Source organism: Pseudomonas sp. GNP013 (assembly GCF_054343995.1).
This window is the reverse complement of sequence record NZ_JBTGUT010000001.1, coordinates 4,174,361-4,232,031: the sequence shown is the minus strand read 5'-3', so window position 1 is coordinate 4,232,031 and position 57,671 is coordinate 4,174,361. Positions and strand designations below refer to the sequence as shown.

Below are 57,671 nucleotides of genomic sequence, written 5' to 3'. Positions count from 1 at the left end.
TGCGCAGCGTGCCGCAACAACGCCGCGACATTCGCTTTGTGTGGAGCGGCGACACGGTCGGCCAAGGCTTCGGCATCAACCCGGACATCGGCGGCATGCGCATCTACGAGGCCATGCGCCTGCGCCTGCCGGACTTCTTTATCCACAGCGGCGACACCATCTATGCCGACGGCCCGGTGCCGGCGCAACTGCCCACCGAAGGCGGACGCATCTGGCGCAACCTCACCACCGAGTCCAAGAGCAAGGTCGCCGAAACCCTCGACGACTATCGCGGCAATTATCGCTACAACCTGCTGGACGAAAACGTGCGGCGCTTTAACGCCGAGGTGCCGCAGATCTGGCAGTGGGACGACCACGAAGTGGTGAACAACTGGTCGCCCGGCAAGCAGCTCGACGAGCGTTACAAGGTCAAGGACATCAACACCCTGGTCGGCCGTGCACGCCAGGCCTGGCTGGAATATTCGCCGATGCGCAGGCAGGGCGCCGATGCCGGCGGGCGGATTTATCGCAAGCTCGCCTACGGCCCGTTGCTGGACGTGTTCGTGCTCGACATGCGCAGCTATCGCGGCCCCAACGATGACAACCTGGGCGGTGAAAAGCCCTTTCTCGGGCGTGAACAGCTGGACTGGCTCAAGCGCGAACTCAAGGCCTCGACGGCCCAATGGAAAGTCATTGCCGCCGACATGCCCATCGGCCTTGGCGTGCCCGACGGCGAAGTCAGCCCCGGCGTGCCGCGCTGGGAGGCCATCGCCAACAACGACCCGGGCCCGGCGCAGGGACGTGAACTGGAAATCGCCGAGCTGCTCGGGTTTCTGCGGGCGCAGCAGGTGCGCAACCATGTGTGGCTGACGGCGGATGTGCACTATTGCGCCGCGCATCATTACCACCCGGACCGCGCGGCGTTTCAGGATTTTGAACCGTTCTGGGAGTTTGTCGCCGGGCCCTTGAATGCGGGGAGTTTTGGGCCGAATCCAATGGACAAGACCTTTGGCCCCGAGGTGGTGTTCGAGAAGGCGCCGCCAGCGCAGAACACCTCACCGTTTGCCGGGTTTCAGTTTTTTGGTGAGGTGCAGATTGATGGGCAGACGGGGGAGTTGACGGTGGTTTTGCGGGATCTGGATGGGGTTTCTGTGTTTGAGCAGAGGTTGCAGCCTGTTTGATGCGGGGGCATTTTGGGTGCGTATATCCGGTTTCTGGGTGATGGCGGATAGGGGGTCCGCCCTTACGCGGGTCACCTTGGAAAAAAAGCCTCAAAGTGTGATTTCCATCAGACCAATGCACATCCAAATGTGGGAGGGAGCAAGCCCCCCTCCCACATTTTGCACAGCGTTCGGCACATCAATACACATCCCGCCGATAACGCCCTTGCTCAATCAACCGCGCCACGGCCTCACTGCCCAGTATGTCCGCCAGCGCCTGATCCACCCCCGTCGCCATCCCTTGCAAACTCCCGCACACATAGATCGCTGCACCCTCGGCCAGCCATTTGCGCAGCACGTCGGCCGATTCGCGCAGGCGGTCCTGCACGTAGATTTTTTCCGCCTGGTCGCGGGAAAACGCCAGGTCCAGTAGCGCCAGGTCACCACTGGCCAGCCAGCCTTGAAGCTCGTCCTGGCAGAGGAAGTCATGCTGGCGCGTGCGTTCGCCAAACAACAGCCAGTTGCGCTGCTGGCCCTCGGCGATGCGCGCTTTGAGCAAGCTGCGCAGGCCGGCGAGGCCGGTGCCGTTGCCCAGCAGGATCAGCGGCACCGGTACGTCGGGCAGGTGGAAGCCGCTGTTGCGGCGCAGACGCAGGCGGATTGCCGAGCCGATGGCGGCGTGTTCGGTGAGCCAGCCGGAACCCAGGCCCAGGCTGCCGTCGGCGTGGCGTTCCTGGCGCACGATCAGTTCGAGTACACCGTCGCTGGCAATCGAGGCGATGGAATACTCGCGCATGCCCAGCGGCACCAGTGCATCCACCAGCGCCTGGGCGTGCAGGCCGACCATGTGCGCAAGGTTGGCCGGCAACTGGCGTGTGGCCAGCGCTTGGGCAAGTGGTTGCGGCAGGCCGTCGATCAGCACGCCTTCGCTGCCGTTCAGGCCCAGGCCCTGGAGAAACTGTTCGATGGCGTGCTGGCCATTGCACGGCAGGATTTCCACCAGATCACCGGCCAGCCAGGCGTGGGGCGACGCTGAGGTCAAACCCAGCAGGTACACCGGCGCGCTCGCACTGTCGTGGTTCAGCAACGTGCGCTGGCTCAGCGTCCACTGTTCATACTGCGCCACCGGCCAGGCCGCTGGTGGCGCGTGGCCGGTGAGTTGGCCCAGTTGTTGTTGCCAGTCGAGCAGGGCGGCAGTGTCGCCGCTGTCGACTTCCACCGCGGCGAACAGCGGGTTGCCGCCCTGTTGGGTCAGCCAGAACTGCAGGCGCCGCGCAAAGCCGCAGAAGTGTGGGTACTGGCGATCACCCAGGGCCAGTACGGCGTAGTTCAAGCCTGTGAGGGACACGTCCTGGCCCAGGATGCTGCGCTCGAAACCACGGGCGTTGTCGGGGGCTTCGCCATCGCCGAAGGTGCTGATCACGAACAGTGCGTTTTGCGCCTGGCTCAACTCATCCTGGCTGAGACTGCCCAAGGGTTGCACATTCACCGGCAGGCCGGCGGACTGCAGTTGCCCGGCGGTCTGCCAGGCCAGTTGTTCGGCAAAGCCGCTCTGACTGGCGAAGCCGATCAGCCAGGCCGGTGCCTGGCTGTGGTGGGTCGCAAGGCCGCTGCGGGCCTCGCGCACTTGGCGTTTTTTGCGACGGCGGTCGAGGTACAGCAGCCAGCCGGTGATGAAGAATAACGGCATGCACAGCGCGCTGACAGTGAGGATGACCCGCCCCACGACGCCGAAGTAGCTGCCGGTGTGCAGCGCATAAATGCTGGTGAGCAGCTGCGACTTGAGGCTTTTGCCGGCGTAGCGGTCATGGGATTTGACCTCGCCGGTGGCCGGGTCGAGATTGATCTGATTCAGTGCGCGGTCATGGGACGCGTTGCGCAGCAGGTAATACACGATGGCCGGCTGCCCGGCGACGGTCGGCATGCGGATGTTGTAGGCGCTCAAGCCGGGGCCGGCGTTGCTGTAGATGCTGCTCCAGATCGCGGCGTAATTGGCCACAGGCAGGGCGTCTGTAGGCGCCGGGTTACGCGTGCGTACCCGTTCGTTCTGCGGCGCGTCGGACAGCAGTTGGGTCAGGCCCTTGTTGTACCAGTCGTAGGACCAGTACAAGCCGGTGAGCGCCGAGAACAGATAGAACAGCAGGCACCAGGTGCCGAACACCGAGTGCAGGTCCCAGTTGAAGCTGCGGCCCTTTTTGCGCCAGTCCAGGGTCAGCCAGGCGCGCCAGTTCGTCACTTGGCGCGGCCAGCGCAGATACAGGCCGGACAGGCAAAAGAACAGCAGGATCAGCGTGCAGGCGCCGGTGATCTGCCGCCCGGTCTCACCCATGGCGAGGAAGCGGTGCACTTGCAGGATAAAGCCGAACAGCTCCTGGCCCACCGCGTCGCCCATGTAGTCGCCGGTGTAAGGGTCGAAGTAGCGCATCTGGCCACGTCGCTCACCCGGTGGCGCGCTGAAGAACACACGTGCCGCGTTGCCGCTGTCGCTTTCCACCCAGAGCATCGCCACGGTCTTGCCTTCGGTGGCCTGCAGCTTGCGCACCAGTTCGGCGGGTGGCAGCACGCCGGCTTCGCGTTTTTCGACCGTCAATACGCTGGGGTTGAGCGCCCTGAGTATTTCATCCTGAAACGACACCGCTGCCCCGGTAATCCCCATCAGGGCCAGCACCAGCCCGGCCGTGATGCCGAAGAACCAGTGCAACTGGAACAGGGTTTTCTTCAACACGTCGTACGGCCTCGCAAAGCAGGATAGGGATTGACGGCGCTTAGTATGCCGTGGGTTGTCGAGAAACATTCCTTTTTACATGCAAAAAGCCCACGACAAGGCGTGGGCTTTTTGATCGGGCAGAGGTTACACGTAGAACGATTTCAACGGCGGAAAGCCATTGAACTCAACCGCGCTGTAGCTGGTGGTGTAGGCACCGGTCGACAGCCAGTACAGGCGATCACCGATGGCCAGGTTCAGCGGCAGACCGTACTTGTAGTTTTCATACATGATGTCGGCGCTGTCGCAGGTGGGGCCGGCGATGACCACTTCTTCCATCTCGCCTTTCTTCTCGGTCCAGATCGGGAACTTGATGGCTTCGTCCATGGTTTCGATCAGACCGGAGAATTTGCCCACGTCGGTGTACACCCAACGCTCGACGGCGGTGCGCGATTTACGTGCCACCAGTACCACCTCGCTGACCAGGATGCCGGCGTTGGCGATCAGCGAACGGCCGGGTTCGAGGATGATCTCCGGCAGTTCGTCGCCGAAGTCTTCCTTGAGGAAGCGGATGATTTCTTCGGCGTAGGTTTCCAGGCTGTTGGTGCGGGTGATGTAGTTGGCCGGGAAGCCGCCGCCCATGTTGATCAGCTTGAGGTGGATGCCGTCTTCTTCCTTGAGGCGCTCGAAGATCACTTTGACCTTGGCGATGGCTGCGTCCCACACGCTGATGTCGCGCTGCTGCGAACCGACGTGGAAGGAGATGCCGTAAGGCACCAGGCCCAGGTCACGGGCGAGGATCAGCAGGTCCATGGCCATGTCGGTCTGGCAGCCGAATTTGCGCGACAAAGGCCAGTCGGCCGTGGTCGAGCCTTCGGTGAGGATGCGCACGTACACTTTCGAACCCGGTGCGGCCTTGGCGATGTTGCGCAGGTCGGCTTCGGAGTCGGTGGAGAATAGGCGCACGCCTTTCTCGTAGAAGTAGCGAATGTCTTTGGATTTCTTGATGGTGTTGCCGTAGCTGATACGGTCGGCGCTGACGCCGCGGTCCATGACCTTGTCCAGCTCGTAGATCGAGGCGATATCGAAGCTCGAGCCTTTGTCTTTTAACAGGTCGATGATCTCGACGGCAGGGTTGGCCTTGACGGCGTAATAGACTTTGGCGAATTCGAAACCGGCGCGCAGGTCATCGTAGGCCTGGCTGATCATCGCGGTGTCGATCACCACGAACGGGGTTTCCTGTTTGTCGGCGAACGCCTTCATTTTGTCAAAGGTGGCGCGCGCGAAATAATCTTCGACGTTGATCGACATGCTGGGAACTCCTAAGGGCAAACTGATTTGAGCAATGGGTGCAAATGAACGTCCTCCGTATCCCCACTTTGGTTCGCCTACTTCCCAAGGCATGTCGCCGAAAGCAAAAAGGCCATGGGATTTACGCGTCCCTTGGCCTTGCTGTCTCGTCGTCAGTACTTGAGCCGGATGGATCGTTTCCAGCATGGACGTTCGGCGCGAACTTTAGGGCTTGATGGGCGTGGGATCAACTAAAAATGTCGCGTTTTTGCACGCGTTCGTCGCGCGACCGCGTGCAGCTACTTATGTAACCGACCGGTGTGACGGAATGATGTTCCCCGCTGAGTGGTAATCGAGGCGATTTCCCTGACTCACCGAGAGGGAAATGTGAGAGGGGCTTGCTCCCGATAGCGGTGGATCAGTGACAGATGAAGTGACTGACACACCGCCATCGGGAGCAAGCCCCCTCTCACATTTTTAACCGCAGGGTGTCAGATCAGGCCAGGGCAGTCTCGGCAGGCGAAACGATGCTGGTCTTGCCCCCACGGGACTTGCCGGAACTCAGGTACTCGGCAATCGACTCCTGAGTCACTTCACCCAGGAACACCCGCTCCGCGTCCATCACCGGCAGCCATGAGCGGTTGAACTCGTACATGCGCGACAACAGGATGCGCAAGTGCTCGTCATACGCCGCCGTGGCGTTGAATTCGCGCAGGTATTGGCCGCAAGTACCGGCCTGGCGGTGCAGGTCGCGGCGGCGTACATAACCCAGCGCCTTGTTCTCGGCGCAGGTGACCACCACATAACGGCGGTCATGCTCGTCCATCAGTTCCAGCGCATCGGCCACCGGGGTTTCCGGGCTTACCGATGGGGCGTTGTCTGCCGCGTCTTCGGCCTTCACCAGCAGCAGGCGCTTGAGGGTGCTGTCCTGGCCGACGAAGTTGCTCACGAACTCGTCAGCCGGGTGCGCCAGCAGCGTGTCCGGATGATCGATCTGCAGCAGCTTGCCGGCGCGGAAGATCGCGATCTTGTCGCCCAGCTTGATGGCTTCGTCGATGTCATGGCTGACCATGATCACGGTCTTGTTCAGCGCGCGTTGCATCTCGAAGAACTCGTTCTGGATCATCTCGCGGTTGATCGGGTCGACCGCGCCGAACGGTTCGTCCATCAGCAGCAGCGGCGCATCGGCCGCCAGTGCGCGGATCACGCCGATGCGCTGCTGCTGGCCGCCCGACAATTCACGCGGGTAACGGTGCAGGTACTGCTTGGGTTCGAGCTTGATCATGCTCATCAATTCGCGGGCGCGGTCGTGGCATTTCTGCTTGTCCCAGCCCAGCAGTTTGGGCACCACCACGATGTTTTCCTCGATGGTCATGTTCGGGAACAGACCGATCTGCTGGATCACATACCCGATGTTGCGACGCAGGGTCACTTCGTCGAGGTCGGTGGTGTCTTCGCCATTGATCAAAATCTTGCCCGAGGTGGGCTTGATCAGGCGGTTGATCATTTTCAGCGTGGTGCTTTTGCCGCAGCCCGACGGGCCGAGGAATACGCAAATCTCGCCTTCATTGACGGTCAGGCTTACGTCGTTCACGGCGGAGACAGTCTTGCCGTTGCTTTGAAAAGTCTTGGTCAGGTTTTGAAGTTCGATCATTTGAGCAGTCCTTTTGGAGTCAGCGAGCGTTGCAGCCATTGCAGAAGCAGGTCGGCGAAGATGGCCAGGAGACTGACCAGCACGGCGCCGACGATCAGCATCGACATGTCGCTGCGGCTGATGGAAGCCAGAATAAGTACACCCAGACCACCGGCGCCGATGGTGGCGGCAATGGTCATCACACCGATATTCATCACCACGGCGGTGCGCACGCCGGCGAGGATCACCGGCACTGCAATCGGCAACTCGACCATGCGCAGGCGCTGGCCGAAGGTCATGCCGATGCCTTTGGCGGCCTCGCGGATGCCCGGTTCCACGCCGGTGAGGGCGAGGTAGGTGTTACGCATGATCGGCAGCAGCGAGTAGAGGAACACGGCGGTGATCGCCGGCATCGGTCCCAGGCCCTGGCCGAATTTGGAGTAGAACGGCAGCAACAGGCCGAACAGCGCAATCGACGGCACGGTCAGCAGCACCGTGGCGCTGGCCTGCAAGGGGCCGGCGAGCGTCGGGAAGCGCGTCATCAGCACGCCCAGGGGCACGCCAATGAAGATCGCCAGCAGTACGGCAATGCCGACCAGAGTGATGTGCTGCCAGGTCAGTTGCAGCACCTGGGCCCAATCAAGATGGGAAAAGGCGTTTAAAAATTCCATGTCTTCTCCTCGTTAGTTGATGGGATGTTGGCGCAGGAAATCTGCGGCAACGGCGGACGGGCTCTCATGGTCCACGTCGACCCGCGCATTGAGCTGGCGCATGGTTGTATCGTCGAACAGATCGGCCAGTGGCTTGAGCTCGGCGGCCAGTTGCGGATGCTGGTCGAGGTATTCCTGACGGATCACCGGCGCGGCCGTGTAGTCCGGGAAGTAGTGCAGGTCGTCTTCCAGCAGCTTCAATTTGAACGCGTTGAGGCGACCGTCGGTGGTGTAGACCAGCCCTGCAAACACCTGGCCGTTACGCAGTGCGGTGTATACCAGGCCTGCGTCCATCTGCCGGGTGTTCTCGCGGGTCAGGTTCATGTCGTAGAGCTTGACCATGCCGGCGAGGCCGTCGGAGCGGTTGGCGAACTCGGTGTCCAGCGCCACCAGGCGGTGTTCCCGGGTATCTGCCGCCATGGCCTTGGTGAGGTCGCTGATAGTGTTGATTTCGGGATGTTCCCTGGCCACCTTGTCCGGCAGCGCCAAGGCGTAGGTGTTGCTGAAGCGCGACGGCGACAGCCAGGTCAGGCCTTTTTTCGCGTCGAGTTCTTTCACCCGGGCGTAGGACTGTGCGCTGTCGAGTTTCTCGTCGATGTGGTTGTAGGCCACCAGCGACACGCCGGTGTATTCCCAGAGCAGGTCCAGTTGCCCGCTTTCCTGGGCACTGCGCGCCAGGTTGCTGCCCAGGCCGCCAGTGACGCGGGTGTCATAGCCTTTGGTGCGCAGGTATTGGGAGGTGATTTCGGCGAGCAGGGTCTGTTCGGTGAACACCCGGGCGCCGATACGGATGACCGGTTTTTCGGCGGCTTGCGCGATGCCTGCACACAGCAGGACGCAGCTCAATATCAACGTTAGTTTTTTCATGTGAATTCCTTTACCCAGCCTTAAGACGGACGCAGCCCGCGTTCCAGCCAGAGGCGGCTGGCCATGGTCACCAGACCGTCAAGCAGCAACGCCAGCAGCGCGGTGCACGCGGCGCCGAGCAGCAGTTGCGGCTGGTTGTTCAGGGCAATGCCGGGGAAGATCAGGCTGCCCAGGCTGTTGGCGCCGATCAGGAACGCCAGCGGTGCGGTGCCAACGTTGATCGCCAGGGCCACGCGCACGCCGCCGATGATGATCGGCACGGCATTGGGCAATTCCACGCGAAACAGCACCTGGCGCGGGGTCATGCCGATGCCGGTGGCGGCTTCCTTCAGCGAGCCCTGCACATTCTTCAGGCCTTCGTAGGTGTTTCGCACGATGGGCAGCAGGGAGGCGAGAAACAGCGCGAAAATGGCCGGGCCGCTGCCGATGCCGAGGACGCCGAGGGCGATGGCCAGTACGGCCAGGGGAGGGACGGTGTTACCGATATTGAAGATCTGCATGAAGCGCTCGGCGCGCCCGACCATGTTCGGTCGGCTCAGCAGGATGCCGGCAGGGATGCCCACAATCAGGGCGGCCAGCATGGAGACTAAAACCAGAATCAGATGAGCTTGCAGGTAAAACAACAAATCGTCGCGGTACAGTTCGATCGTGTTGATGCCGATCCAGTGGACCAGCAGGGCCAGGAGCGCGACGACAACCGCACCTCCTATCAGCCCTTTGCCATAGCGAATAGCCACAGGCGGACTCCTTTTTTCTTTTGTCGGCGAACACATTCTCCGGCGGCAATGCCATTGCTGGCTGTCGGCGAAAGCGTTCGCGAAAAGCAGCTCGTCGATACCGGCGACGCGGTATGTATCGAGCCATGAGCGCAGCCCCGTCAGGCTAACTTGCTGATTTTTCAGCCCTGTTACGAGTGCGATAACAGGGGAGTGGACGTCTCCACCTTTTAAAAGGTTCCACACTTGGCAGCATTTAGCCACCCCTGATCGGGTGAACGGTGGTCCGACCCGTGGGGTTTGCGCTATACTCGCGCCCCTTTTTTGACTCACCTGCCAGGCGATTTCCCATGACCCACCAGGCCGCCGAAGTCGCGAAACGCCGCACTTTCGCTATTATTTCCCACCCCGATGCCGGTAAGACCACCATCACCGAGAAGCTGTTGCTGATGGGCAAGGCAATCGCAGTGGCCGGCACGGTGAAATCGCGTAAATCCGACCGCCATGCCACCTCCGACTGGATGGAAATGGAAAAACAACGGGGTATCTCCATTACCACGTCGGTCATGCAGTTCCCGTATCGCGACCACATGGTCAACCTGCTTGACACCCCGGGCCACGAAGACTTCTCCGAAGACACCTACCGCACCCTCACGGCGGTGGACTCGGCGTTGATGGTGCTCGACGGCGGTAAGGGCGTCGAGCCACGCACCATCGCGCTGATGGACGTGTGCCGCCTGCGCGACACGCCGATCGTCAGCTTCATCAACAAACTCGACCGCGACATCCGCGACCCGATCGAATTGTTGGATGAAATCGAAGCCGTCCTGAAGATCAAGGCCGCGCCGATCACCTGGCCGATTGGTTGCTACCGCGACTTCAAGGGTGTGTACCACCTGGCCGACGACTACATCATTGTCTACACCGCCGGCCACGGTCATGAACGCACCGATGTGAAAATCATCGAGAAGCTCGATTCCGATGAAGCCCGAGCCCACCTGGGTGACGAGTACGACCGCTTTGTCGACCAGTTGGAACTGGTGCAGGGCGCCTGCCACGCGTTCAACCAGCAGGAATTCCTCGACGGCCAACTGACCCCGGTGTTTTTCGGGACGGCCTTGGGCAACTTCGGTGTCGACCATGTGCTTGATGCCGTGGTGGATTGGGCGCCGAAACCGCTGGCCCGTGTCGCCAACGAGCGCACCGTGGAGCCGGTCGAAGAGAAATTCAGCGGTTTCGTGTTCAAGATCCAGGCGAACATGGACCCCAAGCACCGCGACCGTATTGCCTTCATGCGCATCTGCTCGGGTCGCTACGAAAAAGGCATGAAGATGCGCCACGTGCGCACCGGCAAGGACGTGCGCATCGGCGACGCCCTGACGTTCTTCTCCTCCGAGCGTGAACAACTCGAAGAGGCCTACGCCGGCGACATCATCGGCCTGCACAACCACGGCACCATCCAGATCGGCGACACCTTCACCGAAGGCGAAGCGCTGGGCTTCACCGGCATCCCGCACTTCGCCCCGGAACTGTTCCGTCGCGTACGCCTGCGTGACCCGCTCAAGTCCAAGCAATTGCGCCAGGGTTTGCAGCAGTTGGCGGAAGAGGGGGCTACCCAGGTGTTCTTCCCCGAGCGCAGTAACGACATCATCCTTGGTGCTGTGGGTGTGCTGCAGTTCGACGTGGTCGCCAGCCGTTTGAAAGAGGAATACAAGGTTGAGTGCTCCTATGAGCCGATCACCGTGTATTCGGCGCGCTGGATCGATTGCGCCGATAAGAAGAAGTTGGAAGAGTTCTCCAACAAGGCCGTGGAAAACCTGGCGATTGACGGCGGTGGGCACTTGACCTACCTGGCGCCGACGCGGGTGAACCTGGCGCTGATGGAAGAGCGCTGGCCGGATGTGAAATTCCGCGCGACGCGTGAGCATCACTAAGGTCTGAGCGGTAGATCCAAGGGCGAAGCTGTGATGGCTTCGCCCTTTTTTTAGGGTGGGGTTTACCTATACGTTGCTGCGGTAACGGCTGCAATTGTCTGCCGAAAGCTGTACAAAATGTGGGAGGGGGCTTGCTCCCGATGGCAGTGGGTCAGTCAACTTATGTGTAGCTGACCCACTGCCATCGGGAGCAAGCCCCCTCCCACATTTGGATCTCCATCTGTCTGATAGGTATCACACCGTTTTTGATCTGCTTGGCTCTGGCTCTGGCTCTGGCTTTTGATCTTGATCTTGATCTTAGGCGCCCCGTTAACCACGCTGGCCGAACGCAGGCTTGTGTTCGGGCACACCGAGCCTGAGCGAGGTGCCGAGTGGTGGGGCAAGCGCCCTTTGGTTACTTTGGGGCTTTCCAAAGTGACCCGCCGTAAGGGCGGAACCCATATCCGCTATCACCCGAAAACGGATATGCCCCCGATCCAACCCCCCCCCTCCCGGCCAGCCGGCGATTGGCGCTAACCCCACATCAGGTCTAGCGTCTACCTATCGACTGAAAAGGAGCCCCCCGTGCGAAACCTTCAATACGCAATCCATCTGGCATTGGCCGCGGCCCTGGGACTGACGGCTCTCCCCGCGTCGGCGGACAGAGGAACCCCACAATGGAAAGACACCGGCCCAGTCACCAAGAGAAAGCAGAACGAAGTCAATTCCGGCAGTTGGCAACCCCAAGCCCAACCCCAGCCTCAGGTAGATCCGGAGCAGCCGCTTAACGAAGGGGAAGACAGCGAAACCTACGACGACGGCGACACCTGAGTCGCCAAAAGAAAGCCCCTCCCGCCAGGCTGATGCGCAACCTGACGGGAAGGGCTGTAGAACGCTGTGTAGGGGAGCTGACCTATCCGGGAGTGTCAGTCGCGGCGCTGTCGACTGACCCACCGCCTTCGCGGGCACGCCCTCTCCCACAGGTTACCTAAGCGACGAATTGCTCCGCGTAATGGCAAGCCACCTGCCGATTATCCAGCGGCCGCAGCAGCGGCTCCTCGCTGCTGCACCGTGCGGTCGCGTAAGGGCAGCGCTTGTGGAACGCGCAGCCGGACGGCGGGTTCAGCGGGTTGGGCAGTTCGCCGACGATCTTGATCTTCGGCTTGTTCGGGTCCGGATGGATCGTCGGGGTGGCCGACAGCAGCGCCTGGGTGTAGGGGTGCAGCGGACGCGCGTAGATGTCTTCCTTGGGGCCCACCTCAACCGGGCGGCCGAGGTACATCACCATCACGTCGTCGGCAACGTGCTGTACCACCGCCAGGTTGTGGGAGATGAACACGTAGGCGGTGTTGAATTCCTGCTGCAGATCCATGAACAGGTTGAGCACCTGGGCCTGGATCGACACGTCGAGCGCCGAGGTCGGTTCATCGGCCACCAGCACTTTCGGTTGCAGCATCATCGCGCGGGCCAGGGCGATACGCTGGCGCTGGCCGCCGGAGAACATGTGCGGGTAGCGCTGATAATGCTCGGGGCGCAGGCCCACTTGCTTCATCATCGCCTGCACTTTCTCGCGGCGTTCGGCGGCGGACAGGTTGGTGTTGATCAACAGCGGTTCGCCGAGCTGGTCACCGACTTTCTGGCGCGGGTTCAACGAGGCGTACGGGCTCTGGAACACCATCTGCACGTCTTTGCGCAGTTGCTTGCGCTGGGCCTTGTCGGCGCCGGCGACTTCCTGGCCGGCGATTTTCAGCGAGCCCGAAGACGGCTCTTCGATCAGCGTCAGGGCACGGGCCAGGGTGGACTTGCCGCAACCCGACTCGCCTACTACGGCGAGGGTTTTGCCGGCTTCCAGTTCGAACGACACACCATTGAGCGCGCGTACCAGTGCATGGCCCTTGAACAGGCCACGGGACACTTCGTAGTGACGGGTCAGGTCGCGGGCGGTAAGAACGACGGCCATTACGCCACCTCCTGGTTCAAGGGGTAGAAGCAGCGCGCCAGGCTGTTGGTTTTAGGGTCGAGCGTCGGGCGCTGGGTGCGGCAGTTTTCCTGCACGTACGGGCAGCGTGGCGACAGCAGGCAGCCCTGCGGACGGTCGTAGTGGCCCGGCACGATGCCCGGCAGCGTGGCCAGGCGCGTGGCGCCCAGGCTGTGCTCGGGGATCGCCTTGAGCAGCGCTTCGCTGTAGGGGTGCGCCGGGATGTCGAACAGTTGCGGCACCTGGCCGACTTCCACGGCCTGGCCGGCATACATCACGCAGACGCGCTGGGCGGTTTCGGCCACCACCGCGAGGTCGTGGGTGATCAGCACCAGGCCCATGTTCTGTTCTTTCTGCAGGGCCAGCAGCAGTTCCATGATCTGCGCCTGGATGGTCACGTCCAGCGCGGTGGTCGGTTCGTCGGCGATCAGCAGTTTCGGCTCGCCGGCAATTGCCATGGCGATTGCCACACGCTGGCTCATCCCGCCGGACAGTTGGTGCGGGTAGGCGTCCATACGGCTGGCGGCGCCCGGGATCTCGACTTTTTCCAGCAGCTCGATGGCACGTTTGCGCGCTTGCTTGCCGGACATTTTCAGGTGCAGGCGCAGCACTTCTTCAATCTGGAAACCCACGGTGTAGCTGGGGTTCAGCGCAGTCATCGGGTCCTGGAACACCATCGCCAGGTCTTTGCCGACGATCTGGCGGCGCTGGCGGTTGCTCAGCTTGAGCATGTCCTTGCCGTCGAAGGTCAGCGCATCGGCGGTGACAATGCCTGGATGCTCGATCAGGCCCATCAGCGCCATCATGGTCACGGATTTACCCGAGCCCGACTCGCCAACGATGGCCAGTACTTCGCCTTTGTCGACCGAAATGTCGAGGCCGTCGACCACCGGCACGGCGGTCGAGTCGCCGAAGCGCACATTGAGATTCTTGATTTCTAACAGTGACATGGGAATCTCCTCAGGCGGCGTTCTTGAGTTTCGGGTCCAGCGCATCGCGCAGGCCGTCGCCCATCAAGTTGATTGCCAGCACGCTGAGCAAAATGGTCAGACCCGGCAGGCTCACGACCCACCAGGCGCGTTCGATGTAGTCACGGGCCGAGGCCAGCATGGTGCCCCACTCAGGCGTTGGCGGTTGTACGCCAAGGCCGAGGAAGCCCAGGGCGGCTGCGTCGAGGATCGCCGAGGAGAAGCTCAGCGTGGCCTGCACGATCAGCGGTGCCATGCAGTTGGGCAGCACGGTGATGAACATCAGGCGTGGCAGGCCGGCACCGGCCAGGCGCGCGGCGGTCACGTAGTCGCGGTTCAGTTCGCCCATCACCGCAGCACGGGTCAGACGCACGTAGGACGGCAGCGAGACGATGGCGATGGCGATCACGGTGTTGATCAGGCCAGGGCCGAGGATCGCGACGATGGCAACGGCCAGCAGCAGTGAAGGCAAGGCCAGCATGATGTCCATCAAACGCATGATGGTGGGGCCAAGCAAACGCGGGAAGAACCCGGCGAACAGGCCCAGCAGGATGCCCGGAATCAGCGACATCACCACCGACGACAAGCCGATCAGCAGCGACAGGCGCGAGCCCTGGATCAGGCGCGAGAGCAGATCGCGGCCCAGTTCGTCGGTGCCGAGCAGGAACTGGATCTGCCCGCCTTCGAGCCACGACGGCGGGGTCAGCAGGAAGTCACGGTATTGCTCGCTGGGGTTATGCGGTGCAACCCAGGGGGCGAAGATCGCGCAGAACACGATCAGCAACATGAACGCCAGGCCGGCAACTGCGCCTTTGTTCTTGGAGAAGGCTTGCCAGAATTCTTTGTACGGGGACGGGTACAGCAGGCTTTGATCGACTGCTGACACTGGAGTAGGTGTGGTCATGGTCATGATCTCAGCGCTGGTGACGGATGCGTGGGTTGGCGAAGCCGTAGAGGATATCCACCACGAAGTTCACCAGGATCACCAGGCAGGCGATCAGCAGGATGCCGTTTTGCACCACCGGGTAGTCCCGCGCGCCAATGGCTTCGATCAGCCATTTGCCGATGCCGGGCCAGGAGAAGATGGTTTCGGTCAGGACCGCACCGGCCAGCAGGGTGCCGACTTGCAGGCCGACCACGGTAAGCACCGGGATCAGCGCGTTGCGCAGGCCGTGGACGAATACCACGCGCGCCGGCGACAGGCCCTTGGCCTTGGCGGTACGGATGTAGTCCTCACGCAGCACTTCGAGCATGGACGAACGGGTCATCCGCGCGATCACCGCCAGTGGGATGGTGCCGAGCACGATGGCCGGCAGGATCAGGTGGTGCAGCGCGTCCCAGAACGCGTCCGGCTCGTCAGCCAGCAGCGTGTCGATCAGCATGAAGCCGGTGCGCGGCTCGATGTCGTAGAGCAGGTCGATACGCCCGGACACCGGGGTCCAGCCCAGGCTCACCGAGAAGAACATGATCAGGATCAGGCCCCACCAGAAGATTGGCATCGAATATCCCGCCAGGGAGATGCCCATCACCCCGTGGTCGAACAGGGATCCTCGCTTGAGTGCCGCGATCACCCCGGCCAGAAGGCCCAGGATGCCGGCGAACAACAGGGCGGCCATGGACAGTTCCAGGGTCGCGGGAAAGAGGGCGGTGAACTCGGTCCACACGCTGGTGCGCGTGCGCAGCGATTCGCCAAGGTCGCCCTGGGCGAGCTTGCCGACGTAGTCCAGGTATTGCGCATACAGGGGCTTGTTAAGGCCAAGGCGTTCCATTGCCTGTGCGTGCATCTCGGGGTCGACGCGGCGTTCGCCCATCATGACTTCTACGGGGTCGCCGGGGATCATGCGAATCAACGCAAACGTCAGCAACGTGATGCCGAAGAACGTGGGGATCAATAACCCCAGTCGGCGGGCAATAAAACTAAACATCTTGTCGTTTACCTCAATCAGCCGGTTAGGCAGGTTCGGCACCGTCAATGTCGACGGTGCCGAGCGTTTCTCTTATTTACTTCACCTGGGTGGTGGCGAAGTTATTTGTGGTCAGAGGGCTTTGGATATAACCCTCGACGTTTTTACGCATGGCGGTGAACATTTTCGGGTAGGCCATGGGAATCCACGGTTGATCCTTGTCGAAAACGTCCATGGCTTGTTCATAGAGTGCGGCGCGCTGAGCGGGTTCAGCGATGGCGCGCGCCTTGTCGATCAAGTCTTGAAACTCTTTGTTACACCAACGGGCGTAGTTTTCGCCGTTTTTCGCTGCATCGCAACTCAAGTTAGGCGTGAGGAAGTTATCCGGGTCACCGTTGTCACCGGCCCAGCCGGCGGAAACCATGTCGTGCTCGCCGTTTTTAGCACGCTTGAGCATTTCGCCCCATTCCATAACTTTGATATTCACCTTCAGGCCAATCTGCGCCAGATCCGCCTGCATGCGCTGTGCGCCGAGCATCGGGTTCGGGTTGGTCGGGCCGCCGCCGTTACGGGTGAACAGGGTGAACTCAGTGCCTTCCGGTACGCCGGCTTCCTTGAGCAGGGCGCGGGCCTTGTCGAGGTCACGCGGCGGGTTTTTCAGCTTGTCGCTGAAGCCCAGCAGGGTCGGCGGGTACGGGCCGGTGGCGTCAACGGCGTTGCCTTTGCCATACAGCGATTCGTTGTAGCCCTTTTTGTCGAACGCGATATTGATCGCGTGACGCACCCGCGCGTCGCTCATGTATTTGTGGGTGGTGTTCAGGGCGGTGTAGGCGGTGGTCATCGCCGCGAGTTCAGCGACCTTCAGGTTCGGATCGTTCTTGATGCTGGGCAGGTCATCGGGCTTGGGATACAGCGCGATCTGGCATTCGTTGGCCTTGAGCTTTTGCAGGCGCACGTTGTTGTCGACCGCAATGGCCAGGATCAACGGGTCGGCTGGAGGCTTGCCACGGAAATACTCCGGGTTGGCCTTGAAGCGCACCTGGGCGTCTTTCTGGTAGCGGGTGAAGATGAACGGCCCGGTGCCGATCGGTTTGCTGTTGAGCTCTTCGGTCTTGCCGGCAGCGAGCAGCTTGTCGGCGTATTCGGCGGAGTGGATGGCGGTGAACGGCATCGCAACATCGGCCAGGAACGGTGCTTCAGGGCGCGTTAGCGTGAAGACCACGGTGTGGTCGTCGGTCTTCTCCACGCTCTTGAGCAGATCCTTGAAGCCCATGCTTTCAAAGTACGGGTAGCCCACGTTGGACTTGTTGTGCCATGGGTGTTTCGGGTCCAGCTGGCGCTGGAAGCTCCAAAGCACATCATCGGCATTCATGTTGCGCGTGGGTTTGAAGTAGTCGGTGGTGTGGAACTTGACGTCGTCGCGCAGATGGAACGTGTAGGTCAGGCCGTCCTCACTGATTTCCCAGGAGCTGGCGAGCGCGGGCACGATCTCGGTAGTGCCGGGCTTGAAGTCCACCAGACGGTTGAACATGGTTTCGGCCGCCGCGTCGGCGGTGACGGCGGTGGTGTACAGCACCGGGTCAAAACCTTCCGGGCTGGCTTCGGTGCAGACCACCAGCGGTTTGGCCGAAACGCCGATCGCAACGCTCAACAGCGCAGCAGCAATGGCGGCTTGTAGCGGGAGCATTTTCATTCAGAGCCCTCTGCAATCGATGGGACCAGACAAACGTATACGGCGGGCTCCTGGGAGCCCGCCGTCTACCTGGTGCTAATTAAAGGATGTTGAACGGGATGGTGGTGACCAGGCGGAATTCACGCAGGTTACCGTCAGACTGATTTTCGCTGGCGCGGTGCGTCACGTAGGTGGCGCGAACGGTGGTGGCTTTCAGAGGGCCGCTCTGGATGGCGTACGAGCTGCCAACGCCGTATTCCTGATGCTTCTCGCCGTCCTGGGACTGGATGCCGTTGTAGGCGAAGCCTTTCACGCCACCGTCGCCGGTGTAGTGAGTGCCGTCGATGCCCCAGCCGCGCGCCGAGTAGATGTTGAACTTCAGGCCTGGCACGCCGTATTCGGCCATGTTGATGCCGTAGGCGATCTGGAACGATTTCTCGTTCGGACCGTTGAAGTCGGACGTCAGGGAGTTGGCCAGGTAGATGCCGTTGGTTTCGTGCAGGTAGTCGAAGTACTCGTTACCGTTCACTTGCTGGTACGAGAAGGTCAGGCTGTGAGCCTGGTGGGTCAGGCCGAGCGACAGCGAGTACGTGTCGTTGTCGATCTTGCCCATCAACTTTTTGCCTTCGTCGACGGTCTTGTAGTAGTTCAGGCCGGTGGTCAGGCTCAGTTGCTGGCTGTCACCCAGTTCATGGGTAGCGCCGAAGTAGTACTGGTTCCAGAAATCCTTGACCTGAGCGCCGAATATGCTGGTTTTCAGGCTCTTGAACGGCTGGTAGTTCACGCCTGCGGTGTAGACGTGGTCAGCTTCCTGGCCATTGCCGTATTCGGAACGGAATTTCGACAGGCTCTGCTCGGTACGTGGCGACACGCGGTCGAAGTAAGCGCCCTGGAACGACAGGTTGCTGAACTCTTCGCTGTTGAGGGCGAAGCCTTCAAAGCTCGACGGCAGTGCACGGTTACCGATGGTGTCAACGATGCCGCTGCTGAAGTTCTGACGGCCGGCGGTCAAGGTGGTGTTCGAGACACGGAATTTGACGTTGGCCAGACCCAGTTTGCTCCACTGGTCGACTGCGTCGCCATCGGAGTCGGCCAGGGTACGGTTGGAGCCACCCTTGATGTCACGCTTGCTGCGGTCCAGCACGATTGCGTTGTAGGCCGCCACTTCAGTGGCCACGCCCACGGTGCCCTGAGTAAAGCCCGAGCTCAGGTTGAGAATGGTGCCTTGTACCCAGTTGGTACGGTAGGCGTCGGTGCGTGCCTGGCCGTGCTTCTGGTAGGTGAACTTGCCGCCACGAAACCGTTGTTCGTTGGAGAACCAGTTACGGGTGGTACCGCCCAGGCTTGCGCCGTCGACAAAACCTTTGGCCTCGCTTTGGGCGCTGGTGCCGGCCAGTGTGGTAGGCACGAAGTCCTGGCTCTGCGTGTCAGCGAAAGCAGTTGCCGTGATGCTGCTGATGGCCAGGGCCAGAAGCGCTTTGTTGCTCAGTTTCATGGGTGGAGCTCCTTTGGTTCTCTTTTTAATGCCGGTCTTTTTTGGTGATCCGGCTATTGGGTGTGTAACTCGTTCAAGCTGTTGCAAACGTTTGCTGTAGGAAATTTCCCTACAAAAGGCCGTACGTTTGCGCGAGAGCCCGATTCGCTCTCTGCAATCCGGTTATTTTCTTATGGGGTAATGCTGACGCCCGAGAACACGTTGCGGCCGAAGGGGCTCACTTTGAAGCCTTCGACTTTGGCGCTTAACGGCTGGTTGACCGTCGAGTGGGCGACTGGCGTGATCGGCACCTGCTGCTTGAGCAGTTGCTGCGCCTGTTTGTACAGAACAGTCCGTTGTTCGCGGTCGGTGACGACCTTGGCTTGCTTGATCAGCTTGTCGTACGCCGGGTCGCACCACATGGAGTAGTTGTTCCCGCCGATGGCGTCGCAGCTGTAGAGCGTGCCCAGCCAGTTGTCCGGGTCACCATTGTCACCGGTCCAGCCGATCAGGCTCACATCGTGCTCACCGTTCTTGGTGCGCTTGATGTATTCCCCCCACTCGTAGCTGACGATCTTCACTTTCAGGCCGATCTTGGCCCAATCGTTCTGCAGCATTTCGGCCATCAGCTTGGCGTTGGGGTTGTACGGACGTTGCACCGGCATCGCCCACAGGGTGATCTCGGTGCCTTCCTTCACGCCGGCGGCCTTGAGCAGTTCCCTGGCTTTTTCCGGGTTGTAGGCGGCGTCCTTGATGCTGTCGTCGTAGGACCACTGCGTCGGCGGCATGGCGTTCACCGCCAGTTGCCCCGCGCCCTGGTACACGGCGTTGAGGATGCTCTGCTTGTTCACCGCCATGTCCAGCGCCTGACGCACTTCGAGCTGGTCGAACGGCTTGTGGCGCACGTTGTAGGCGATGTAGCCCAGGTTGAAGCCGGGCTTGGTCAGCAACTGCAGGTTCGGATCGGCCTTGAGCGCGTCGACGTCGGCCGGGCGCGGGTGCAGGGTGACCTGGCATTCGCCGGCCTTGAGCTTCTGCACACGCACCGACGCATCGGTGTTGATGGCGAAGATCAACTGGTCGAGCTTGACCCGGCTCGGGTCCCAATACTGCTTGTTGGCCACATAACGGATCTGCGAATCCTTCTGGTAGCGCTGGAACACAAACGGCCCGGTGCCGATCGGCTTCTGGTTGATGTCGCTGGGCTTGCCGTCCTTCTGCAACTGCTCGGCGTATTCGGCCGAGAGGATGGCGGCAAAGCTCATGGCAATGTTCTGCACGAACGCGGCGTCCACCGTGTTCAGGGTCATCACCACGGTGTACGGGCCGGTTTTCTCGACCTTGGCGATGTTCTTGTTCAGGCTCATCCCGTTGAAGTATGGAAACTCGGTGGGGTAGGCCTTGCGAAACGGGTGGTCGGGGTCAAGCATGCGGTTGAAGGTGAACAGCACGTCGTCGGCATTGAAGTCCCGCGTCGGCTTGAATTCCTTGTTGCTGTGGAATTTCACCCCTTCACGCAGGTGAAAGGTGTAGGTCAGGCCGTCTTCGGAAATATCCCACTTGGTCGCCAGGCCCGGCACAACATTGGTCTCACCTTTTTCAAACTCGACCAGACGGTTGTACAGCGGCTCGGCCGCATCGTTGTCGGTGGCGGTGGTGTATTGCGCAGTGTCGAAGCCTGCCGGGCTGCCCTCGGAGCAGAACACCAGGCTCTTCTTGTCGGCGGCCTGGCCCAGCGTGGCCACAGCCAGCAGGCTGGTGCCGAAAATCGCGGATAGAACGGTGGTATGGCGCATGACGATCCCAATCCTTGTTTGTAGTTATCGATCAGCAAGCAATCAACCGGGCGTCCTGCCAGGAAGACATTACTGATCCCACACACAGCAAGTGCCTTTCCGAACGTGGCATCTCTGCTGTCGTACGACGTTAGGGGTCGCGGACTTTGCAGTAAATGCGCAAAGACGGATGGACCGTGTAGGCAGCGGAAGCACATATCGCAGTCCATTGCTGTAGGACGCAATGGATGCATATGTAGTCTTTTGCCTACGATCCAGGCAGAAACAATAACGGCGACGTTATGAAACGTCGCCGCTATTGATGTTTACTTGCCGCTTACGCTGACGCCGTAGAAGGAGTTCAAGCCAAACGGGCTGATCTTGAAGTCCTGCACGGTGTTGCGCATGGGTTGATACACCGTCGAGTGCGCGATGGGTGTCATCGGTACTGCATCTTTGAGGATATGTTGCGCCTGCTTGTACAGCTCGGTGCGTTTGGCGACATCCGATGTAGCCTTGGCTTCTTTTACGATGCCGTCGAATTTCTTGTCACACCATTTGGAGAAGTTGTTGCCGGCCAGGGAGTCGCAGCCGAACAGCACGTTCAGCCAGTTGTCCGGGTCGCCATTGTCGCCGCTCCAGCCAATGATCATGGCCTGGTTCTCGCCGCCTTTGGAGCGCTTGATGTACTCGCCCCACTCGTAGCTGACGATGTTGACCTTCAGGCCGATCTGTTTCCAGTCGTTCTGCAGCATCTCGGCCATCAGCTTGGCGTTGGGGTTATACGGACGCTGTACCGGCATGGCCCACAGGGTGATCTCGGTGCCTTCCTTGACGCCGGCTTCCTTGAGCAGCTCCTTGGCCTTGGCAGGATCGTACTTGGCATCCTTGATGGTGGTGTCGTAGGACCACTGGGTCGGCGGCATGGCGTTGACGGCCAGTTGGCCGGCGCCCTGGTACACGGAGTCGATGATCTGCTGCTTGTTCACCGACATGTCCAGTGCTTCACGTACGCGCAGGTCGGACAGCGGGTTGGCTGCGGTCTGGCCCTTGAGTACCGGCATGACGTTGTAGGCGATGTAGCCCAGGTTGAAACCGGCCTGGTGCGGCAGTTTCAGGTCCTTGTCTTCGCCCAGCGCCTTGAGGTCGGCCGGACGCGGGAACAGGGTGATCTGGCATTCGTTTTTCTTGAGCTTCTGGATACGCACCGACGGGTCGGTGGTGATGGCGAAGATCAGGTTGTCGATCTTCACGTCTTCAGGTTTCCAGTAGTCCTTGTTGCCGGTGTAGCGAATGTTCGAGTCTTTCTGGTAGCTCTTGAACACGAACGGGCCGGTGCCGATCGGCTTCTGGTTGATGTCGGCAGGTTTGCCTTCCTTCAACAGTTGGGCGGCGTATTCGGCGGACTGGATCGAGGCGAAGCTCATGGCCAGGTTCTGGATGAACGCCGCGTCCACGGTGCCAAGGGTGAACTTGACGGTGTGGTCATCGACTTTCTCGATGTTCTTGATGTTGGTGTCCATCCCCATGTCCGTGAAGTACGGGAACTCGGTGGGGTAGGCCTTACGGAATGGATCGTCTTTGTTGATCATCCGGTTGAAGGTGAACAGTACGTCGTCGGCCGAGAATTCACGAGTCGGCTTGAAGTACGGGGTGGTGTGGAACTTGACGCCTTCGCGCAGGTGGAAGGTGTACGTCAGGCCATCCGGGGACACGTCCCAGCTGGTGGCCAGGCCAGGAACCACGGCGGTGCCGCCACGTTCGAACTGGCTCAGACGGTTGAACATGGTTTCGGCCGAAGCATCGAAGTCTGTTCCGGTGGTGTACTGGCCTGGATCGAAACCGGCCGGGCTCCCTTCGGAGCAGAACACCAGGTTAGTTGCCGCAAGGGCTGCAGGGGCGGCGGCCATTAGGCCCGCGCTCACTAATAACGGAAGGACTGCGTGTTTGAGCATGTTGGCCTCATGATTTGTTGTCATTTTTGGTGGTGAGGGCGACCTCGTGAGTCGGCCTGCGGATACTTATGCAGGCGCCATACCCATTGCAAGATGCTGAACCGCTGCAGGGCTCAAAGTGTGGTACGAACGTACAGGAATGTCGCATTTATGAAAGTTTTGACATAAATGCATATATTTAGAGCGTTTTTTCGGTGCATCGGGCGCACCAGAAACGCCCAGCCGAGGCGCCTGGCGCACCCGGTTGGGGCGGTTGTGTTACTTCTCCAGACTCACGCCGTAGAACGGTGTCAGCCCAAACGGACTGATCTTGAAGTCCTGCACTTCCTTACGCAGCGGCTGGAAAACCGTCGAGTTTGCAATAGGCGTTATAGGCACCTGTTCCTTAAGGATTTTTTGTGCCTGTTGATACCACTTGATGCGCTGCTCGCGGTCATTGCTGACCTTGGCCTGCTGCACCAGCTTGTCGTAGGCCGGGTTACACCACTTGGCGTAGTTGCTGCCCTTGACCGCGGCACAACTGTAGAGCACGCCCAGCCAGTTATCCGGGTCACCGTTGTCGCCGGTCCAGCCGTAGATCATGGCGTCGTGTTCGCCGTTTTTAGCGCGTTTGATGTATTCGCCCCACTCATAGCTGACGATATTGGCCTTGATGCCGACCTTGGCCCAGTCCTGCTGGATCATCTGCGCCGACATGCGCGCGTTGGGGTTGGACGCACGCTGAACGGTCATCGCCCACAGGTTGATCGTAGTGCCGGGGGCAATACCTGCTTCTTTCAGTAGCGCCTTGGCCCTGGTCGGGTCATACGGGGCGTCCTTGATCGTCGGGTCATAAGACCACTGCGCCGGCGGCAGGGCGTTCTGCGCCAATTGTCCGGCGCCCTGATACACGGCTTTGATGATTGCCGGCTTGTCGATGGCCATGTCCAGCGCCTGGCGCACCTTGAGCTGATCCAGCGGCGGGTGGGTCACGTTGTAGGCGAGAAAACCCAGGTTGAACCCGGCCTGCTGCTGCACGCGCAGGTTGGGGTCCTGCTTGATCACTTCAATGTCCTGCGGGCGAGGGTAGCCGCTCACCTGGCATTCACCGGCCTTGAGCTTTTGCAGGCGTGAGGCCGCATCCGGGGTGATCGCGAACACCAGGTTGTCGAGTTTCACATCCTCGGGCTTCCAATACTGTTTATTGGCCACGTAGCGAATCTGCGAGTCCTTCTGGTAACGCTTGAACACAAACGGCCCGGTGCCGACGGGTTTCTGGTTGATGTCTTCGGCCTTGCCTTGCTTGAGCAACTGCGCGGCGTATTCGGCGGACTGGATCGAGGCGAAGCTCATGGCCAGGTTCTGCACGAACGAGGCATCGACGTTGTTCAGGTTGAAACGCACGGTATGCGCGTCGATTTTCTCGACGTTCCTGATCGTGGTGTTCAGGCCCATGTCGGTGAAGTACGGCGATTCGGACGGGTAGGCCTTGCGAAACGGGCTGTCGGCGTCGAGCAGACGATTGAAGGTGAACAGCACGTCATCGGCATTGAAGTCGCGAGTCGGCGTGAAGAAGTCAGTGGTGTGGAACTTCACGCCATCGCGCAGATGGAAGGTGTACGCCAGACCGTCTTTGGAGATATCCCAGCGGGTTGAAAGGCCGGGTTCGACTTCGGTGCCGCCGCGCTTGAACTGGGTCAGGCGGTTGAACACGGTTTCGGCCGAGGCGTCGAAGTCGGTGCCGCTGGTGTATTGGCTGGGGTCGAAACCGGCGGGGCTGGCTTCGGAGCAGTAGACCAGGGTGGTAGCCGCCTGGGCCATGGGCATGCAGGCCATGAGGCTGGCGGCAAGGAGCAGTGGTTTAAAAGCGATTCTTTCCATGGAGTCCCCTGAAGTGGCAGGCTTAAAAGCGGCCCAAACGAAAACGACGGTCACCGAGGTTACCGCCGTTCAGGGTTGTCAGGTAGAGACTGAGGCGCACTTGGGCACAGAATCCTGGTTTTTCGCAGCGTTCTATAGGCTGGAGGCCGCAAAATTCATGCAGCCTTCGCTTCAGGGCCAGGCTGACACAGGTCGTTGTAGTGCTCAGTGGACGTCCGTGAGCGGGCTCTCGATATTACGGTGCGGGGAAGGTCACGGGTTTATACGCAAAGGCCCACCATTTAACAGGATGCCAGTAGGGGTTTTTCTTTGACGGTTTGAGTTTTACGGTTTTAGCCAATTCTCGCGAGACATATTGTTCAGCTTCTGATCTGACCAGCGCCTTATCGGCTGCAGTCAGTGGGGTACTATGGTTGTTTTTCAGGGCTTCCAGATAGACAGCTTCCACTTTAACAATGGCCGCGTTTATATTTTCCGGCGCGAGGTTCGTTGTCAGGGTACCACTGTAGCCTTTGACAGGACGCCCGATGAGTTTCTGAAATTGAGCCGCAAAGGAGGCGTCTCCACCGCTTGCAGAGTCACATGACAACAGCCGCACATTGTCGAACGTTTCCGGATGAATGTCTGCGTCGTGAAGTGTCTGAAGTAACTCTGCCGGCGTATGGAGTTTTTCGTCATATGAAACTTTTGCAATGCCCGTCTCAGGGTCGACACTGCCGTGTACCAATATGTTGAGTCTTTCTTGAGTGCCTTTTTTGTTGAAGTCGGTAAAGGTATAAAGTTTTTTATCTAGGGTGTTTAGTTCGTTGAGTTCTCCACTCAGGATTACGTTTTTTTCAGGCGTGGAGAAAAGCGCTTCGCCAGTCGGCAAACCTTCTATAGAGGTTAGAATTGAAGGTTTATTATCGGGTATTTCGCCGGTCGGATGAGTGCGCTCCACTTCACCGGCCGATGGCGTACCTTGTTCGTTTTGCAGGGTATTGGCGGTGTGCGGCATGTCGCTCTGGTTCGAGGCTTCTACTTTTCGCACGAACTGATGACTTCGGGTGCGCTCATCGTATGTCCAGCCGTATTGTTCGCGGTTTATGGTATTAGGTTTGATTTGTGCTTCACCCAGCCCAGCCTCCGCTGCCGATGGCGCAATTTCGTGTACCAGTTGCAGGCTGGCTATGATGGCTGCGGCCGTACCGCCCATGCGATCATTGGCGGTCATGCCATATATGGAATCATGGACACCGAAAACAATATTGCCTGCGTTGCCCACGATGGGTACGTACCCGAAGGTACGCCCCCACAACTCTTTGGCCTGCTTCCACATTTGCTGTGAGGAACCAAATACTTCAGTTTGGTCAGCCCACGTTGCATTGTTGACGTTTACCTCCTGGTAACTGGCGGCAATACCAGACTTTAAGTCTCCGAATCTCAAGTGGTAAGGATGCTTGCGAGATTGGGTGTAATTAAAGGCCTCTCTGACCGGTACTTGCTTGTCACTGAGCAGATTTCGACGTCCGGGGTAGGTGGCTTGGTTACCTGAAATCAAATTATCGAGCACACTTGTCGCTGAGGGCCAGTGAGCATCGTTTCCACCTTGCCGGTCTCGAGCGTTGAAGCTACGTTGCAACGCTTCACGGTTGTTTTTAGCCCATTGGGCAAAGTCGTCATCGCCTTTTATTTCAGCGACCGTGCCGTTCTTCAGATCAAACATCACGCCTTGATTGGGCCGGGTGTCATAATTGCCGTGATAATTGACGTAAGGGATAAACGCATACCCCGACAGCGGATAGCCGTATATATTCGGGATGACCACATTTCCATTCTTGTCCAGCGTGCGATCGATTGCCTCGCGCGCCTCAGGTGTTAACGTCTTATAAGTGTCTTTGTCGTTACGCAGACCTTGCAAGATACCCTTCACGACATAGGCATCGGCTTTTCCCGAGCGTTTTGCCAATGCGCCTGACGCGTCGCTCATGGGCTTGGCTATTTCATCTTTCCAATGATCTTGCAGCTTCGCACCCAGCGCTTCCAGATCGTTTATCTTGCTCCGGTCCTGTGGCTTGATTTCCAGAGTTTGAAAGTTGAGCAGGCCGCCGCCCGCTGGTCTATCGTGCTTCAGGGCTCCGGCTGCAATTTCCCAGGCAAAATACGTGCGCTTCTCAGTGTCGGTCTTGACTTCCGGTTTCCATTTCCCAACGTATGAATTGAACGTTACGGTGATTTTTTCATGGGGATCGAATCCCGCGGCTAACAATCCACCGCTGAAGTAGCCGGCAGGCTCCAGAAACTGGCGAGTCTTCTGGAACCGGATATTACTTTCGCCTTCCTCGCCACTTTCTATGTTCTTGATTTGCGTTACTACACGACCGGCGTAGGCGTCGATCCGTTGTAGACGCTCCTGTTGCGTATAGCTTGCCGTGGGCGGGGAAACGCTGACTGACCCATAAATGATCCCCTTGGCGACATCAAATTCATGATTGGGGGTTGGGGCGGGGTTCGGTTTTTGTCCCAGACCCAACGCTTCAGCTTCTGAGCGGGTCGGCGTGCCCGGAAGTGTATTTTCCAAGGGCAGCGCAGTGTTAATTGCATGCGTTGGGCGACTGTGTTGAGCAGGCGTTGTAACAGGGAGCTGTAGCAGAGACGAGCGTATATTCATTGTCGGACCTATCTACTTATCAGTGATTAACAATATTTTCCGGGCGCGTGATAGCACCGCTGGCAGTGCGTGCGCCGCGTCATGTCATGATATTAAGAGAAGCGGGTCAGTGTTCTTTCGCCACTGATTAACTCATGTTTTCGGCTTCGTAATTTATATAAGCCACGGGGGATTACTCATCTTTCTGGTGCATCTGTTGATGCTGGCCTGCCTGCTACAGTTTGGAACCTTGCGCATGGAGTTATTTATCATTGGGTGGCTAAATGCGTGCGCAAGGTTCCACGTTATGCCTGTGCCCTGTATGGAAAAAAACGTGCATAAGAAGAGGCCTACAGCGTGTGGGTAAAACTTACCGCTATGGGCATTAGAGACCCGATGATCAAAAAAACGGCGCCAGCCTTCAAGGCTGCGCCGTTTTTTTGAATTGAGAGGCTTACTGCAGAACTTCAATCACTCCATCAGCACTCATGCTTACCTGGCTGGTGCCGGCTTCGACTTCCGGCGTCGGCGCTGAATCAGCCATGGCCGCCTTCATCATCATCGCGCCATTGCGTGCGTAGGGCATCGGGTAGCCATTGGTGTTGAAGTTGAGGTTGACGATCTTGTAGCCCTTGCCACCCAAGGCATCGGTCGCCAATTGCGCACGGGCCTTGAACGCAGCCACTGCGTCCTTGAGCAACGCATCTTCGCTGGTCTTGCGCGTGGTGTCGGCGATGGCGAAGTCCATGTTCTGCATTTTCAGGGTATTCAGCAGCTCGCCGGTGAGCTTGGACAGCGCCGGGAAGTCCGCGCTTTCCAGGCGCAGTTCAGCGCGTTCACGCCAGCCGGTGATCTTCTGGTTCTTGTTGTCGTAGATCGGGTAGCTGTTGCGGCTGTCCTGGCGCAGGGTCACGGCCTTGACTTCACGGGCCTGGCCGAGCGCGGTGTTCATGGTGTTGGTGATGTCGGCGGCGAGCTTGGCCGGGTCGCTGTTCTGCGATTCGGTGTAGAGGGTGACGATCATCTTGTCGCGGGCGACTTCCTGGCTGACTTCGGCGCGCAGGGAAATCTGGTTGTAATGCAGTTCGTCGGCGGCCAGCGCCGGCAGGCTGGCCAGGGTGCTGGCGCCGAGGGTGAGCAGGGCTGCGCTGCGAGTGAAACGAGACATGGAAGCTCCTTGGGACAGTGGTGTTGGTATGACTGTAGACGTTGGTGTCGGGTTCTTCGGGTTTACACATTACCTACAATGCGGCGCATGCCGACGAACGGCGGTCTGTGCGGCCTGCGTCAAAGAGCCACACGCGCCCTGTCTGCGCTGCTGCTTCGTTTATACTCCTGGCGATCCGCCTGCAGCGCTCATCGGGAGAGCCCATGCTCGCCGCCGTAAAACTGACTTCCGCCACCCGCCAGAACCTCTGGCGCCTGACGTTTATCCGCACCCTGGTGCTGGCCGCACAGGCCGGCTCCGTGGGGCTCGCCTATTGGTTCGATCTGCTGCCGCTGCCCTGGCTGCCGCTGGGTGTGACGCTGGGGTTCTCTACGGTGTTGTGCGTGTTTACCGTGATCCGGTTGCGTACCACCTGGCCGGTCACCGAGCTGGAGTATGCGCTGCAGTTGGCCTGCGACCTGTTTATCCACAGTGTGTTGCTTTATTTCTCCGGCGGTTCCACCAACCCGTTCGTTTCCTATTACCTGGTGCCGCTGACCATCGCCGCCGTGACCTTGCCATGGCGCTATTCGGTGGTGCTGTCGGGGATTGCGCTGACCCTCTACACCCTGCTGCTGGCCCAGTTCTATCCGTTGCAAACCTTCCCCATCGCGCGGGAAAACCTGCAGATCTACGGGATGTGGTTGAGCTTTGCGCTGTCGGCGGCGGTCATCACCTTTTTTGCCGCACGCATGGCTGAAGAACTGCGCCGCCAGGAAGAACTGCGTGCCATTCGCCGCGAAGAGGGCCTGCGCGACCAGCAACTGCTGGCCGTCGCCACCCAGGCCGCCGGCGCTGCCCATGAGCTGGGTACGCCGTTGGCGACCATGAGCGTATTGCTCAAGGAAATGACCCAGGATCATCATGACCCGGCCTTGCAGGACGACCTCGGCGTGCTGCAGGAGCAGGTCAAGCAGTGCAAGCTGACCTTGCAGCAACTGGTGCGCGCCGCCGAAGCCAATCGCCGCCTGGCGGTGCAGATGCAGGACGTCACTCAATGGCTCGACGAAGCCCTGAACCGCTGGCACCTGATGCGCCCCGAAGCCAGTTACCGCTTCACCCTGCTGGGCCAGGGCAGCGTGCCGCGCATGGCGCCGCCGCCTGACCTCACCCAGGCGTTGCTCAACCTGTTGAACAACGCCGCCGACGCCTGCCCCGAAGGCCTGGGCGTGCAGTTGGACTGGGACGCGGAACACGTCACCATCAGCATCCGTGACCACGGCGCCGGCGTGCCGCTGGCCATTGCCGAGCAGATCGGCAAACCCTTCTTTACCACCAAGGGCAAAGGCTTCGGCCTGGGCCTGTTTTTGAGCAAGGCCAGCGTGACCCGCGCGGGCGGCTCAGTGAAACTCTACAGTCATGAGGAAGGTGGCACGCTCACCGAGCTGCGCCTGCCCCGTGTCGCACGAGGAGATAGCGATGAGTGACGAGATTCAAGTCGAAGGCGAAGAACTGCCGCACCTGTTGCTGGTAGACGACGACGCCACCTTTACCCGCGTGATGGCGCGCGCCATGAGCCGTCGCGGCTTTCGCGTGAGCACCGCAGGTTCCGCCGAAGAAGGCTTGAGCATCGCCCAGGCCGATCTGCCGGACTACGCCGCACTCGACCTGAAAATGGACGGCGACTCGGGTCTGGTGCTGTTGCCCAAGCTGCTGGAACTCGACCCGGAAATGCGCGTAGTGATCCTCACCGGGTACTCCAGCATCGCCACCGCCGTCGAGGCCATCAAGCGCGGCGCCTGCAACTACCTGTGCAAGCCGGCCGACGCCGACGACGTGCTGGCCGCGCTGCTCTCCGAGCACGCCGACCTCGACACCCTGGTGCCGGAAAACCCGATGTCGGTGGACCGCCTGCAGTGGGAGCATATCCAGCGTGTACTGACCGAGCACGAAGGCAATATCTCGGCCACCGCCCGCGCCCTCGGCATGCATCGCCGTACCTTGCAACGCAAGTTGCAAAAGCGTCCGGTGCGCCGCTGAACCTAAGCTGAACGACCCGTCTCAGGCCGCACGGAGCCTTGAACCGATCCCTTATGATCGGTTCAAACGCCTGCCATTTTTCCTACAGAGCCTGAACGATGAACCAGAACGCAGAGTATTCCGCGGTCAATGACGCCGTGCATGGGCAATTCTTCCGTCGAACCTGGGCGATGATCACGCCGTATTGGCGCAGTGAGGAGAAGGGCAGGGCGTGGTTGTTGCTGGCGGCAGTGATCGCGCTGTCACTGTTCAGCGTGGCGATCTCCGTGTGGATCAACCACTGGTACAAGGATTTCTACAACGCACTGGAGAAGAAGGACACCGCCGCGTTCTGGCAACTGATCGGCTATTTTTGCGGGATCGCGACGGTGGCCATTCTCGGTGCGGTCTACCGCTTGTACCTGACGCAGATGCTGACCATCCGCTGGCGCGCCTGGCTGACCGAAAAACACTTCGCGCGCTGGCTGGCGCACAAGAATTATTACCAACTGGAGCAGGGCGGTTACACCGACAACCCCGACCAGCGGATTTCCGAAGACCTCAACAGCTTCACGTCCAACACCTTGAGCCTGGGTCTGGGACTGCTGCGCAACGTCGTCAGCCTGGTGTCGTTTTCCGTAATCCTGTGGGGCGTGTCGGGCAGCATTGAAGTGTTCGGTTTCACCATCCCCGGGTACATGTTCTGGTGTGCGCTGGTCTACGCCGGGGTCGGCAGCTGGTTGACCCACCTGATCGGGCGTCGCTTGATCGGCTTGAGCAACCAGCAGCAACGCTTCGAAGCCGACTTGCGTTTCTCCATGGTGCGGGTGCGCGAGAATGCCGAGAGCATCGCCCTGTACAACGGCGAGCCCAACGAGAACCAGCGCCTGAAGACGCGCTTCGGCAGGGTATGGCACAACTACTGGGACATCATGAAAGTGTCCAAGCGCCTGACCTTTTTTACCGCCGGTTATGAGCAGATCGCTATCGTGTTCGCGTTTATCGTGGCGGCCCCGCGTTACTTCGCCGGCAAGATCGAGCTGGGCGAGCTGATGCAGATCAACTCGGCGTTCGGCAACGTGCAGGGCAACTTCAGCTGGTTTATCAGTGCCTACACCGACCTCGCCGCCTGGCGCGCCACCAGCGACCGTTTGTTGAGCTTCCAGCAAGCCATGACCGAAAACGAGCAGCGTCCGGCCGCTATTGAGGTGAATGCCGAAGGCGAACGCTTGATGGTGCAGGGCCTGGGCATGAACCTGGCCGATGGCCGTCACTTGCTCACCGATGCGAACATGATTGTCGAGCCGGGCCAGCGCCTGATGCTCAGCGGTCGCTCCGGCAGCGGCAAGAGCACCCTGCTGCGTGCCATGGGCCGCTTGTGGCCGGCGGGTCACGGCAGTATTCGCCTGCCAGCGGCACGTTATCTGTTCCTGCCGCAAAAGCCTTACCTGCCGATCGGCACGTTGAAGGCGGTGTTGAGTTATCCACAGGACGACAGCGCCTACACGGCCGAACGTTATGCACAGGTGCTGGAAACCTGCCGCCTGCCGCAGCTGGTTGCGCGCCTGGACGAGGCCAACCATTGGCAGCGCATGCTTTCGCCCGGCGAGCAGCAGCGTCTGGCTTTTGCCCGCGCCTTGTTGTTCGCGCCGCAGTGGCTGTACATGGACGAGGCGACATCGGCCATGGATGAGGAGGATGAGGCCAGCCTGTATCAAGCCTTGATCGATGAGCTGCCGGGGCTGAGCATCGTCAGCGTCGGCCATCGCAGCAGCCTCAAGCGCTTCCATGGGCGGCATGTGCGGATCGAGGGTGGCTGGTTGCAGGAGCAACCCGTTTCCTGAACCTTGGCTGCGGTCAGGGTGGGAGGGGGCTTGCTCCCGATAGCGGGGTGTCAGTTACAGCTGAGCTGACTGATGCATTGCTATCGGGAGCGAGCCCCCTCCCACATTTGATTTTTGTTGTGTTGGAGAAGCGAGTCTCAAACAAAAAGCCCGGCTGATCATCGATCAGCCGGGCTTTTTGTCGTGCCTGAAAAGACTTACTTCTTCAAGCCGTAATGCTCATCCAGCATGCCGGGGGCGTTCGGCGTTTTTGGCGCGTAGTCCCGTGGTGGCTCCTGGTTTTCCCGGGGTGGGGTCAGGCGTTCCCGTGGCGCTTGCGGTGCATCGGAATGCAGCGCGGCCAGCAGACGCTGGCGGGTGATGTCATCCAGGGCCAGGCGGTTGGCGCCATCGGCCAGATGATCCTGTACATCCTGGTAGCTCTGGGTGAGTTTCTTGACCAGGGTCGCGGTGCTGTTGAAGTGGGTAACAACTTCGTTCTGATAACTGTCAAAACGTTCCTGAATGTCATCCAGCTGACGCTGCGTGCGGTTAGGCGCGGCATTCGGCAGCAGGCGAGCAACCAGGAATCCAATGGCGACACCGGCAACCAGGGCAAGAGTCGGCAACAACCAAACTAAGAGCGAGTGTTCCACGAGTCCTTCCTCTATAAACGGCTTTGCTTTACGTTAACGGCTCGGACCTGCGCTGTATACCGCGATTAAGCTCGCAATGATGCCATGCACAGACTTTTAGCTAGACGAGTCGACCCTTTGAGAGGTCACGGAGTTCATCTCTTGCTCATGCGTGAAACCCCCGTTTTGATCGATGGCCCGGTGGGCCAATTGGAAGCCCTGTACCTGGATCACCCCGAGCCACGCGGCCTGGCGCTGATCTGCCATCCCAACCCGGTGCAGGGCGGGACCATGCTCAATAAAGTCGTTTCGACCCTGCAACGCACTGCACGCGATGCCGGTTTGATTACGCTGCGTTTTAATTACCGTGGCGTCGGCGCCAGTGCTGGCACCCATGACATGGCCTCCGGTGAAGTCGACGATGCCGAAGCGGCCGCCACCTGGCTGCGGGAAAAACACCCTGACCTGCCGATCACCCTGCTCGGCTTTTCGTTCGGCGGTTATGTGGCCGCCAGCCTCGGCGGGCGCCTGGAAGCCAGGGGCGAACAACTCGCGCATTTGTTCATGGTCGCCGCTGCGGTGATGCGCCTACGCGATAACGATGTGCTGCCGTTGGGTTGCCCGCTGACCGTGATCCAGCCGGAAACCGACGAAGTGGTCGACCCGCAACTCGTCTACGACTGGTCCGCTGCCTTGAATCGCCCCCATGAGCTGCTGAAAGTGGCAGAATGCGGGCACTTTTTTCATGGCAAGCTCACCGATCTGAAGGATCTGGTGCTGCCGCGCCTCTCGAATTGACAGCAGTCTGATAAGCGATTACCCATGACGACTCGTACCCGTATCCTCACCGGCATTACCACCACCGGCACGCCGCACCTGGGCAACTACGCCGGTGCGATTCGCCCGGCGATCCTCGCCAGCCAGGACGCCAATGCCGACTCCTTCTATTTCCTGGCCGACTACCACGCCCTGATCAAGTGCGATGACCCGCAGCGCATCCAGCGCTCGCGCATGGAAATCGCCGCGACCTGGCTGGCCGGTGGCCTGGATGTGAACCGGGTGACGTTCTATCGCCAGTCCGACATCCCGGAAATCCCCGAGCTGACCTGGCTGCTGACCTGCGTGGCGGCCAAAGGCCTGCTCAACCGCGCCCACGCGTACAAGGCTTCGGTGGACAAGAACGTGGAGGCCGGCGAGGACCCGGATGCGGGCATCAGCATGGGTCTGTACAGCTACCCGGTGCTGATGGCAGCGGACATCCTGATGTTCAACGCGCACAAGGTGCCGGTCGGTCGCGACCAGATCCAGCACGTGGAGATGGCCCGGGATATCGGCCAGCGTTTCAACCACCTGTTCGGCAAGGGCAAGGAGTTTTTTACCATGCCCGAGGCGCTGATCGAAGAAAGCGTTGCCACCTTGCCGGGCCTGGATGGCCGCAAGATGTCCAAGAGCTACGACAACACCATCCCGTTGTTCACCAGCGCCAAGGACATGAAGGACGCGATCTCGCGCATCGTCACCGATTCCCGCGCACCGGGCGAAGCCAAGGATCCGGACAATTCACACCTGTTCACCCTGTACCAGGCGTTTGCCAGCAAGGCCGAGGAAGAACAGTTCCGCGCTGAGTTATTACAGGGCCTGGGCTGGGGCGAGGCGAAGAACCGCCTGTTCCAACTGCTCGACGGCCAGCTTGGCGAAGCCCGCGAGCGTTATCACACGTTGATGTCGCGCCCGTCGGACATGGAAGACCTGCTGCTGGTGGGCGCGAAGAAGGCCCGTGCCGTGGCCGCACCGTTTCTGGCTGAACTGCGCGAGGCCGTTGGCCTGCGTTCGTTCGTCGAGCAGGCTGCAGCACCGGTCGCCACGAAAAAGAAAGCCGCGAAAACCGCGCGTTTTGTAAGCTTCCGCGAAGACGACAGTTTCCGCTTTCGTCTCCTGGCCGCCGATGGCGAGCAGTTGCTGTTGTCGCGCAACTTCGCCGATGGCAAAGCGGCGGGCGCGGTAACCAAGCAATTGCACAGCGGCGACGCGCTGGACGTGCGCAATGAAGGCTTGGCCTTCAGCGTATGGCTGGACGGCAACCCGGTGGCCGACAGTGCCGAGTTCGCCGACGAAGCGTCACGCGATGCCGCCATCGCCGCCTTGCGCATTGCGTTGACCCCCCTCGAGGATTAACCCGACCAAGGGTTGATTGCCATTATTCAGGGCCGTCGTTACAGTGACGGCCCGTTTTTGTTGCCTTGCTAACGAAATTATGACGCCCCTAGAACGATATCAAGCTGATCTGAAACGCCCTGAATTCTTCCATGATGCGGCGCAGGAAAATGCCGTGCGTCATTTGCAGCGCCTGTACGACGACCTCGTCGCGGCTTCGCAGAACAAGCCCGGGATGCTCAGCAAGCTGTTTGGCAAGAAAGACCAGACGCCGGTCAAGGGCCTGTACTTCTGGGGCGGCGTCGGCCGGGGCAAGACTTACCTGGTGGACACCTTCTTCGAAGCGCTGCCGTTCAAGGAAAAGGTGCGCACGCACTTTCACCGCTTCATGAAGCGCGTGCACGAAGAGATGAAAACCCTGCCGGGCGAGAAAAACCCGCTGACCATCATTGCCAAGCGCTTTTCCGACGAAGCCAAGGTGATCTGCTTCGATGAATTCTTCGTCTCCGACATCACCGACGCGATGATCCTCGGCACCTTGATGGAAGAGTTGTTCAAGAACGGCGTGACCCTGGTCGCCACCTCGAACATCGTGCCCGACGGTTTGTACAAGGACGGCCTGCAGCGTGCACGCTTCCTGCCGGCCATTGCGCTGATCAAGCAGAACACCGAAATCGTCAACGTCGACAGCGGCGTCGACTACCGCCTGCGTCATCTCGAGCAAGCGGAGTTGTTCCACTTCCCGTTGAACGAAGCGGCCCACGAAAGCCTGAAGAAAAGCTTCCGCGCGCTGACGCCGGAATGCACCCAGGCGGTGGAAAACGACAAGCTGATGATCGAGAACCGCGAAATCATCGCCTTGCGTACCTGCGACGACGTGGCCTGGTTCGAATTCCGCCAACTGTGCGACGGCCCCCGCAGCCAGAACGACTACATCGAACTGGGCAAGATCTTCCACGCGGTGATCCTCAGCGGCGTGGAACAGATGAGTGTGACCACCGACGATATTGCGCGGCGGTTCATCAACATGGTCGATGAGTTCTACGACCGTAACGTCAAGCTGATCATCTCGGCGGAAGTCGAGCTCAAGGATCTCTACACCGGCGGTCGCCTTAATTTCGAGTTCCAGCGCACCCTGAGCCGTTTGCTCGAGATGCAGTCCCACGAGTTCCTGTCGCGCGGGCACAAGCCGTAAGCAGTTTCCAGAGCTGTGGAGTTTTAATGTGGGGGGGGCTTGCCCCCGATAGCGGTGAATCAGTCAGTGCATCATTGGCTGACAGACTGCTATCGGGAGCAAGCCCCCTCCCACATTGGTTTTGTGTCTATCCCCAATTAAGCCGCTTGCTGGAATTGCTGGCGGTATTGGTTCGGTGAAAGTTCGGTGTGCTGCCTGAACAACCGCGCGAAGAAGCTCGCATCGTCATACCCCACCTCATAGCTGATGGTCTTGATGCTCTTGCGGCTGCCCGAGAGCAGGCCCTTGGCCGTCTCGATTCGCAGGCGTTGCAGGTAGTGCAGCGGCTTGTCGCCGGTGGCGGTCTGGAAGCGGCGCATGAAGTTGCGAATGCTCATACCGTGTTCGCGGGCCACGTCTTCGAAGCGAAACTTGTCGGCGAAATGCTCTTCGAGCCAGTGCTGGATCTGCAGGATGATCACGTCCTGGTGCAGCTTCTGCCCGCCAAAGCCAATGCGTCCCGGCGAATAATTGCGCTGCACCTCATAGAGGATGTCGCGGGCCACGGCCTGGGCGATATTGGCGCCGCAGAAGCGTTCTATCAGGTAGATGTAGAGGTCGCAGGCCGAGGTGGTGCCGCCGGCGCAATACAGGTTGTCGGCGTCGGTCAGGTGCTTGTCCTGATTGAGGTGCACCTGGGGAAAGCGCTCGCTGAAGGCCGTGAAGAAGCGCCAGTAGGTGGTCGCCTCCTTGCCATCGAGCAGACCGGCTTCGGCCAGCCAGAACACCCCGGTGGCCTCGCCGCAGAGTACGGCGCCGCGTGCGTGTTGTTCGCGCAGCCACGGCAGCACTTGCGGGTAGCGGGTGCACAGGGTCTCGAAGTCGTCCCAGAAGGCCGGCAACACGATGATGTCGGCGTCTTCCAGGCCGCCGTCCACCGGCATGATCACATCGCTGAAGCTGCGCACCGGTTGGCCGTCGGGGCTGACCAGGCGGGTTTCGAAGCCCGGGGTCAGGCCCAGACCCTGCTGTTTGCCGTAGCGCAGGCTGGCGAGGTGAAAGAAATCCTTGGCTTGCATGAGCGTGGACGCGAACACCCGGTCAATGGCCAGGATGCTGACGCGCCGCAACGGCGTGGAGGCTTGGTTGGACATGATTTCATTTATTCTTATAGGGGAAAGTGGTCACCAGACGGCTGGATCGTCTTATTTTTCGTCGTGTGTGTCCAGTGCCCCGTGACGCCATCGAAAGCAGCTCCCCTGCGTGTTCACACATCAAGTGTGGAAGGGGCTTGCTCCCGATGGCGGTCTACTGATCAATCAGGGTGCAGGGTTAGGGTGCTCCTTCTGAATCGCCTCAATCCCTTCCAGCACTTCCTTCGACAGCGTCAGCCCGGCACTGGCAATGTTACTGTCCAGTTGTGCAAGGCTTGTGGCGCCAATGATATTGCTGGTCACGAACGGCTGTTGCGTGACGAACGCCAGGGCCATCTGCGCCGGGTCCAGGCCGTGTTCCCGTGCCAGCGCCACATAGCGGCTGCATGCCGCTTCCGACTGCGGGTTGAAATAGCGGCTGAAGCGGCTGTATTCCGTCAGCCGCGCCTTGGCCGGGCGCGCGCCGTTTTCATATTTGCCGCTGAGCATGCCGAACGCCAGCGGCGAGTAGGCCAGCAAGCCGCACTGTTCGCGAATCGCCACTTCCGCCAAGCCTACTTCAAAGCTGCGGTTGAGCAGGTTGTAGGGGTTCTGGATCGACACCGCGCGCGGCCAGCCGCGGGCTTCGGCCAGGGCCAGGAATTTCATGGTGCCCCATGGGGTTTCGTTGGACAGGCCGATGTGGCGGATCTTGCCGGCCTTGACCTGCTCGTCCAGCGCTTCGAGGGTTTCCTCCAGTGGGGTGATGTCCGGCTGATCCTCGTGCTGGTAGCTCAGCTTGCCGAAGAAGTTGGTGTTGCGCTCCGGCCAGTGCAGTTGATACAGATCGATCCAGTCGGTTTGCAGGCGCTTGAGGCTGGCGTCCAGCGCCTGGACGATGTGGGTGCGGTTGTGTTTGAGGTTACGGTCGCGGATATAGTCGATACCGTTGCCGGGGCCGGCGATCTTGCTGGCGAGGATCCAGTCGGCCCGGTCGCCGCGGCTTTTGAAGTAGTTGCCGATATACCGCTCGGTGGTGGCATAGGTGTCGGCCTTGGGCGGCACCGGGTACATTTCGGCGGTATCGAGGAAGTTGATCCCGGCCGCCTTGGCCCGCTCGATCTGTGCGAAAGCCTCTGCCTCGCTGTTCTGCTCACCCCAGGTCATGGTGCCCAGGGCTATCGCGCTCACGTTCAGATCCGTACGGCCCAGCTGTCGATAATCCATCGGGTACTCCTTGCAGGGAAAACAATCATAAAAGCAGGTTGAATTTTTTTTCGCAATCTGCATAATTGCCCACCTCTTTCTGCAGTGGAAGTGATGCGCCGTCTGCCGAAGAATCTTGCCGTTGAACGGACGCGCCGACCCGAGCCCCCGATAGCGTCTGTATCCGGCTGCCTTTGACTTGTCAAAGTACGCACTATTCAGTAAGATCCGCCGTCTAATTTACAGGGCGGCCCCTGAGGCTATTAAAGAATGACAACTTTTACTGCAAAACCGGAAACAGTTCAGCGCGACTGGTTTGTCGTCGACGCCGCTGGTCAGACCCTGGGTCGTCTGGCCACTGAAGTCGCCAGCCGTCTGCGTGGCAAGCACAAGCCTGAGTACACCCCTCACGTTGATACCGGTGACTACATCGTGATCATCAACGCTGAGCAGGTACGTGTTACCGGCAACAAAGCGCAAGACAAAATGTACTACCGTCACTCCGGTTTCCCAGGCGGTATCAAGTCTTCCAACTTTGAAGGCCTGATCTCCAAGAAGCCTGAAGCCCCGATCGAAATCGCGGTCAAAGGCATGCTGCCGAAGGGCCCACTGGGTCGCGATATGTTTCGCAAGCTGAAAGTCTATGCGGGCGCTGTACACCCTCATGCTGCTCAGCAGCCCCAAGAACTGAAGTTTTAACGGAATAGTTCATTATGTCGGCGACTCAAAATTACGGCACTGGCCGTCGCAAAACCGCAACCGCACGCGTTTTCCTGCGTCCGGGCACTGGTAACATCTCGATCAACAACCGCACTCTGGAAAATTTCTTCGGTCGCGAAACTGCCCGCATGGTAGTTCGTCAGCCGCTGGAACTGACCGAGACCGTTGAAAAGTTCGACATCTACGTCACCGTTATCGGTGGCGGTGTAAGTGGTCAGGCTGGCGCAATCCGCCACGGTATCACTCGCGCTCTGATGCAGTACGACGAAACCCTGCGTGGCGCTCTGCGCAAAGCTGGCTTCGTGACTCGCGATGCCCGTGAAGTTGAACGTAAGAAAGTCGGTCTGCGTAAAGCGCGTAAGCGTCCGCAGTACTCGAAGCGTTAATTCGCTTTACGTTCCACAAAAACGCCCAGTCTCCTCACGGAGCTGGGCGTTTTTTATTGCCCGGATTTTTCGTATTTTTTGCCGTGACAACATGCCGCGTCCTTATACTTCAAGGGCTGCCGGCTGGGCTCAGGGACATTCCCTATTCATCAGTCTGGCTTTTAACTACCATCCGACAACATTTTTACAGACAGACATTCAACACTGAGCAGGTGCCTGATTTAGCAGGCTATAGAGCCGATGGGGAGAGGACTGAATGAGCAATGACGGCGTGAATGCAGGCCGGCGCCGCTTCCTGGTAGCAGCCACCTCCGTGGTGGGCGCTGCAGGAGCGGTCGGTGCTGCGGTTCCGTTCGTGGGGTCATGGTTCCCCAGTGCCAAGGCGAAAGCTGCGGGCGCGCCGGTGAAGGTGAATGTCAGCAAGATCGAGCCAGGGCAGCAGATGATTGCCGAGTGGCGCGGCCAGCCGGTGTTCATTGTGCGCCGTACCGAGGAAATCCTGAGGAACCTGAAAACCCTGGACGGCCGGCTGTCTGACCCCACCTCCGAGCATTCCGACCAGCCCGCCTACGCCAGGAATGAAGTGCGTTCGATCAAGCCCGAGATTCTGCTGCTGGTTGGTCTGTGTACTCACCTGGGTTGCTCACCTTCCTTTCGCCCTGAAGTAGCACCGATCGACCTGGGCAAGGACTGGGTCGGCGGCTACTTCTGTCCGTGTCACGGTTCCCACTACGACCTCGCCGGGCGCGTCTACAAGTCCCAGCCTGCGCCGCTGAACCTGCCCGTGCCGCCGCATTCCTACGAAACGGACGACCTGATTGTCATTGGCCTCGACAAGGAGAATGGGTGATGAGCAAGTTCATGGACTGGATCGACGCGCGCTTCCCCGCCACCAAAATGTGGGAAGACCACCTCAGCAAGTATTACGCGCCGAAAAACTTCAACTTCTTTTACTTCTTCGGCTCCCTGGCGCTGCTGGTGCTGTTCAATCAGATCATCACCGGCGTCTGGCTGACGATGAGCTACACACCCACGGCTGAAGAGGCGTTCGCCTCCGTTGAAGGCATCATGCGTGACGTCAACCACGGAGCCATCATTCGCCTGCTGCATGCCGTGGGCGCTTCGATGTTCTTTATCGTCATCTACCTGCACATGTTCCGTGGCTTGCTCTACGGTTCCTACCAGAAGCCCCGCGAGCTGGTGTGGGTGTTTGGCATGCTGATCTACCTTGCGCTCATGGCCGAAGCCTTTATGGGTTACCTGCTGCCATGGGGGCAGATGTCGTACTGGGGCGCCCAGGTGATCATCTCGCTGTTCGGCGCGATCCCGGTGATTGGCAGCGACCTGGCCCAGTGGATCCGGGGCGACTACCTGGTCTCCGGCATCACCCTGAACCGTTTCTTCGCCCTGCACGTAGTGGCCCTGCCGATCGTGATCCTGGGTCTGGTGGTGCTGCACATTCTGGCGCTGCATGAAGTGGGGTCCAACAACCCGGATGGTGTGGACATCCAGCAGCACAAGGACGAGAACGGCATCCCGCTGGACGGTATTCCGTTTCACCCGTACTACACCGTGAAAGACCTTGTGGGCGTGGTGGTATTCCTGTTCGTGTTCTGCTTGATCGTGTTCTTTTTCCCGGAAATGGGTGGTTATTTCCTCGAGAAGCCCAACTTCGAGCCTGCCAACGCGTTCAAGACGCCTGAGCACATTGCTCCGGTGTGGTACTTCACGCCGTTCTACGCGATCCTGCGCGCCATCCCCGACAAACTCATGGGCGTGATTGCCATGGGCGCGGCCATCGCCGCGTTGTTCGTGCTGCCCTGGCTTGACCGCAGTGCAGTCAAGTCCATGCGCTACAAGGGCTGGCTGAGCAGGATCTGGCTGTGGCTGTTCTGCATTTCCTTCGTGACCCTGGGCGTGCTGGGGCTACTGGCGCCGACGCCTGGGCGCACGGTGCTGGCACAGGTCTGCACCTTTCTGTACTTCGCCTACTTCATGCTGATGCCGTTCTACACCCGGTTCGAGAAAACCAAACCGGTACCGGAAAGGGTGACGGGCCGATGAAAAAACTATTCGTGGCATTGATGGTGGCGGCGCTGCCGCTGCTGGCCTGCGCCACCGAGCAGGGCGCGCCGTTGGAGCACGTCGACATCGACGTGTCCGACAAGGCCGCCATGCAGGACGGCGCGCGCACCTTCGTCAACTATTGCATGGGCTGCCACAGCGCCAAGTACCAGCGCTATGAGCGCGTGGCCGACGACTTGGGCATCCCTCACGCGCTGATGCTGGAGAAGCTGGTGTTCACCGGCGCCAGGATCGGCGACCACATGGACATCGGCATGCAGCCTGCGGACGCCAAGGCCTGGTTTGGCGCGGCACCGCCCGACCTGACCCTGGTGGCCCGGGTTCGTGGCACCGATTGGCTGTACGGCTACCTCACGTCGTTCTACGAAGACACGGCCCGGCCATGGGGCGTGAACAACAAGGTCTCCCCGAATGTGGGCATGCCGAACGTTCTGGTCGGCCTGCAGGGTCGCCAGGTGTTAGGATGCACGCAGGTTCAGGTCGTTGAAGACGGCAAGAAGCACTATGATCCGTTGACCGGCACGCCGCTGACCCACCAAGCGTGTGATCAACTGACCATCGTGCCCAACACCGGTAAGCTGAGTGAAGCGCAGTTTGACGAGAAGGTCAGAAACCTGGTGACCTTCCTGGCCTACTCGGCCAACCCGGTCAAATTGCAGCACCAGCGCATCGGTACGTACGTCTTGCTTTACCTGGCTTTCTTCTTTGTATTCGCCTATCTGCTCAAACGTGAATACTGGAAGGATGTGCATTGATCCAACCGTGAGCAATTGCTGTTAATCTTGCGCGCCCAGCGGCTTCTCTGACTACACGGCGACCCGGTTGAACCGGGTGCTGCAGAGAATCCCCCTGGGCGCGCTCGTTTTTGAGCTTTCGATAATTTCAACAAGCGAGGAGGACCGCCATGGGCGTGACCAACCGGTTGGCCTGTTACTCCGACCCCGCCGACCACTATTCCCACCGAGTACGCATCGTGCTCGCAGAGAAGGGTGTCAGCGCCGAGATCATCAGTGTGGAAGCGGGTCGTCATCCGCCGAAGCTGATCGAAGTGAACCCTTACGGCAGCTTGCCCACCCTGGTCGATCGTGACCTGGCGTTGTGGGAGTCGACCGTGGTGATGGAATACCTGGATGAGCGTTACCCGCATCCGCCTTTGCTGCCGGTGTATCCGGTGGCGCGTGCCAACAGCCGCCTGCTGATTCATCGGATCCAGCGCGATTGGTGCGGGCTGGTGGATGTGATCCTCGATTCGCGCAGCAAAGAGGCCGCCCGTGTCGTGGCGCGCAAGGAATTGCGCGAGAGCCTGACAGGCGTTTCGCCGTTGTTCGCGGATAAACCTTTTTTCCTCAGCGAGGAACAAAGTTTGGTGGATTGCTGCCTATTACCCATACTCTGGCGCTTGCCGATTCTGGGCATTGAACTGCCACGGCCGGCCAAGCCGTTGCTTGATTACATGGAGCGCCAATTTGCGCGTGAGGCTTTCCAGGCGAGTCTGTCTGGTGTCGAACGCGACATGCGCTAAGGCCTAAGGAGCCGTTGATGAACTCCAGTCGACCCTATTTGGTCCGCGCGCTCTACGAGTGGATTGTGGACAATGATTGCACCCCGCACATGCTGGTCAATTCCGAATTCCCCAAGGTGGATGTGCCGCAGGGTTTTGCCAGTGACGGACAAATTGTGCTGAACGTATCACCCAGTGCCGTGCGCCACCTGCACATGGACAACGAAGCCGTGAGCTTCGAAGGGCGTTTCGGCGGTGTGCCGCATACGCTGTTCGTGCCGATTGGCGCCATCCTCGGCATCTACGCCCGGGAAAATGGCCAGGGCATGGTCTTCGATCTGGAATCGCCTTTCGAGGACGAGCCGTCCATCGAAGGCGAGGGCGGTAGTGATCTACCGCCGCCGGATTCGGAACCCCCGCGCCCCAGCGGCCGGCCGAGCTTGAAAGTGGTGAAGTAAAAGGTTTGTCCTTGCGGACGCACTGAATCAATGCCCCGGCGTGTGTCGGGGCATTTTTTTGCGCGCAGGATAGGGGTGAAAGTCGCGCCTGGACGGTGATCGTACAACCACCATGGGCTATGATGCGTGCTCAAGCTCACCGAGAAAGATGATTCATCATGGAAAACGCCAGCACCGCCCCTCGTCTTCCCCGCAAGCGCCGCAGCCTTGCCCAGGAATTGGTCACGGTGTTGTCCGAGCAGATCCGTGACGGCCAGCTCAAGCGCGGTGACAAGTTGCCCACCGAGTCGGCGATCATGGACGCCCATGGCGTCAGCCGCACGGTGGTGCGCGAAGCCATCTCGCGCCTGCAGGCGGCGGGGCAGGTGGAGACCCGCCACGGCATCGGCACGTTTGTGCTGGATACGCCAAGCCCCAGCGGCTTTCGCATTGACCCGGCCACCGTGGTGACCTTGCGTGACGTACTGGCGATCCTCGAGTTGCGTATCAGCCTGGAAGTGGAGTCGGCGGGCCTGGCAGCCTTGCGCCGTAGCGATGAGCAACTGGCGGCCATGCGCGCTGCCCTCGACGCGCTCAACGAGAGCGCCGCCCACGCCGGCGATGCGGTTGCCTCGGACTTTGCGTTTCACCTGGAAATCGCCCTGTCCACCGGCAACCGTTACTTCACCGACATCATGACCCACCTGGGTACCAGCATCATTCCGCGCACCCGCCTGAATTCGGCGCGTCTGGCCCATGACGACCAGCAGCATTACATGGTCCGCCTGAGCCGCGAACACGAAGAAATCTACGACGCCATCGCCCGCCAGGATTCGGACGCAGCACGCGCCGCGATGCGCCTGCACCTGACCAACAGCCGCGAACGCCTGCGCCATGCCCATGAAGAGGCAGAGGCGCAGCGCAACTGAAGCAGAGGTTGCATGCGGTCAAAATGTGGGAGCGGGCTTGCCTGCGATGGCGATTTTTCGGTGTGCATATCCGGTGCTGCGGTAAAGGCGACTTAGGGTTCCGCCCTTACGGCGGCTCACTTTTGAAAAGCGCAAAAGTAAGCAAAACGCTCTTGCCCCAACACTCGGCACCTCGCCCAGGCTCGGTGTGCCCGAACGCAGGCTTTGGAGCGTGGGCCGCCGCGATGGGCCATCCTTGGCCCAGCGCAGCTAACCCGGCGTCCTGCCGGGTTACCCACGCTCCAAAGCCTGCGTTCGGCCAGCGTGTTTGACGGGGCGCTTCCAGATCAAAAGCAAAAGCGCGGCGGCCTGAGAGCCGACCGGAATGGTTTGCGAACGCTGTACAAAATGTGGGAGGGGGCTTGCTCCCGATGGCGTCGGCCCAGCAAACATTGATGTTGAAGACCCACCGCTTTCGCGGGCAAGTCGAATCGTCGCACCGCCGCTCGCACAGGGGATCTGCGCTTAACTGACTGGCATCAGAGCAAGCCCCCTCCCTCATTGACTTCCATTGTCTGGAAAATCCCGCTGCACCCCCGTTGCGATGAATTGCAGTTGACGAATCCTTTTATAGTTGTACGATGACGTACGACATCATCACAACCAACAATAACCTTTCGACAGAAAGTCTTCGCCCAGGGTGTTCGAATAATGAATCCACAAGAACTGAAGTCCATCCTCTCCCACGGTCTGCTGTCTTTCCCGGTGACCGATTTCAACGCCCAGGGTGATTTCCACCAGGCGGGTTACATCAAGCGTCTCGAGTGGCTGGCCCCCTACGGCGCCACGGCCCTGTTCGCCGCCGGCGGCACCGGTGAGTTTTTTTCCCTGGCCGCCAGCGAATACTCCCAGGTGGTGAAAACCGCAGTCGATACCTGCGCCTCCAGCGTGCCGATTCTCGCCGGTGTGGGCGGTGCGACGCGCCAGGCCATCGAATACGCCCAGGAGGCCGAGCGCCTCGGTGCCAAAGGCCTGCTGCTGCTGCCGCATTACCTCACCGAAGCCAGCCAGGACGGGGTTGCCGCCCACGTTGAGGCCGTGTGCAAATCGGTCAAGATCGGCGTCGTGGTGTACAACCGCAACGTCTGCCGCCTGACTGCGCCGCTGCTGGAGCGCCTGGCCGAGCGCTGCCCGAACCTGATCGGCTACAAGGACGGCCTGGGTGACATCGAGTTGATGGTGTCGATCCGCCGTCGTCTGGGCGACCGTTTCAGCTACCTCGGCGGCCTGCCGACTGCAGAGGTTTACGCCGCTGCCTACAAGGCCCTGGGCGTGCCGGTGTACTCCTCGGCGGTGTTCAACTTCATCCCGAAAACCGCGATGGACTTCTACCACGCGATTGCCAAAGACGACCACGCCACCGTTGGCAAAATCATCGACGACTTCTTCCTGCCGTACCTTGATATTCGTAATCGCAAGGCCGGCTACGCCGTGAGCATCGTCAAGGCGGGTGCGAAGATCGCCGGCTACGACGCAGGCCCGGTGCGCACGCCGCTGACCGACCTGCTGCCGGAAGAATACGAGGCCCTGGCCGCGCTGATCGACAAGCAAGGCCCGCAATAACTTATCAACAAGGCCGCTGAGCAATCAGCGGCCTTTTGCGTCAGGAGAAGATTCGTGTCCCAAGCAAAGCGTTTTGAAAACTACATTAATGGCCAATGGGTAGCCGGTGCCGACTATTGCACCAACCTCAACCCGTCGGAGTTGTCCGATGTCATTGGTGAATACGCCAAGGCCGATCTCGCTCAGGTCAATGCGGCCATCGACGCCGCCCGCGCTGCGTTCCCGGCGTGGTCCACCTCCGGCATCCAGGCGCGCCATGATGCGCTGGATAAAGTCGGCAGCGAAATCCTCGCACGCCGTGAAGAACTCGGTACCCTGCTGGCCCGGGAAGAGGGCAAGACCCTGCCCGAGGCCATCGGTGAAGTGACCCGCGCCGGCAATATCTTCAAGTTCTTTGCCGGTGAATGCCTGCGCCTGTCCGGCGACTACGTGCCGTCGGTACGCCCGGGCGTCAACGTTGAAGTGACCCGCGAAGCCCTGGGCGTGGTTGGCCTGATCACCCCGTGGAATTTCCCGATTGCCATCCCCGCCTGGAAAATCGCCCCGGCCCTGGCCTACGGCAACTGCGTGGTGATCAAACCGGCTGAACTGGTACCCGGCTGCGCCTGGGCCCTGGCCGAGATCATCTCGCGCGCGGGCTTCCCTGCCGGTGTGTTCAACCTGGTGATGGGCAGCGGTCGCGTGGTCGGTGACGTGCTGGTCAACAGCCCGAAAGTCGATGGCATCAGCTTCACCGGCTCCGTGGGTGTCGGGCGCCAGATCGCCGTCAGTTGCGTGTCGCGCCAGGCCAAGGTGCAATTGGAAATGGGCGGCAAGAACCCGCAGATCATTCTCGATGACGCCGACCTCAAGCAGGCCGTCGAGCTGTCCGTGCAGAGCGCGTTTTACTCCACCGGCCAGCGCTGCACCGCATCGAGCCGCCTGATCGTCACCGCCGGTATTCACGACCAGTTCGTCGCGGCGATGGCCGAGCGCATGAAGTCGATCAAGGTCGGCCACGCTCTCAAAAGCGGCACCGACATCGGCCCGGTTGTGTCTCAGGCCCAACTGGACCAGGACCTGAAGTACATCGACATCGGCCAGAGCGAAGGTGCGCGGCTGGTGAGCGGTGGCGGTCTGGTGACCTGCGACACTGAAGGCTACTACCTGGCGCCGACGCTGTTTGCCGACAGCGAAGCCGCCATGCGCATCAGCCGTGAAGAAATCTTCGGCCCAGTCGCCAACGTGGTACGTGTGACGGACTACGAAGCGGCACTGGCGATGGCCAACGACACCGAGTTCGGTCTGTCGGCGGGCATTGCGACCACGTCCCTGAAGTACGCCAACCACTTCAAGCGCCACTCCCAGGCCGGGATGGTGATGGTCAACCTGCCAACTGCCGGCGTGGACTATCACGTGCCGTTCGGTGGCCGTAAAGGCTCATCCTATGGTTCACGCGAGCAGGGCCGCTATGCACAAGAGTTCTACACCGTGGTGAAGACCAGCTACATCGGTTCGTAATACGCAACACCTGTGGCGCCTGCCTGGTGTGGGAGCTGGCTTGCCTGCGATAGCATTACCGGAGTGTGCCTGACACACCGCGGTGCCTGTATCGCAGGCAAGCCAGCTCCCACATGAAGCGGTGCACGCAGCACAACTTGATTACCCGCAAAAAAAATAATTAGTGGGAGTACTTCTACATGCAAGCGACCAAGCCGACCCATGTCCGCTATTTGATCCTGCTCATGCTGTTCCTGGTGACCACGATCAACTACGCCGACCGGGCCACCATCGCCATCGCCGGCTCCAGCCTGCAAAAAGACCTCGGCATCGACGCGGTCACCCTCGGTTATATCTTCTCTGCATTCGGTTGGGCCTACGTGGCCGGGCAAATTCCCGGTGGCTGGTTGCTCGACCGGTTTGGCTCGAAGAAAGTCTATGCCTTGAGCATCTTCACCTGGTCGCTGTTCACGGTGCTGCAAGGCTATGTCGGTGAATTCGGTATCTCCACCGCCGTGGTCGCGCTGTTCATGCTGCGTTTCATGGTGGGCCTGGCCGAAGCGCCTTCGTTCCCCGGCAATGCCCGTATCGTGGCGGCGTGGTTTCCCACGGCCGAGCGCGGCACGGCCTCGGCGATCTTCAACTCGGCGCAGTACTTTGCCACGGTGTTATTCGCGCCGCTGATGGGCTGGATCGTCTACAGCTTCGGCTGGCAGCACGTGTTTATCGTGATGGGCGTGATCGGCATCGTCTTCTCGCTGGTCTGGCTGAAAGTGATCCACAGCCCGCGCCAGCACCCGATGATCAACGCCGCCGAGCTCGATTACATTGCGGCCAATGGCGCGATGGTCGACATGGATCAGGACAAGGGCAAAGGCAAGAAAACCGACGGTCCGAAGTGGGACTACATCCGCCAGTTGCTGACCAACCGCATGATGCTCGGCGTGTACCTGGGCCAGTACTGCATCAACGGCATCACCTACTTCTTCCTGACATGGTTTCCGGTGTACCTGGTGCAGGACCGTGGCATGACCATCCTCAAGGCCGGTTTCATCGCCTCGTTGCCGGCCATCTGCGGCTTTATCGGCGGTGTGCTGGGCGGGGTGATTTCCGACTACCTGCTGCGCAAGGGCCACTCGCTGACCTTTGCGCGCAAGGCGCCGATCATTGGCGGCCTGCTGATTTCCAGCAGCATCGTGGCCTGCAACTACGTGGATATCGAATGGATGGTGGTGGGCTTCATGGCCCTGGCCTTCTTCGGCAAAGGCGTTGGCGCACTGGGTTGGGCGGTGGTGTCCGACACCTCGCCCAAACAGATCGCCGGCCTCAGTGGCGGCTTGTTCAACACCTTCGGTAACCTGGCGTCGATCACCACGCCCATCGTGATCGGCTACATCATCAGCACCACCGGCTCGTTCAAATGGGCGCTGGTGTTCGTCGGTGCCAACGCACTGGTGGCGGTGTTCAGCTACCTGGTCATCGTCGGTCCGATCAAGCGTGTAGTCCTCAAAGAGCCCCCAAGCAAGGGGCCAGCGTTGACCAACCTAACCGAAGCGCATTCCTGAGAGGCCCCGTGATGCAATTGATTGAACATGCCGACTCGCCGCGCTCGATCCGTTTGCACGAGCGCGACAACGTGGTGATCGTGGTCAATGACCAGGGCGTCCCGGCCGGGACCGAGTTCCCGGACGGCCTGGTCACCGTGGATTTCATCCCCCAGAGCCACAAGGTGACCCTGGAAGATATTCCCGAAGGCGGTCAGATCATTCGCTATGGCCAGACCATCGGTTACGCCCTGGCGCCGATCCCGCGCGGCAGTTGGGTGCAGGAAGACCAGCTGCGCATGCCCACCGCGCCGCCATTGTACAGCCTGCCACTGTCCACCGAGGTGCCCGAAGCCCAGGCGCCTTTGCAAGGGTTCACGTTCGAGGGCTATCGCAACGCCGACGGTACCGTGGGCACGCGTAATATCCTCGGCATCACCACCACGGTGCAGTGCGTCACCGGTGTACTCGACCACGCGGTCAAGCGCATCAAGGACGAACTGCTGCCCAAGTATCCTCATGTCGATGATGTGGTGGCGCTGACCCATAGCTACGGCTGCGGTGTGGCGATCACGGCGACGGATGCCTACATCCCGATCCGCACCGTGCGCAACCTGGCGCGCAACCCGAACCTGGGCGGCGAAGCGCTGGTGATCAGCCTGGGCTGCGAGAAACTGCAGGCCGGGCAGGTGATGCATGAGAACGACAGCTCGGTCGACCTGAGCGAGCCGTGGCTGTATCGGCTACAGGATTCCAGTCACGGGTTCACCGAAATGATCGAGCAGATCATGGCGCTGGCCGAAACCCGCCTGAAAAAACTCGACCAGCGCCGCCGCGAAACCGTGCCGGCGTCCGAGCTGATCCTGGGTATGCAGTGCGGCGGCAGCGATGCGTTCTCCGGCATCACCGCCAACCCGGCGCTGGGCTATGCCTCGGACCTGCTGTTGCGGGCCGGCGCCACGGTGATGTTTTCCGAAGTGACCGAAGTCCGTGATGCCATCTACCTGCTCACGTCGCGCGCGCAAACGAAGGAAATTGCCCAGGAGCTTGTGCGGGAAATGGACTGGTACGACCGTTACCTGGCCAAGGGCGAGGCCGACCGCAGTGCCAACACCACGCCGGGCAACAAGAAGGGCGGGTTGTCGAACATTGTCGAGAAGTCCCTGGGCTCCATCGTCAAGTCCGGCAGCAGCGCGATCAACGGCGTGCTGGGCCCCGGCGAGCGCTTCAAGAGCAAGGGCCTGATCTTTTGCGCGACGCCGGCCAGCGACTTTGTGTGTGGCACCTTGCAACTGGCGGCGGGCATGAACCTGCACGTGTTCACCACCGGACGCGGCACGCCCTACGGGCTGGCGATGGCGCCGGTGGTCAAGGTGTCGACGCGCACGGAGCTGGCGCAGCGCTGGCCGGACCTGATCGACATCGACGCCGGGCGCATCGCCACCGGGCGTGCGAGCATCGAGGAACTGGGCTGGGAGTTGTTCCACTTCTACCTGGACGTCGCCAGCGGCAAGAAACAGACCTGGGCCGAGCATCACAAGCTGCATAACGACATTACCCTCTTCAACCCGGCGCCGATTACCTGAGACCGCGTCGCCTGCATCGGGAGCAAGCCCCCTCCCACATGTTGAACTGTGAATGCAGTCAAATGTGGGAGGGGGCTTGCTCCCGATAGCGGCCTACCAGACGCCACCGCGCCGCATGGCTTATCATTGACCTTCTGACGACGCTCAAAGGTTCTCCCCGGCATGCTGGCTATCTTCCTCACCACCCTTACCATCACCGCGCCGGTGTTTGCCATGCTGTTTCTCGGTGTGCTGCTCAAGCGCATCAACTGGATCAACGACAACTTTATCCATACCGCTTCCTCCCTGGTGTTCAACGTCACCATGCCGGCGCTGCTGTTTCTCGGCATCCTGCACGCCGACCTGCATGCGGCGCTCCAACCGGGCTTGCTGATCTATTTTGCGGTCGCCACCGTGCTGAGTTTTGCCGTGGCCTGGGGCTGGGCGATTTTTCGCTGCAAGCCGGCAGACCGGGGTATCTATGCCCAAGGCGCGTTTCGCGGCAACAACGGGGTGATCGGCCTGGCGCTGGCCGCCAGCATGTACGGCGACTACGGCATCTCCCTGGGCGCCGTCCTCGCGGCGCTGGTGATCCTGCTCTACAACACGCTGTCGACCATCGTGCTGGCGGTGTACAGCCCGGTGATCAAGTCCGACCCGTGGAGCATCTGCAAGAGTGTGCTGGCCAATCCGCTGATCATCAGCGTGTTCGTCGCCGCGCCGTTCGCCTACTTCCAGCTCGGCGTGCCCGGTTGGCTGGAAAAGTCCATGCAGTACCTGGCCGACACCACGCTGCCGTTGGCGCTGATCTGCATCGGTGGCACCTTGTCCCTGGCGGCGCTGCGCAAGAGTGGCAACATGGCGCTCAGTGCGAGCCTGATGAAGATGGTCTGGCTGCCGATCGTCGCCACCCTTGGGGCCTGGCTGCTGGGCTTTCGCGGGCCCGAACTGGGGATTCTGTTTCTGTACTTCGGTGCGCCCACCGCCGCAGCCAGTTATGTGATGGCCCGCGCGGCCGAGGGTAATCACGAGCTGGCGGCGGCGATTATCGTGATCACCACGCTGATGGCGGCGGTGACCACCAATATCGGGATTTTCGTGTTGCAGGCGGGTGGGTGGATCTGAGGTTGCGGTGGGCTTGCCTGCGATAGCTATCTGAAGATCACCGCTGCTCAGCCTGATACACCTCAATCACCTCCTGCGCCGCCCGGAATGCATCAATCGCCGCCGGCACCCCCGCATACACCGCGCAATGCAGCAGCGCCTCGCGAATCTCTTCCACCGTACAGCCATTGTTCAACGCCCCGCGCACGTGGCCCTTGAGTTCCTGCGGGCACTTGAGCGCGGTGAGGGCGGCGAGGGTAATCAGGCTGCGGGTCTTGAGCGGTAACCCCTCGCGGTTCCATACACTGCCCCAGGCATGGTCGTTGACGAAGTCCTGCAACGGCTGGGTGAATTCAGTGGCATTGCCCAGGGCGCGGTCGACGAACACATCGCCCATCACCTGGCGACGCATGGCTACGCCGGGTTTCTTCTGATCGGTCATTGCGGTTCCCTCTTGTGTTGGCGGCGCCAGGCGCGCAGCGTGCTGAACAACAGAAAAGCCACCAGCGCCGGCAGGACGTAATACAGCATCAGGTGTTCAAGCTTGCCGGCCAGGGGCATGCCCGTAGTAAATGCCATCACATGCAGCCCATACGCCAGGTACAGGCCCAGCATCACCAGGCCTTCGGCGCGGGTCACGCGGTAGCCGCTGTAGAACACTGGCAGGCACAGCACCACCACGCCGAGCATCACCGGCAGGTCGAAGTCCACGGCATTGGGCGACACCGACAGTGGCGTCGGCGCGAGCAGGGCGGTGAGCCCCAGCACGCCGAGCAGGTTGAACAGGTTGCTGCCGATCACGTTGCCCACGGCAATCTCGCGCTCGCCGCGCAGGGCGGCGATCAGCGACGTCGCCAGGCACGGCAGGGAAGTGCCGACGCCAATCAGCGTCAGCCCGACGATACGCTCCGACAGGCCCAGGTCGCTCGCCACGTCCACTGCCGCGCCAAGCAGCAGGTGCCCGGCCAGTACCAGCACCAGCAGCCCGCCAACGATGCGTATCACACTGCTCAGCCATGGCGCCCGGGCCACCGTGTCGAGAGTGCGCGGGCGCCGTGAATGGCGCGTCTGGTAATGCAGCACGCCGAGGTAGGCCAGCAGCGCGATCAGCAATAGCAGGCCGTCGAGGGGTGTCAGTTCCTCATTGGCCGCCAGGGTAAACACCAGCAGCGCGGCGATGATCATCACCGGGATGTCCAGGCGTACCAACTGGCGCGACACCCGCAGCGGAATGATCAGGGCCGCGAGGCCCAGGGTGACGAGGACGTTGAAGATGCTGCTGCCGATCACGCTGCCCACGGCGATATCGGTATTGCCGGCGAGGGTGGCCTGCAGGCTGACGGTCATCTGCGGCGCGCTGCTGCCGAAGGCGACGATGGTCAGGCCGATGATCAGCGGTCGCACCTTGAGGCTGGCGGCCAGGCGCACGGCGGCGCGCACCAGGACTTCGGCGCCGACGATCAGCAGTAGCAGGCCGCTGAACAGTTCGAGCAGGCTCCAGGGCGAGAGGGCTTTTAGTGCGAAAATGGCCTGTGCTCCTTCTTCAGTTGCTCATGGCCTGCACGCGAACCCGCGCAGTGCCGCGGCTCAGCATGCCCAATTGTGCGGCCGCCTGGCGTGAAAGGTCGATCAGGCGCCCACGTGAATGCGGACCGCGATCATTGATGCGCACGATCACCGAGCGGTTATTGTCGAGATTGGTCACCTTGACCTGCGTGCCGAAGGGCAGGCGCCGATGGGCGGCAGTCAGGGCGTTCTGGTTGAAGGGTTCACCGCTGGCGGTGCGGTTGCCATGGTGTTTGGCGCCGTAATAGGAGGCGGTGCCGGTTTCGTCGTAGCCATTGGGGTCGATGAGACCGCTGGCGCAACCGCCCAGCAGGGAAGACAGGGCCAGGAGACCGAGTAGACGCTTCATGTTCGACGTTACCCCCGTATCAACTGTGGAAAAAGAGGGCTGATGTGGGAGGGGCTTGCTCCCGATAGCGGTGTGTCAGACACAGGTGTGCAAGCTGATACACCGCTACCGGGAGCAAGCCCCCTCCCACATGGGGCCGATTCCACAAAGGGTCCGAGTGGGGTGTGAAATCCGCCCGGCCCCGTCACCGCTATCAGCCTTCGAGCTTGCTTTTGAGCAGCTCGTTCACCTGTTGCGGGTTGGCCTTGCCTTTGGACGCTTTCATCGCCTGGCCGACAAAGAAGCCGAACATCTTGCCGCGCTTGGCTTCATCGGCCGCGCGGTATTGTTCGACCTGTTCGGCATTGGCCGCGAGCATTTCATCGAGCACGGCGGAGATGGCGCCGCTGTCGGTGACTTGCTTGAGGCCGCGCTTCTCGATGATCTCGTCAGCGTTGCCTTCGCCTGCCGCCATCGCTTCGAACACCGTCTTGGCAATCTTGCCGGAGATGGTGTTGTCCTTGATGCGCAGCAGCATGCCGCCCAGTTGCGCGGCCGAGACCGGCGCTTCGTCGATTTCCAGGCCTTGTTTGTTCAGCAGGCTGCCCAGCTCGACCATGACCCAGTTGGCCGCAAGCTTGGCGTCACCGGCAATGCTCACGACCTTTTCAAAGTAGTCGGCCTGCTCGCGGCTCGACGCCAGCACGCTGGCATCGTAGACCGACAGGCCGAACTGCGCCTGGAAGCGCTCGCGTTTTTGCGGTGGCAATTCCGGCAGGGTGGCGCGGATGTCGTTGAGGAACGAATCCTCAAGCACTACCGGCAACAGGTCCGGGTCGGGGAAGTAACGGTAGTCGTTGGCTTCCTCCTTGCTGCGCATGGCGCGGGTCTCGTCTTTGTTCGGGTCGTACAGGCGGGTCTGCTGGATGACCTTGCCGCCGTCCTCGATCAGTTCGATCTGGCGACGCACTTCGGTGTTGATCGCCTTTTCGATGAAGCGGAACGAGTTGACGTTCTTGATCTCGCAGCGTGTGCCGTACTCGGTCTGGCCTTTTGGCCGCACCGACACGTTGCAGTCGCAACGCAGGGAGCCTTCGGCCATGTTACCGTCGCAGATGCCGAGGTAACGCACCAGCGCGTGGATCGTCTTGACGTAGGCCACGGCTTCCTTGGCGCTGCGCATGTCCGGCTCGGAGACGATTTCCAGCAGCGGCGTGCCAGCGCGGTTCAGGTCGATGCCGGTGGCGCCGTTGAATTCTTCATGCAAGCTCTTGCCGGCATCTTCTTCCAGGTGCGCACGGGTCACGCCGACGCGCTTGATGGTGCCGTCTTCCAGCGGGATGTCCAGGTAGCCCTTGCCGACGATCGGCAATTCCATCTGGCTGATCTGATAGCCCTTGGGCAGGTCCGGGTAGAAGTAGTTCTTGCGCGCGAACACGTTGTGCTGGCCGATTTCGGCGTCAATCGCCAGGCCGAACATTACCGCCATGCGCACCGCTTCCTGGTTCAGCACCGGCAGCACGCCAGGCATGCCCAGGTCGACGAGGCTGGCCTGGGTATTAGGCCCTGCGCCGAACGTGGTGGCGCTGCCGGAGAAAATCTTCGATTGGGTGGCGAGCTGGGTATGAATCTCCAGCCCGATCACGACTTCCCATTGCATAGTGTTCTCCTCAGAAGCCGGTTGGGGTGCGAGTGTGCCAGTCAGTGTTCAACTGGTACTGGTGCGCCACATTGAGCAGGCGGCCTTCCTGGAAATACGGCGCGAGCAATTGCACGCCCACCGGCAGACCGTCAACGAAACCGGCCGGCATGGACAAGCCCGGCAGGCCTGCGAGGTTGGCGGTGATGGTGTAGAGGTCTTCGAGGTACTCGGCAATCGGATCGCCGGTCTTGGCACCGATCTTCCACGCCGGGTTCGGCGTGGTAGGGCCGAGGATCACGTCGACTTCTTCAAAGGCCGCCATGAAGTCGTTCTTGATCAGGCGACGGATTTTTTGCGCCTTGAGGTAGTACGCGTCGTAGTAGCCGGCCGACAGCGCGTAGGCGCCGACCATGATGCGCCGCTGTACTTCGGCGCCGAAGCCTTCGCCACGGGAGCGTTTGTACAAATCGGAAAGATCTTTGGGGTTTTCGCAGCGGTAGCCGAAGCGCACGCCGTCGAAGCGCGACAGGTTGGAGGACGCTTCGGCCGGCGCGATCACGTAGTAGGCGGGAATCGCATGCTGGTTGTTCGGCAGGCTGATTTCCTTGATCACGGCGCCGAGGCCTTCCAGCGTCTTGACGCTGTTGTGCACACGTTCGGCGATACGCGGGTCGAGGCCGGCGCTGAAGTATTCCTTCGGCACGCCGATGCGCAGGCCCTTGAGCGAGGTGTTGAGGCTGGCGCTGTAGTCCGGCACCGGTTCATCGATGCTGGTGGAGTCCTGTGCATCGAAGCCGGCCATACCTTGCAACAATATTGCGCAGTCTTCTGCAGTGCGGGCCAACGGGCCGCCCTGATCGAGACTCGACGCGTAGGCGATCATGCCCCAGCGCGACACGCGACCGTAGGTCGGCTTCAGGCCGGTAAGGTTGGTGAAGGCGGCGGGCTGGCGGATCGAACCACCGGTGTCGGTGGCCGTGGCGGCCGGCAGCAGGCGCGCGGCAACGGCAGCGGCCGAACCTCCGGACGAGCCGCCGGGCACGTGTTCCAGGTTCCACGGGTTTTTCACTGCCCCGTAGTAGCTCGACTCGTTGGCCGAACCCATGGCGAATTCGTCCATGTTGGTCTTGCCCAGGGTCACGGCCCCGGCGGCGGCGAGTTTGGACACCACAGTGGCGTCGTAGGGGGCTTTAAAGTTGTCGAGCATCTTCGAGCCGCAACTGGTGCGTATGCCCTGGGTGCAGAACAGGTCTTTGTGGGCGATTGGAGCGCCCAGCAGTGCGCCGTTTTCACCGTTGGCGCGACGCACGTCGGCAGCCTTGGCCTGGCTCAGGGCCAGTTCCTCGGTGAGGCTGATGAAGCTGTTGACCTTGGGGTCGAGCTCGGCGATGCGCGCCAGCAGGGTTTTGGTCAATTCTTCAGAAGAAAACTTTTTTTCGGCGAGACCGCGGGCGATCTCGGCCAGAGTCATGTGATGCATGAAAGGCTCTTTCCCTTTAGTCGATGACTTTCGGAACCAGATACAGGCCGTTTTCGACCGCTGGCGCGATGGACTGGTAGGCCTCGCGATTATCGCGTTCGGTCACGACGTCTGCGCGCAGGCGCTGGCTGGCTTCCAGCGGGTGAGCCAGGGGCTCGATGCCGTCGGTATTGACGGCCTGCATCTGGTCGACCAGCCCGAGAATGCTGTTCAGGGCTGCGGTGGTCTGTGGAAGATCGGCGTCATTCAGGCCAAGCGAGGCCAGATGCGCGATTTTTTCCACGTCGGAGCGTTCAAGCGCCATGGGTTTCTCCAGTGGAAAACAGAACGGAGGGCATCCGTGTGTTAGATTGTCGGAACACTACCGCATTTCTACGGTCATAAGGCCGCGATTGTGGGGGTTGGTGCACAGAAAGTCGGCCAATTTAGCACATTGGCGCCTTGCCCAAAATCCCTGTCGTTGTTAGAGTTTGCCGCACTTTTTTACCCACGCGTTGCCTAGGGTCCTTTCCCCATGTTCAAGAAACTGCGTGGCATGTTTTCCAGCGATCTTTCCATTGACCTGGGCACTGCCAACACCCTTATTTACGTGCGCGAGCGCGGTATCGTTCTGAATGAGCCATCAGTTGTGGCCATTCGGACCCATGGTAATCAGAAAAGTGTCGTTGCCGTCGGCACCGAGGCCAAGCGCATGCTCGGCCGAACACCTGGCAATATTGCTGCCATTCGTCCGATGAAGGACGGCGTGATTGCCGACTTCAGCGTCTGCGAGAAGATGCTGCAGTACTTCATCAACAAGGTTCACGAAAACAGTTTCCTGCAGCC

49 protein-coding genes (2 of these 49 running past the window's edge) are annotated in these 57,671 nt (G+C 60.4%); 23 read left to right on the top strand and 26 right to left on the bottom strand.

Annotated features, from left to right (window positions below; translation table 11 throughout):
• Positions 1-1,160, top strand: partial view of an alkaline phosphatase D family protein gene (locus tag ACXX81_RS18650; RefSeq protein ID WP_458572175.1) — the 3' portion only. Its footprint begins 382 nt before the window's first position; 1,160 of the gene's 1,542 nt are visible here — the last part of the coding sequence; the start codon falls outside the window, past its left edge; it ends in the stop codon at positions 1,158-1,160.
• 178 nt (positions 1,161-1,338) lie between these two features.
• Here the strand turns inward: ACXX81_RS18650 and ACXX81_RS18645 are convergent, their stop codons facing one another.
• The 6 genes from ACXX81_RS18645 to ACXX81_RS18620 form a co-directional block, all read right to left on the bottom strand.
• Positions 1,339-3,864 carry a PepSY domain-containing protein gene (locus ACXX81_RS18645; RefSeq protein ID WP_458572174.1) on the bottom strand — a complete coding sequence of 842 codons (2,526 nt, stop codon included), beginning with the start codon at positions 3,862-3,864 and terminating at the stop codon, positions 1,339-1,341.
• A gap of 126 nt (positions 3,865-3,990) precedes the next feature.
• Positions 3,991-5,154 (bottom strand): type III PLP-dependent enzyme, encoded by a 1,164-nt coding sequence (locus tag ACXX81_RS18640; protein ID WP_032861941.1) that lies wholly within the window; start codon positions 5,152-5,154, stop codon positions 3,991-3,993.
• A 475-nt stretch (positions 5,155-5,629) separates the two neighbouring features.
• Positions 5,630-6,787: an osmoprotectant ABC transporter ATP-binding protein OsmV gene (locus tag ACXX81_RS18635; protein ID WP_004372312.1), complete on the bottom strand. Its 1,158-nt coding sequence runs from the start codon at positions 6,785-6,787 to the stop codon at positions 5,630-5,632.
• Complete coding sequence (locus tag ACXX81_RS18630) at positions 6,784-7,437, bottom strand: ABC transporter permease (RefSeq protein WP_004372310.1); 654 nt, start codon at positions 7,435-7,437, stop codon at positions 6,784-6,786. Before ACXX81_RS18630 ends, ACXX81_RS18635 begins: the two co-directional genes overlap by 4 nt.
• 12 nt (positions 7,438-7,449) lie before the next feature.
• Complete coding sequence (locus ACXX81_RS18625; RefSeq protein ID WP_209988528.1) at positions 7,450-8,343, bottom strand: glycine betaine ABC transporter substrate-binding protein; 894 nt, start codon at positions 8,341-8,343, stop codon at positions 7,450-7,452.
• Between the two features lie 20 nt (positions 8,344-8,363).
• Positions 8,364-9,116 (bottom strand): ABC transporter permease, encoded by a 753-nt coding sequence (locus tag ACXX81_RS18620; protein ID WP_234454787.1) that lies wholly within the window; start codon positions 9,114-9,116, stop codon positions 8,364-8,366.
• A 293-nt stretch (positions 9,117-9,409) separates the two neighbouring features.
• Here ACXX81_RS18620 and ACXX81_RS18615 point away from each other — a divergent pair, with 293 nt between their 5' ends.
• Together ACXX81_RS18615 and ACXX81_RS18610 are read left to right on the top strand one after the other, a co-directional pair.
• Positions 9,410-10,993: a peptide chain release factor 3 gene (locus tag ACXX81_RS18615; protein ID WP_209988531.1), complete on the top strand. Its 1,584-nt coding sequence runs from the start codon at positions 9,410-9,412 to the stop codon at positions 10,991-10,993.
• A 564-nt stretch (positions 10,994-11,557) separates the two neighbouring features.
• Positions 11,558-11,803, top strand: coding sequence for a hypothetical protein (locus ACXX81_RS18610; RefSeq protein ID WP_209988534.1), 246 nt, complete (start codon positions 11,558-11,560; stop codon positions 11,801-11,803).
• A gap of 157 nt (positions 11,804-11,960) precedes the next feature.
• Here the strand turns inward: ACXX81_RS18610 and ACXX81_RS18605 are convergent, their stop codons facing one another.
• The 11 genes from ACXX81_RS18605 to ACXX81_RS18555 all read right to left on the bottom strand — a co-directional run bounded on the left by ACXX81_RS18605 (position 11,961) and on the right by ACXX81_RS18555 (position 28,355).
• Positions 11,961-12,932, bottom strand: a complete 972-nt coding sequence (locus tag ACXX81_RS18605) for a peptide ABC transporter ATP-binding protein (RefSeq protein WP_106578631.1) — start codon at positions 12,930-12,932, stop codon at positions 11,961-11,963.
• The gene (locus ACXX81_RS18600) at positions 12,932-13,900 is read right to left on the bottom strand and encodes an ABC transporter ATP-binding protein (RefSeq protein ID WP_458572173.1); all 969 of its coding nucleotides are present in this window, start codon (positions 13,898-13,900) and stop codon (positions 12,932-12,934) included. Before ACXX81_RS18600 ends, ACXX81_RS18605 begins: the two co-directional genes overlap by 1 nt.
• A gap of 10 nt (positions 13,901-13,910) precedes the next feature.
• Positions 13,911-14,822: an ABC transporter permease subunit gene (locus ACXX81_RS18595; protein ID WP_209988538.1), complete on the bottom strand. Its 912-nt coding sequence runs from the start codon at positions 14,820-14,822 to the stop codon at positions 13,911-13,913.
• A 10-nt stretch (positions 14,823-14,832) separates the two neighbouring features.
• A complete protein-coding gene (locus ACXX81_RS18590) occupies positions 14,833-15,843 on the bottom strand; it encodes an ABC transporter permease subunit (RefSeq protein WP_003171721.1) in 1,011 nt (336 codons plus the stop codon).
• A 76-nt stretch (positions 15,844-15,919) separates the two neighbouring features.
• A complete protein-coding gene (locus ACXX81_RS18585; RefSeq protein WP_322212643.1) occupies positions 15,920-17,515 on the bottom strand; it encodes an ABC transporter substrate-binding protein in 1,596 nt (531 codons plus the stop codon).
• Between the two features lie 79 nt (positions 17,516-17,594).
• Complete coding sequence (locus tag ACXX81_RS18580) at positions 17,595-18,989, bottom strand: OprD family porin (protein ID WP_458572172.1); 1,395 nt, start codon at positions 18,987-18,989, stop codon at positions 17,595-17,597.
• 170 nt (positions 18,990-19,159) lie between these two features.
• Entirely contained in the window at positions 19,160-20,764 is a 1,605-nt protein-coding gene (locus ACXX81_RS18575) for an ABC transporter substrate-binding protein (RefSeq protein WP_209988547.1), read from the bottom strand.
• A gap of 305 nt (positions 20,765-21,069) precedes the next feature.
• The gene (locus ACXX81_RS18570) at positions 21,070-22,698 is read right to left on the bottom strand and encodes an ABC transporter substrate-binding protein (RefSeq protein WP_209988550.1); all 1,629 of its coding nucleotides are present in this window, start codon (positions 22,696-22,698) and stop codon (positions 21,070-21,072) included.
• Positions 22,699-22,956: 258 nt separating this feature from the next.
• Complete coding sequence (locus tag ACXX81_RS18565; RefSeq protein ID WP_231422509.1) at positions 22,957-24,558, bottom strand: ABC transporter substrate-binding protein; 1,602 nt, start codon at positions 24,556-24,558, stop codon at positions 22,957-22,959.
• Positions 24,559-24,793: 235 nt separating this feature from the next.
• Positions 24,794-27,208: a hypothetical protein gene (locus tag ACXX81_RS18560; protein ID WP_458572171.1), complete on the bottom strand. Its 2,415-nt coding sequence runs from the start codon at positions 27,206-27,208 to the stop codon at positions 24,794-24,796.
• A gap of 433 nt (positions 27,209-27,641) precedes the next feature.
• Positions 27,642-28,355 carry an SIMPL domain-containing protein gene (locus ACXX81_RS18555; protein ID WP_458572170.1) on the bottom strand — a complete coding sequence of 238 codons (714 nt, stop codon included), beginning with the start codon at positions 28,353-28,355 and terminating at the stop codon, positions 27,642-27,644.
• 203 nt (positions 28,356-28,558) lie between these two features.
• Between ACXX81_RS18555 and ACXX81_RS18550 the strand changes: the two genes are divergently transcribed.
• From ACXX81_RS18550 to ACXX81_RS18540, 3 genes are all read left to right on the top strand, one after another.
• On the top strand, positions 28,559-29,821 hold the full coding sequence (locus tag ACXX81_RS18550; RefSeq protein WP_209988561.1) for an ATP-binding protein: 1,263 nt from the start codon (positions 28,559-28,561) through the stop codon (positions 29,819-29,821).
• Positions 29,814-30,374 carry a response regulator transcription factor gene (locus ACXX81_RS18545; RefSeq protein ID WP_004372278.1) on the top strand — a complete coding sequence of 187 codons (561 nt, stop codon included), beginning with the start codon at positions 29,814-29,816 and terminating at the stop codon, positions 30,372-30,374. Before ACXX81_RS18550 ends, ACXX81_RS18545 begins: the two co-directional genes overlap by 8 nt.
• A gap of 98 nt (positions 30,375-30,472) precedes the next feature.
• Positions 30,473-32,197, top strand: a complete 1,725-nt coding sequence (locus ACXX81_RS18540) for an ABC transporter ATP-binding protein/permease (protein ID WP_209988563.1) — start codon at positions 30,473-30,475, stop codon at positions 32,195-32,197.
• 197 nt (positions 32,198-32,394) lie between these two features.
• On the opposite strand, the gene ACXX81_RS18535 is transcribed toward ACXX81_RS18540, so the two are convergent.
• The gene (locus tag ACXX81_RS18535; protein WP_004372274.1) at positions 32,395-32,832 is read right to left on the bottom strand and encodes a Z-ring associated ZapG family protein; all 438 of its coding nucleotides are present in this window, start codon (positions 32,830-32,832) and stop codon (positions 32,395-32,397) included.
• A 147-nt stretch (positions 32,833-32,979) separates the two neighbouring features.
• Here ACXX81_RS18535 and ACXX81_RS18530 point away from each other — a divergent pair, with 147 nt between their 5' ends.
• From ACXX81_RS18530 to zapE, 3 genes are all read left to right on the top strand, one after another.
• Positions 32,980-33,609, top strand: a complete 630-nt coding sequence (locus ACXX81_RS18530; protein WP_231422512.1) for an alpha/beta hydrolase — start codon at positions 32,980-32,982, stop codon at positions 33,607-33,609.
• Positions 33,610-33,633: 24 nt separating this feature from the next.
• Positions 33,634-34,986 carry a tryptophan--tRNA ligase gene (locus ACXX81_RS18525; protein WP_209988570.1) on the top strand — a complete coding sequence of 451 codons (1,353 nt, stop codon included), beginning with the start codon at positions 33,634-33,636 and terminating at the stop codon, positions 34,984-34,986.
• A 79-nt stretch (positions 34,987-35,065) separates the two neighbouring features.
• Entirely contained in the window at positions 35,066-36,160 is a 1,095-nt protein-coding gene (gene zapE / locus ACXX81_RS18520) for a cell division protein ZapE (RefSeq protein WP_322212649.1), read from the top strand.
• A gap of 137 nt (positions 36,161-36,297) precedes the next feature.
• Here the strand turns inward: zapE and ACXX81_RS18515 are convergent, their stop codons facing one another.
• Together ACXX81_RS18515 and ACXX81_RS18510 are read right to left on the bottom strand one after the other, a co-directional pair.
• Positions 36,298-37,218, bottom strand: coding sequence for a GlxA family transcriptional regulator (locus ACXX81_RS18515; protein WP_209990659.1), 921 nt, complete (start codon positions 37,216-37,218; stop codon positions 36,298-36,300).
• A 240-nt stretch (positions 37,219-37,458) separates the two neighbouring features.
• Positions 37,459-38,499, bottom strand: a complete 1,041-nt coding sequence (locus ACXX81_RS18510) for an NADP(H)-dependent aldo-keto reductase (RefSeq protein WP_209988573.1) — start codon at positions 38,497-38,499, stop codon at positions 37,459-37,461.
• A gap of 249 nt (positions 38,500-38,748) precedes the next feature.
• Between ACXX81_RS18510 and rplM the strand changes: the two genes are divergently transcribed.
• The 13 genes from rplM (at position 38,749) to ACXX81_RS18445 (ending at position 51,851) form a co-directional block, all read left to right on the top strand.
• Positions 38,749-39,177, top strand: a complete 429-nt coding sequence (gene rplM / locus ACXX81_RS18505) for a 50S ribosomal protein L13 (protein WP_003171742.1) — start codon at positions 38,749-38,751, stop codon at positions 39,175-39,177.
• 14 nt (positions 39,178-39,191) lie between these two features.
• The gene (rpsI, locus tag ACXX81_RS18500) at positions 39,192-39,584 is read left to right on the top strand and encodes a 30S ribosomal protein S9 (RefSeq protein WP_003216038.1); all 393 of its coding nucleotides are present in this window, start codon (positions 39,192-39,194) and stop codon (positions 39,582-39,584) included.
• A gap of 256 nt (positions 39,585-39,840) precedes the next feature.
• Entirely contained in the window at positions 39,841-40,434 is a 594-nt protein-coding gene (gene petA / locus ACXX81_RS18495) for a ubiquinol-cytochrome c reductase iron-sulfur subunit (protein ID WP_458572169.1), read from the top strand.
• A complete protein-coding gene (locus ACXX81_RS18490) occupies positions 40,434-41,648 on the top strand; it encodes a cytochrome b (RefSeq protein WP_458572168.1) in 1,215 nt (404 codons plus the stop codon). Before petA ends, ACXX81_RS18490 begins: the two co-directional genes overlap by 1 nt.
• On the top strand, positions 41,645-42,424 hold the full coding sequence (locus tag ACXX81_RS18485) for a cytochrome c1 (protein WP_231422517.1): 780 nt from the start codon (positions 41,645-41,647) through the stop codon (positions 42,422-42,424). Before ACXX81_RS18490 ends, ACXX81_RS18485 begins: the two co-directional genes overlap by 4 nt.
• Before the next feature lie 149 nt (positions 42,425-42,573).
• On the top strand, positions 42,574-43,191 hold the full coding sequence (locus tag ACXX81_RS18480) for a glutathione S-transferase N-terminal domain-containing protein (RefSeq protein ID WP_032886246.1): 618 nt from the start codon (positions 42,574-42,576) through the stop codon (positions 43,189-43,191).
• A 17-nt stretch (positions 43,192-43,208) separates the two neighbouring features.
• Positions 43,209-43,628 (top strand): ClpXP protease specificity-enhancing factor, encoded by a 420-nt coding sequence (locus tag ACXX81_RS18475; protein ID WP_209988586.1) that lies wholly within the window; start codon positions 43,209-43,211, stop codon positions 43,626-43,628.
• Between the two features lie 158 nt (positions 43,629-43,786).
• On the top strand, positions 43,787-44,536 hold the full coding sequence (locus ACXX81_RS18470) for a FadR/GntR family transcriptional regulator (protein WP_004372242.1): 750 nt from the start codon (positions 43,787-43,789) through the stop codon (positions 44,534-44,536).
• A gap of 690 nt (positions 44,537-45,226) precedes the next feature.
• Positions 45,227-46,138 (top strand): 5-dehydro-4-deoxyglucarate dehydratase, encoded by a 912-nt coding sequence (gene kdgD, locus ACXX81_RS18465; RefSeq protein ID WP_209988592.1) that lies wholly within the window; start codon positions 45,227-45,229, stop codon positions 46,136-46,138.
• A 54-nt stretch (positions 46,139-46,192) separates the two neighbouring features.
• The gene (locus ACXX81_RS18460; protein WP_458572167.1) at positions 46,193-47,638 is read left to right on the top strand and encodes an aldehyde dehydrogenase family protein; all 1,446 of its coding nucleotides are present in this window, start codon (positions 46,193-46,195) and stop codon (positions 47,636-47,638) included.
• 179 nt (positions 47,639-47,817) lie between these two features.
• Positions 47,818-49,182: an MFS transporter gene (locus ACXX81_RS18455; protein WP_209988598.1), complete on the top strand. Its 1,365-nt coding sequence runs from the start codon at positions 47,818-47,820 to the stop codon at positions 49,180-49,182.
• A gap of 11 nt (positions 49,183-49,193) precedes the next feature.
• Positions 49,194-50,747: a galactarate dehydratase gene (garD, locus tag ACXX81_RS18450; RefSeq protein WP_458572166.1), complete on the top strand. Its 1,554-nt coding sequence runs from the start codon at positions 49,194-49,196 to the stop codon at positions 50,745-50,747.
• Between the two features lie 162 nt (positions 50,748-50,909).
• The gene (locus ACXX81_RS18445; RefSeq protein ID WP_209988603.1) at positions 50,910-51,851 is read left to right on the top strand and encodes an AEC family transporter; all 942 of its coding nucleotides are present in this window, start codon (positions 50,910-50,912) and stop codon (positions 51,849-51,851) included.
• 37 nt (positions 51,852-51,888) lie between these two features.
• On the opposite strand, the gene ACXX81_RS18440 is transcribed toward ACXX81_RS18445, so the two are convergent.
• From ACXX81_RS18440 to gatC, 6 genes are all read right to left on the bottom strand, one after another.
• Complete coding sequence (locus tag ACXX81_RS18440) at positions 51,889-52,272, bottom strand: carboxymuconolactone decarboxylase family protein (protein ID WP_209988606.1); 384 nt, start codon at positions 52,270-52,272, stop codon at positions 51,889-51,891.
• Positions 52,269-53,315: a calcium/sodium antiporter gene (locus ACXX81_RS18435; protein WP_322214645.1), complete on the bottom strand. Its 1,047-nt coding sequence runs from the start codon at positions 53,313-53,315 to the stop codon at positions 52,269-52,271. The genes ACXX81_RS18440 and ACXX81_RS18435 overlap by 4 nt, the downstream gene beginning before the upstream one ends.
• Positions 53,316-53,373: 58 nt before the next feature.
• Positions 53,374-53,745 (bottom strand): septal ring lytic transglycosylase RlpA family protein, encoded by a 372-nt coding sequence (locus ACXX81_RS18430; protein WP_057006887.1) that lies wholly within the window; start codon positions 53,743-53,745, stop codon positions 53,374-53,376.
• A 193-nt stretch (positions 53,746-53,938) separates the two neighbouring features.
• Positions 53,939-55,384, bottom strand: a complete 1,446-nt coding sequence (gatB, locus tag ACXX81_RS18425; protein WP_322212655.1) for an Asp-tRNA(Asn)/Glu-tRNA(Gln) amidotransferase subunit GatB — start codon at positions 55,382-55,384, stop codon at positions 53,939-53,941.
• Positions 55,385-55,394: 10 nt separating this feature from the next.
• The gene (gatA, locus tag ACXX81_RS18420; RefSeq protein ID WP_231422522.1) at positions 55,395-56,846 is read right to left on the bottom strand and encodes an Asp-tRNA(Asn)/Glu-tRNA(Gln) amidotransferase subunit GatA; all 1,452 of its coding nucleotides are present in this window, start codon (positions 56,844-56,846) and stop codon (positions 55,395-55,397) included.
• Positions 56,847-56,862: 16 nt separating this feature from the next.
• Positions 56,863-57,150 (bottom strand): Asp-tRNA(Asn)/Glu-tRNA(Gln) amidotransferase subunit GatC, encoded by a 288-nt coding sequence (gatC, locus tag ACXX81_RS18415; protein WP_057006884.1) that lies wholly within the window; start codon positions 57,148-57,150, stop codon positions 56,863-56,865.
• 210 nt (positions 57,151-57,360) lie between these two features.
• Between gatC and mreB the strand changes: the two genes are divergently transcribed.
• Positions 57,361-57,671, top strand: partial view of a rod shape-determining protein MreB gene (mreB, locus tag ACXX81_RS18410; protein WP_002555108.1) — the beginning only. Its footprint extends 727 nt past the window's final position; 311 of the gene's 1,038 nt are visible here — the first part of the coding sequence; the start codon lies at positions 57,361-57,363; its stop codon lies beyond the right edge, outside the window.

What these genes read in the sequence shown, in the direction of transcription:
- ACXX81_RS18640 (WP_032861941.1), bottom strand. Translation starts at nt 5,154, where the DNA reads ATGTCGATCAACGTCGAAGATTATTTCGCGCGCGCCACCTTTGACAAA.
- ACXX81_RS18635 (WP_004372312.1), bottom strand. Translation starts at nt 6,787, where the DNA reads ATGATCGAACTTCAAAACCTGACCAAGACTTTTCAAAGCAACGGCAAG.
- ACXX81_RS18630 (WP_004372310.1), bottom strand. Translation starts at nt 7,437, where the DNA reads ATGGAATTTTTAAACGCCTTTTCCCATCTTGATTGGGCCCAGGTGCTG.
- ACXX81_RS18625 (WP_209988528.1), bottom strand. Translation starts at nt 8,343, where the DNA reads ATGAAAAAACTAACGTTGATATTGAGCTGCGTCCTGCTGTGTGCAGGC.
- ACXX81_RS18620 (WP_234454787.1), bottom strand. Translation starts at nt 9,116, where the DNA reads ATGTGTTCGCCGACAAAAGAAAAAAGGAGTCCGCCTGTGGCTATTCGC.
- ACXX81_RS18615 (WP_209988531.1), top strand. Translation starts at nt 9,410, where the DNA reads ATGACCCACCAGGCCGCCGAAGTCGCGAAACGCCGCACTTTCGCTATT.
- ACXX81_RS18605 (WP_106578631.1), bottom strand. Translation starts at nt 12,932, where the DNA reads ATGGCCGTCGTTCTTACCGCCCGCGACCTGACCCGTCACTACGAAGTG.
- ACXX81_RS18600 (WP_458572173.1), bottom strand. Translation starts at nt 13,900, where the DNA reads ATGTCACTGTTAGAAATCAAGAATCTCAATGTGCGCTTCGGCGACTCG.
- ACXX81_RS18595 (WP_209988538.1), bottom strand. Translation starts at nt 14,822, where the DNA reads ATGACCACACCTACTCCAGTGTCAGCAGTCGATCAAAGCCTGCTGTAC.
- ACXX81_RS18590 (WP_003171721.1), bottom strand. Translation starts at nt 15,843, where the DNA reads ATGTTTAGTTTTATTGCCCGCCGACTGGGGTTATTGATCCCCACGTTC.
- ACXX81_RS18585 (WP_322212643.1), bottom strand. Translation starts at nt 17,515, where the DNA reads ATGAAAATGCTCCCGCTACAAGCCGCCATTGCTGCTGCGCTGTTGAGC.
- ACXX81_RS18580 (WP_458572172.1), bottom strand. Translation starts at nt 18,989, where the DNA reads ATGAAACTGAGCAACAAAGCGCTTCTGGCCCTGGCCATCAGCAGCATC.
- ACXX81_RS18575 (WP_209988547.1), bottom strand. Translation starts at nt 20,764, where the DNA reads ATGCGCCATACCACCGTTCTATCCGCGATTTTCGGCACCAGCCTGCTG.
- ACXX81_RS18570 (WP_209988550.1), bottom strand. Translation starts at nt 22,698, where the DNA reads ATGCTCAAACACGCAGTCCTTCCGTTATTAGTGAGCGCGGGCCTAATG.
- ACXX81_RS18565 (WP_231422509.1), bottom strand. Translation starts at nt 24,558, where the DNA reads ATGGAAAGAATCGCTTTTAAACCACTGCTCCTTGCCGCCAGCCTCATG.
- ACXX81_RS18560 (WP_458572171.1), bottom strand. Translation starts at nt 27,208, where the DNA reads ATGAATATACGCTCGTCTCTGCTACAGCTCCCTGTTACAACGCCTGCT.
- ACXX81_RS18555 (WP_458572170.1), bottom strand. Translation starts at nt 28,355, where the DNA reads ATGTCTCGTTTCACTCGCAGCGCAGCCCTGCTCACCCTCGGCGCCAGC.
- ACXX81_RS18550 (WP_209988561.1), top strand. Translation starts at nt 28,559, where the DNA reads ATGCTCGCCGCCGTAAAACTGACTTCCGCCACCCGCCAGAACCTCTGG.
- ACXX81_RS18545 (WP_004372278.1), top strand. Translation starts at nt 29,814, where the DNA reads ATGAGTGACGAGATTCAAGTCGAAGGCGAAGAACTGCCGCACCTGTTG.
- ACXX81_RS18540 (WP_209988563.1), top strand. Translation starts at nt 30,473, where the DNA reads ATGAACCAGAACGCAGAGTATTCCGCGGTCAATGACGCCGTGCATGGG.
- ACXX81_RS18530 (WP_231422512.1), top strand. Translation starts at nt 32,980, where the DNA reads ATGCGTGAAACCCCCGTTTTGATCGATGGCCCGGTGGGCCAATTGGAA.
- ACXX81_RS18525 (WP_209988570.1), top strand. Translation starts at nt 33,634, where the DNA reads ATGACGACTCGTACCCGTATCCTCACCGGCATTACCACCACCGGCACG.
- zapE (WP_322212649.1), top strand. Translation starts at nt 35,066, where the DNA reads ATGACGCCCCTAGAACGATATCAAGCTGATCTGAAACGCCCTGAATTC.
- ACXX81_RS18515 (WP_209990659.1), bottom strand. Translation starts at nt 37,218, where the DNA reads ATGCAAGCCAAGGATTTCTTTCACCTCGCCAGCCTGCGCTACGGCAAA.
- ACXX81_RS18510 (WP_209988573.1), bottom strand. Translation starts at nt 38,499, where the DNA reads ATGGATTATCGACAGCTGGGCCGTACGGATCTGAACGTGAGCGCGATA.
- rplM (WP_003171742.1), top strand. Translation starts at nt 38,749, where the DNA reads ATGACAACTTTTACTGCAAAACCGGAAACAGTTCAGCGCGACTGGTTT.
- rpsI (WP_003216038.1), top strand. Translation starts at nt 39,192, where the DNA reads ATGTCGGCGACTCAAAATTACGGCACTGGCCGTCGCAAAACCGCAACC.
- petA (WP_458572169.1), top strand. Translation starts at nt 39,841, where the DNA reads ATGAGCAATGACGGCGTGAATGCAGGCCGGCGCCGCTTCCTGGTAGCA.
- ACXX81_RS18490 (WP_458572168.1), top strand. Translation starts at nt 40,434, where the DNA reads ATGAGCAAGTTCATGGACTGGATCGACGCGCGCTTCCCCGCCACCAAA.
- ACXX81_RS18485 (WP_231422517.1), top strand. Translation starts at nt 41,645, where the DNA reads ATGAAAAAACTATTCGTGGCATTGATGGTGGCGGCGCTGCCGCTGCTG.
- ACXX81_RS18480 (WP_032886246.1), top strand. Translation starts at nt 42,574, where the DNA reads ATGGGCGTGACCAACCGGTTGGCCTGTTACTCCGACCCCGCCGACCAC.
- ACXX81_RS18475 (WP_209988586.1), top strand. Translation starts at nt 43,209, where the DNA reads ATGAACTCCAGTCGACCCTATTTGGTCCGCGCGCTCTACGAGTGGATT.
- ACXX81_RS18470 (WP_004372242.1), top strand. Translation starts at nt 43,787, where the DNA reads ATGGAAAACGCCAGCACCGCCCCTCGTCTTCCCCGCAAGCGCCGCAGC.
- kdgD (WP_209988592.1), top strand. Translation starts at nt 45,227, where the DNA reads ATGAATCCACAAGAACTGAAGTCCATCCTCTCCCACGGTCTGCTGTCT.
- ACXX81_RS18455 (WP_209988598.1), top strand. Translation starts at nt 47,818, where the DNA reads ATGCAAGCGACCAAGCCGACCCATGTCCGCTATTTGATCCTGCTCATG.
- garD (WP_458572166.1), top strand. Translation starts at nt 49,194, where the DNA reads ATGCAATTGATTGAACATGCCGACTCGCCGCGCTCGATCCGTTTGCAC.
- ACXX81_RS18445 (WP_209988603.1), top strand. Translation starts at nt 50,910, where the DNA reads ATGCTGGCTATCTTCCTCACCACCCTTACCATCACCGCGCCGGTGTTT.
- ACXX81_RS18440 (WP_209988606.1), bottom strand. Translation starts at nt 52,272, where the DNA reads ATGACCGATCAGAAGAAACCCGGCGTAGCCATGCGTCGCCAGGTGATG.
- ACXX81_RS18430 (WP_057006887.1), bottom strand. Translation starts at nt 53,745, where the DNA reads ATGAAGCGTCTACTCGGTCTCCTGGCCCTGTCTTCCCTGCTGGGCGGT.
- gatB (WP_322212655.1), bottom strand. Translation starts at nt 55,384, where the DNA reads ATGCAATGGGAAGTCGTGATCGGGCTGGAGATTCATACCCAGCTCGCC.
- gatA (WP_231422522.1), bottom strand. Translation starts at nt 56,846, where the DNA reads ATGCATCACATGACTCTGGCCGAGATCGCCCGCGGTCTCGCCGAAAAA.
- gatC (WP_057006884.1), bottom strand. Translation starts at nt 57,150, where the DNA reads ATGGCGCTTGAACGCTCCGACGTGGAAAAAATCGCGCATCTGGCCTCG.